General features: G+C 70.7%; 52 protein-coding genes, 1 tRNA gene and 1 pseudogene (1 of these 54 cut by a window edge). 27 read left to right on the top strand and 27 right to left on the bottom strand.

Translation table 11 applies throughout. The annotated features are described in order from the left end of the window. The 4 genes in view from NIE79_RS10330 to NIE79_RS10315 are tightly spaced (at most 14 nt apart) and all read right to left on the bottom strand, a layout consistent with a single transcriptional unit that may run on beyond the window. Positions 1–732, bottom strand: the 5' portion of a protein-coding gene (locus tag NIE79_RS10330; RefSeq protein ID WP_238678334.1) for an energy-coupling factor ABC transporter ATP-binding protein. The gene continues 27 nt to the left of window position 1, outside the view; only the first 732 of its 759 coding nucleotides appear in the window; its start codon is at positions 730–732; its stop codon lies off the left edge, out of view. Then, positions 729–1,499, bottom strand: coding sequence for a cobalt ECF transporter T component CbiQ (cbiQ, locus tag NIE79_RS10325; protein WP_238678333.1), 771 nt, complete (start codon positions 1,497–1,499; stop codon positions 729–731). Before cbiQ ends, NIE79_RS10330 begins: the two co-directional genes overlap by 4 nt. A 14-nt stretch (positions 1,500–1,513) precedes the next feature. Continuing rightward, positions 1,514–1,939: a PDGLE domain-containing protein gene (locus NIE79_RS10320; RefSeq protein ID WP_238678332.1), complete on the bottom strand. Its 426-nt coding sequence runs from the start codon at positions 1,937–1,939 to the stop codon at positions 1,514–1,516. Then, complete coding sequence (locus NIE79_RS10315; protein WP_238678331.1) at positions 1,936–2,652, bottom strand: energy-coupling factor ABC transporter permease; 717 nt, start codon at positions 2,650–2,652, stop codon at positions 1,936–1,938. The genes NIE79_RS10320 and NIE79_RS10315 overlap by 4 nt, the downstream gene beginning before the upstream one ends. Before the next feature lie 172 nt (positions 2,653–2,824). Between NIE79_RS10315 and bcp the strand changes: the two genes are divergently transcribed. From bcp to NIE79_RS10295, 4 genes are all read left to right on the top strand, one after another. Next, positions 2,825–3,301 carry a thioredoxin-dependent thiol peroxidase gene (bcp, locus tag NIE79_RS10310; RefSeq protein WP_238678330.1) on the top strand — a complete coding sequence of 159 codons (477 nt, stop codon included), beginning with the start codon at positions 2,825–2,827 and terminating at the stop codon, positions 3,299–3,301. Positions 3,302–3,331: 30 nt separating this feature from the next. Further along, entirely contained in the window at positions 3,332–3,934 is a 603-nt protein-coding gene (locus NIE79_RS10305) for an HNH endonuclease signature motif containing protein (protein WP_238678329.1), read from the top strand. A gap of 305 nt (positions 3,935–4,239) precedes the next feature. Beyond that, positions 4,240–4,322 (top strand) — tRNA-Leu (locus tag NIE79_RS10300). 91 nt (positions 4,323–4,413) lie between these two features. Continuing rightward, complete coding sequence (locus tag NIE79_RS10295; RefSeq protein WP_238678328.1) at positions 4,414–4,941, top strand: GNAT family N-acetyltransferase; 528 nt, start codon at positions 4,414–4,416, stop codon at positions 4,939–4,941. Between the two features lie 4 nt (positions 4,942–4,945). On the opposite strand, the gene NIE79_RS10290 is transcribed toward NIE79_RS10295, so the two are convergent. The 3 genes from NIE79_RS10290 to NIE79_RS10280 form a co-directional block, all read right to left on the bottom strand. After that, positions 4,946–5,935, bottom strand: a complete 990-nt coding sequence (locus tag NIE79_RS10290; RefSeq protein ID WP_238678327.1) for an expansin EXLX1 family cellulose-binding protein — start codon at positions 5,933–5,935, stop codon at positions 4,946–4,948. Between the two features lie 99 nt (positions 5,936–6,034). Beyond that, positions 6,035–6,853, bottom strand: a complete 819-nt coding sequence (locus NIE79_RS10285; protein ID WP_238678326.1) for an MOSC domain-containing protein — start codon at positions 6,851–6,853, stop codon at positions 6,035–6,037. A gap of 4 nt (positions 6,854–6,857) precedes the next feature. Continuing rightward, positions 6,858–7,691 carry a class I SAM-dependent methyltransferase gene (locus tag NIE79_RS10280; RefSeq protein WP_238678325.1) on the bottom strand — a complete coding sequence of 278 codons (834 nt, stop codon included), beginning with the start codon at positions 7,689–7,691 and terminating at the stop codon, positions 6,858–6,860. Positions 7,692–7,811: 120 nt separating this feature from the next. Between NIE79_RS10280 and NIE79_RS10275 the strand changes: the two genes are divergently transcribed. Further along, positions 7,812–8,888 carry an LCP family protein gene (locus NIE79_RS10275; protein WP_238678324.1) on the top strand — a complete coding sequence of 359 codons (1,077 nt, stop codon included), beginning with the start codon at positions 7,812–7,814 and terminating at the stop codon, positions 8,886–8,888. Between the two features lie 120 nt (positions 8,889–9,008). Here the strand turns inward: NIE79_RS10275 and NIE79_RS10270 are convergent, their stop codons facing one another. Continuing rightward, positions 9,009–9,221 carry a hypothetical protein gene (locus tag NIE79_RS10270; protein WP_238678323.1) on the bottom strand — a complete coding sequence of 71 codons (213 nt, stop codon included), beginning with the start codon at positions 9,219–9,221 and terminating at the stop codon, positions 9,009–9,011. Here NIE79_RS10270 and NIE79_RS10265 point away from each other — a divergent pair. Further along, a complete protein-coding gene (locus NIE79_RS10265; RefSeq protein ID WP_372471439.1) occupies positions 9,199–10,503 on the top strand; it encodes a sugar transferase in 1,305 nt (434 codons plus the stop codon). The genes NIE79_RS10270 and NIE79_RS10265 overlap by 23 nt on opposite strands. Before the next feature lie 9 nt (positions 10,504–10,512). On the opposite strand, the gene NIE79_RS10260 is transcribed toward NIE79_RS10265, so the two are convergent. Further along, the gene (locus tag NIE79_RS10260) at positions 10,513–11,772 is read right to left on the bottom strand and encodes a DUF1501 domain-containing protein (protein ID WP_238678321.1); all 1,260 of its coding nucleotides are present in this window, start codon (positions 11,770–11,772) and stop codon (positions 10,513–10,515) included. 19 nt (positions 11,773–11,791) lie between these two features. Continuing rightward, positions 11,792–13,060, bottom strand: a complete 1,269-nt coding sequence (locus NIE79_RS10255) for a DUF1800 domain-containing protein (RefSeq protein ID WP_238678320.1) — start codon at positions 13,058–13,060, stop codon at positions 11,792–11,794. A gap of 425 nt (positions 13,061–13,485) precedes the next feature. Between NIE79_RS10255 and NIE79_RS10250 the strand changes: the two genes are divergently transcribed. Genes NIE79_RS10250 through NIE79_RS10220 form a run of 7 tightly spaced genes read left to right on the top strand, consistent with a single transcriptional unit; the run spans position 13,486 to position 22,462 of the window. Next, a complete protein-coding gene (locus tag NIE79_RS10250; RefSeq protein ID WP_238678319.1) occupies positions 13,486–14,751 on the top strand; it encodes a glycosyltransferase family protein in 1,266 nt (421 codons plus the stop codon). 40 nt (positions 14,752–14,791) lie between these two features. Next, complete coding sequence (locus NIE79_RS10245) at positions 14,792–16,264, top strand: O-antigen ligase family protein (protein ID WP_238678318.1); 1,473 nt, start codon at positions 14,792–14,794, stop codon at positions 16,262–16,264. Next, the gene (locus NIE79_RS10240) at positions 16,194–17,231 is read left to right on the top strand and encodes a glycosyltransferase (RefSeq protein ID WP_238678317.1); all 1,038 of its coding nucleotides are present in this window, start codon (positions 16,194–16,196) and stop codon (positions 17,229–17,231) included. Before NIE79_RS10245 ends, NIE79_RS10240 begins: the two co-directional genes overlap by 71 nt. Next, the gene (locus NIE79_RS10235) at positions 17,228–18,415 is read left to right on the top strand and encodes a glycosyltransferase family 4 protein (RefSeq protein ID WP_238678316.1); all 1,188 of its coding nucleotides are present in this window, start codon (positions 17,228–17,230) and stop codon (positions 18,413–18,415) included. Before NIE79_RS10240 ends, NIE79_RS10235 begins: the two co-directional genes overlap by 4 nt. A 1-nt stretch (position 18,416) precedes the next feature. Beyond that, the gene (locus tag NIE79_RS10230) at positions 18,417–19,949 is read left to right on the top strand and encodes a lipid II flippase MurJ (RefSeq protein ID WP_238678315.1); all 1,533 of its coding nucleotides are present in this window, start codon (positions 18,417–18,419) and stop codon (positions 19,947–19,949) included. 7 nt (positions 19,950–19,956) lie between these two features. Then, positions 19,957–21,315, top strand: a complete 1,359-nt coding sequence (locus NIE79_RS10225) for an acyltransferase family protein (RefSeq protein WP_308193166.1) — start codon at positions 19,957–19,959, stop codon at positions 21,313–21,315. Between the two features lie 10 nt (positions 21,316–21,325). Continuing rightward, complete coding sequence (locus tag NIE79_RS10220) at positions 21,326–22,462, top strand: glycosyltransferase (RefSeq protein ID WP_238678314.1); 1,137 nt, start codon at positions 21,326–21,328, stop codon at positions 22,460–22,462. Positions 22,463–22,514: 52 nt separating this feature from the next. Here NIE79_RS10220 and NIE79_RS10215 read toward each other — a convergent pair whose 3' ends face one another. Further along, positions 22,515–23,822, bottom strand: coding sequence for a hypothetical protein (locus tag NIE79_RS10215; RefSeq protein WP_238678313.1), 1,308 nt, complete (start codon positions 23,820–23,822; stop codon positions 22,515–22,517). Positions 23,823–23,951: 129 nt separating this feature from the next. On the opposite strand from NIE79_RS10215, the gene NIE79_RS10210 reads away from it, so the two are divergent. The 7 genes from NIE79_RS10210 to NIE79_RS10180 all read left to right on the top strand — a co-directional run bounded on the left by NIE79_RS10210 (position 23,952) and on the right by NIE79_RS10180 (position 33,138). Continuing rightward, positions 23,952–24,803, top strand: a complete 852-nt coding sequence (locus NIE79_RS10210) for a MurR/RpiR family transcriptional regulator (RefSeq protein WP_238678312.1) — start codon at positions 23,952–23,954, stop codon at positions 24,801–24,803. 17 nt (positions 24,804–24,820) lie between these two features. Then, positions 24,821–26,479 carry a urocanate hydratase gene (gene hutU / locus NIE79_RS10205; protein ID WP_238678311.1) on the top strand — a complete coding sequence of 553 codons (1,659 nt, stop codon included), beginning with the start codon at positions 24,821–24,823 and terminating at the stop codon, positions 26,477–26,479. 86 nt (positions 26,480–26,565) lie between these two features. Next, positions 26,566–27,735, top strand: coding sequence for an allantoate amidohydrolase (locus NIE79_RS10200; RefSeq protein ID WP_238678399.1), 1,170 nt, complete (start codon positions 26,566–26,568; stop codon positions 27,733–27,735). Next, positions 27,726–29,093 carry a formimidoylglutamate deiminase gene (locus NIE79_RS10195; RefSeq protein WP_238678310.1) on the top strand — a complete coding sequence of 456 codons (1,368 nt, stop codon included), beginning with the start codon at positions 27,726–27,728 and terminating at the stop codon, positions 29,091–29,093. Before NIE79_RS10200 ends, NIE79_RS10195 begins: the two co-directional genes overlap by 10 nt. Next, positions 29,090–30,277 (top strand): imidazolonepropionase, encoded by a 1,188-nt coding sequence (hutI, locus tag NIE79_RS10190; RefSeq protein WP_238678309.1) that lies wholly within the window; start codon positions 29,090–29,092, stop codon positions 30,275–30,277. The genes NIE79_RS10195 and hutI overlap by 4 nt, the downstream gene beginning before the upstream one ends. Beyond that, positions 30,274–31,812, top strand: a complete 1,539-nt coding sequence (hutH, locus tag NIE79_RS10185) for a histidine ammonia-lyase (protein ID WP_238678308.1) — start codon at positions 30,274–30,276, stop codon at positions 31,810–31,812. The genes hutI and hutH overlap by 4 nt, the downstream gene beginning before the upstream one ends. Before the next feature lie 102 nt (positions 31,813–31,914). Next, complete coding sequence (locus NIE79_RS10180; RefSeq protein ID WP_238678307.1) at positions 31,915–33,138, top strand: DUF6891 domain-containing protein; 1,224 nt, start codon at positions 31,915–31,917, stop codon at positions 33,136–33,138. A 21-nt stretch (positions 33,139–33,159) separates the two neighbouring features. Here the strand turns inward: NIE79_RS10180 and rdgB are convergent, their stop codons facing one another. The 10 genes from rdgB to NIE79_RS10130 form a co-directional block, all read right to left on the bottom strand. Then, positions 33,160–33,777 carry an RdgB/HAM1 family non-canonical purine NTP pyrophosphatase gene (rdgB, locus tag NIE79_RS10175; protein ID WP_238678306.1) on the bottom strand — a complete coding sequence of 206 codons (618 nt, stop codon included), beginning with the start codon at positions 33,775–33,777 and terminating at the stop codon, positions 33,160–33,162. Beyond that, complete coding sequence (gene rph / locus NIE79_RS10170) at positions 33,774–34,499, bottom strand: ribonuclease PH (RefSeq protein WP_238678305.1); 726 nt, start codon at positions 34,497–34,499, stop codon at positions 33,774–33,776. Before rph ends, rdgB begins: the two co-directional genes overlap by 4 nt. 95 nt (positions 34,500–34,594) lie before the next feature. Next, the gene (locus tag NIE79_RS10165) at positions 34,595–35,740 is read right to left on the bottom strand and encodes a glycosyltransferase family 4 protein (protein ID WP_238678304.1); all 1,146 of its coding nucleotides are present in this window, start codon (positions 35,738–35,740) and stop codon (positions 34,595–34,597) included. Positions 35,741–35,850: 110 nt separating this feature from the next. After that, positions 35,851–36,594: an MBL fold metallo-hydrolase gene (locus NIE79_RS10160; RefSeq protein WP_238678303.1), complete on the bottom strand. Its 744-nt coding sequence runs from the start codon at positions 36,592–36,594 to the stop codon at positions 35,851–35,853. Between the two features lie 223 nt (positions 36,595–36,817). Then, a complete protein-coding gene (locus tag NIE79_RS10155) occupies positions 36,818–37,783 on the bottom strand; it encodes a PLP-dependent cysteine synthase family protein (protein WP_238678302.1) in 966 nt (321 codons plus the stop codon). An 11-nt stretch (positions 37,784–37,794) separates the two neighbouring features. Then, a complete protein-coding gene (locus tag NIE79_RS10150; RefSeq protein WP_238678301.1) occupies positions 37,795–38,130 on the bottom strand; it encodes a MoaD/ThiS family protein in 336 nt (111 codons plus the stop codon). Between the two features lie 66 nt (positions 38,131–38,196). Then, positions 38,197–38,685 (bottom strand): M67 family metallopeptidase, encoded by a 489-nt coding sequence (locus NIE79_RS10145; RefSeq protein WP_112736296.1) that lies wholly within the window; start codon positions 38,683–38,685, stop codon positions 38,197–38,199. A gap of 52 nt (positions 38,686–38,737) precedes the next feature. Continuing rightward, complete coding sequence (locus NIE79_RS10140) at positions 38,738–39,238, bottom strand: DUF2017 domain-containing protein (RefSeq protein WP_238678300.1); 501 nt, start codon at positions 39,236–39,238, stop codon at positions 38,738–38,740. Further along, a complete protein-coding gene (gene clpS / locus NIE79_RS10135; protein WP_088946433.1) occupies positions 39,235–39,525 on the bottom strand; it encodes an ATP-dependent Clp protease adapter ClpS in 291 nt (96 codons plus the stop codon). Before clpS ends, NIE79_RS10140 begins: the two co-directional genes overlap by 4 nt. A 148-nt stretch (positions 39,526–39,673) precedes the next feature. Continuing rightward, entirely contained in the window at positions 39,674–41,224 is a 1,551-nt protein-coding gene (locus NIE79_RS10130; RefSeq protein WP_238678299.1) for a P-loop NTPase family protein, read from the bottom strand. A 195-nt stretch (positions 41,225–41,419) separates the two neighbouring features. Between NIE79_RS10130 and NIE79_RS10125 the strand changes: the two genes are divergently transcribed. The 4 genes from NIE79_RS10125 to NIE79_RS10110 are packed head-to-tail and all read left to right on the top strand — an operon-like array spanning position 41,420 to position 47,322. Continuing rightward, on the top strand, positions 41,420–44,098 hold the full coding sequence (locus NIE79_RS10125) for a LuxR C-terminal-related transcriptional regulator (protein WP_238678298.1): 2,679 nt from the start codon (positions 41,420–41,422) through the stop codon (positions 44,096–44,098). A 16-nt stretch (positions 44,099–44,114) separates the two neighbouring features. After that, on the top strand, positions 44,115–45,401 hold the full coding sequence (locus tag NIE79_RS10120; protein WP_238678297.1) for a nicotinate phosphoribosyltransferase: 1,287 nt from the start codon (positions 44,115–44,117) through the stop codon (positions 45,399–45,401). A 51-nt stretch (positions 45,402–45,452) separates the two neighbouring features. After that, the gene (locus NIE79_RS10115; RefSeq protein ID WP_238678296.1) at positions 45,453–46,034 is read left to right on the top strand and encodes an isochorismatase family protein; all 582 of its coding nucleotides are present in this window, start codon (positions 45,453–45,455) and stop codon (positions 46,032–46,034) included. Positions 46,035–46,074: 40 nt separating this feature from the next. Further along, positions 46,075–47,322: an MFS transporter gene (locus NIE79_RS10110; RefSeq protein WP_238678295.1), complete on the top strand. Its 1,248-nt coding sequence runs from the start codon at positions 46,075–46,077 to the stop codon at positions 47,320–47,322. Between the two features lie 285 nt (positions 47,323–47,607). Here the strand turns inward: NIE79_RS10110 and ctaD are convergent, their stop codons facing one another. Then, complete coding sequence (gene ctaD / locus NIE79_RS10105) at positions 47,608–49,368, bottom strand: aa3-type cytochrome oxidase subunit I (protein ID WP_238678294.1); 1,761 nt, start codon at positions 49,366–49,368, stop codon at positions 47,608–47,610. Between the two features lie 130 nt (positions 49,369–49,498). After that, positions 49,499–50,605: an FAD-dependent monooxygenase gene (locus NIE79_RS10100; RefSeq protein ID WP_238678293.1), complete on the bottom strand. Its 1,107-nt coding sequence runs from the start codon at positions 50,603–50,605 to the stop codon at positions 49,499–49,501. Between the two features lie 299 nt (positions 50,606–50,904). Here NIE79_RS10100 and NIE79_RS10095 point away from each other — a divergent pair, with 299 nt between their 5' ends. Then, positions 50,905–52,026: a glycoside hydrolase family 12 protein gene (locus NIE79_RS10095; protein WP_238678292.1), complete on the top strand. Its 1,122-nt coding sequence runs from the start codon at positions 50,905–50,907 to the stop codon at positions 52,024–52,026. A 57-nt stretch (positions 52,027–52,083) separates the two neighbouring features. Here NIE79_RS10095 and NIE79_RS10090 read toward each other — a convergent pair whose 3' ends face one another. From NIE79_RS10090 to NIE79_RS10080, 3 genes are all read right to left on the bottom strand, one after another. Continuing rightward, the gene (locus NIE79_RS10090; protein ID WP_238678291.1) at positions 52,084–53,049 is read right to left on the bottom strand and encodes a golvesin C-terminal-like domain-containing protein; all 966 of its coding nucleotides are present in this window, start codon (positions 53,047–53,049) and stop codon (positions 52,084–52,086) included. After that, positions 53,049–53,201, bottom strand: coding sequence for a hypothetical protein (locus NIE79_RS10085; protein ID WP_238678290.1), 153 nt, complete (start codon positions 53,199–53,201; stop codon positions 53,049–53,051). Before NIE79_RS10085 ends, NIE79_RS10090 begins: the two co-directional genes overlap by 1 nt. A 126-nt stretch (positions 53,202–53,327) precedes the next feature. Beyond that, complete coding sequence (locus NIE79_RS10080; RefSeq protein WP_238678289.1) at positions 53,328–54,116, bottom strand: aldo/keto reductase; 789 nt, start codon at positions 54,114–54,116, stop codon at positions 53,328–53,330. Positions 54,117–54,166: 50 nt separating this feature from the next. Between NIE79_RS10080 and NIE79_RS10075 the strand changes: the two are divergent. Continuing rightward, positions 54,167–54,400 (top strand): annotated as a pseudogene (locus NIE79_RS10075) (DNA ligase-like domain-containing protein); the annotation flags it as partial. A 14-nt stretch (positions 54,401–54,414) separates the two neighbouring features. Then, a complete protein-coding gene (locus NIE79_RS10070) occupies positions 54,415–55,605 on the top strand; it encodes a threonine synthase (RefSeq protein WP_238678397.1) in 1,191 nt (396 codons plus the stop codon). 51 nt (positions 55,606–55,656) lie between these two features. On the opposite strand, the gene NIE79_RS10065 is transcribed toward NIE79_RS10070, so the two are convergent. Then, a partial coding sequence (locus NIE79_RS10065) for a pectate lyase (RefSeq protein WP_238678288.1) occupies positions 55,657–56,560 on the bottom strand: 904 nt, incomplete at its 5' end.

Here is a 56,560-nt window from a genome sequence, read left to right as displayed (position 1 = left end):
GAGTTCCAGGCGGTGTCTCGCCAGCAGGGGGGCATCGTTGAGCAGGGTTCTGGTGGGGGCGTCCGCGACGATCCGGCCGTTGTCCAGGATCACCGAGCGCTCGCACAGCTCCGCCGCGTACGGCAGGTCGTGAGTGACCATCAGCAGTGTCACCGGCAGGCCGCGCAGGATCTCGGCGAGTTCCCGACGGGCCGCCGGGTCCAGGTTCGACGACGGCTCGTCGAGCACCAGGATCTCCGGGTGCATGGCGAGCACTGTGGCCACCGCCACCCGGCGGCGCTGCCCGAACGACAGGTGCTGCGGGGCCCGGCCCCGGTGCTCACTCATCCCCACCGCGGCGAGCGCCTCGTCCACCCGGGCGGTCAGGTCGGCCCCGCGCAGACCCAGATTCGCCGGCCCGAACGCCACGTCCTCCGCCACGGTGGGCAGGAACAACTGGTCGTCCGGGTCCTGGAAGACGATGCCCACCCGGCGGCGCACCTCGGCCAGGGTGGCCCGGTCCGGGGTGACAGTCAGCCCGCCGACGCTCACGCTGCCCTCGGTAGGGGTGAGAATGCCGTTGAGGTGCAGCACCAGCGTGGTCTTGCCGGCGCCGTTGGGCCCGAGGAGCGCCACCCGGTCGCCCCGCGGCACGGTCAGGTCGACCCCCTGAAGGGCGACGTGCCCGTCCGGGTACGAGTAACGAACACCCCGAACGTCCAGCGAGACAGCGGTCTGCACGACACCGATCATGACAGTACGACGGCGGTGGCGGCGATGGAGGCCGCCAACACCGGCACTGTCGCCGCGACCAGCCACTGACCGGCGCTCGCCGCACCCTCGCCCTGCCACATGGCGGGCATCCGCCCGGTGTAACCCCGCGACAGCATCGCCAGATAGACCCGCTCGCCGCGCTCGAAGGCGCGCAGGAACAACGCCCCGATCCCGGCGGCGAAGCCGCGCAACTGCCACAGGAAACGCGGGTCGTCACCCCGGGAGATCCGGGCCACCCGCATCCGCCGCGCCTCGCCGACCAACACGTCGAGGTAGCGCAGCATGAACGTGGCGATCTGGGTCAGCACCTGCGGACAGTGCAGCCGGTCCAGCCCCACGATCAGGTCCCGGGTGGTGGTGGTCGCGGCGAGCAGCAGCGAGGCGAGCACCCCCAGGGTGCCCTTGGCCAGGATGTTCCAGGCGCCGTGCAGCCCGTCCTCGGACAGCCGCAGGCCCAGCACCTCGACCCGGTCGCCGCTGCCGAGGAACGGCAGGGCGACGGCGAACAACACGAACGGCAGCTCGATCAACGCTCGGCTGAGCAACCACCGCGGCCCCACCCGGGCCAGCGCCGCCACCACCGCCACCAGCACGGCGTACGCGCCGAAGGCCCAGAACGCCTCGCGTGGGGTGGCCACCACGGCGAGGGTGAAGACCACCATCGCCACGATCTTGACCTCGGGCGGGAGCCGGTGCACCGGCGAGTCCGACTCGCGGTAGAGCACGTGCCCGTGACCGGCCCCCATCCGCGTACCCCTGCTCAGCTGGCCGCGTCGGCGCGGCGCCGGACGTCGCCGGACGTCGCCGGGTCGCCCTCGGTGGGAGTCGCCGCGTCAGCGTCGGTCGGCGTGCCGCCTCGACGGCGCAGCAGCCAGAACCCGCCGGCCCCGATCGCGAAGGTGACCAGCACCCCGAGCACCCCGGAGAGGCCGGTGGAGACGAAGCTGTTCCGCACGCCCCGTACGCCGTAGTCGGCGAGCGGGCTGTCGGCCAACTCGTGGTCGCGGGCCTGCTGGGCCGGGCAACTGCCCCCGACGATGTTGTCGTCGGCGTCGACGGTGCAGCCCTTGAGCAGGGACGAGTCCAGCCCGTCCGGGTGGGACGAGGCGTAGTTGCTCACCACGCCGGCGAGCAGCAACGCGACCAGCAGACCGCCGGCCAGGAAGGCCCAGGAGCGGTTCTTCATCGGACACCTCCGGCTACCGGGACGGCGGGGGCGGCGGGCGTACGCAGGGAACGCAGCGCGTACACCAGGTCGGGGCGAACCTTCGCGACGGTGAGCACCGTGGTCGCGGTGATCAGGCCCTCGCCGATACCGATCAGCAGGTGCACGCCGGCCATCGTGCCGGCCAGGCCACCCAGGTTGTTGCCCAGGTCGGTGGTGCCACCCAGCCAGTACTCCAGGACGAAGCCCTGCGACGCCACCACCACGCTGAGCGTCGCGGCGACGAACGCGGTGACGGCCAGACCGGCCCGCGTGCGGGGCAGCACCCGCAGCAGCAGCGCGATCAGCGCGTACGCCGCGGCGGTGCCGAGCAACGCCATGTTCGTGATGTTGAGGCCGAGCATCGCCACGCCGCCGTCACCGAAGATCAGTGCCTGTACGACCAGCACCACGGCCACGCAGAGCGCGCCGACCCACGGCCCGACCAGCATGGCGGCGAGCGCGCCACCGAGCAGGTGGCCACTGACACCGGCCGTGAAGATCGGGAAGTTGAGCATCTGGACGGCGAAGATGAACGCCGCCACCAGGCCGGCCATCGGGGCCAGCCGGTCATCCAGGTCGCGCCGGCCGCGCAGAACGCAGGCGGTGAGCGCGGCAAGAGCGAGCGCAGCGAAGATCGCTGCCACGGGACCGTCGATGATCCCGTTCGAGATGTGCATCGCCAGTGTCTCCACGCGACCTCCCACGCGTCAGCGGGCCCGACCGGGCCAGCGTGGGTTAGCCTATTTCCCAAGCATCGCTGTTGCCAGACTCTGGCAACAACGCATGGGCTTGATCACTCCAGGCCAGGCCCCGCCAGCCCATTGGTGCTCGGCCGGTCGGCGGCGCGGCGGTAGGGTCGGGGCCATGACCTCGCCCGACCGCCTCTCCCCCGGTGACCCCGCGCCCGAGTTCACCCTCGCCACCGACACCGGCGACCAGCTCTCCCTCGCCGACCTGCGAGGTCGCAAGGTCGTCCTGTACGCCTACCCGGCCGCGATGACCCCCGGGTGCACCAAGCAGGCCTGCGACTTCCGCGACTCACTCGCCTCACTCCAGGCCGCCGGCTACGAGGTCGTCGGCATCTCCCCGGACAAGCCGGAGAAGCTGGCGAAGTTCCGCGAGCGCGACGCCATCACCTTCCCGCTGGTGTCGGACCCGGACACGGCGGTGCTGACCGCCTACGGCGCGTACGGCGAGAAGCAGCTCTACGGCAAGACCGTCACCGGCGTGATCCGCTCGACGTTCGTGATCGACGCCGACGGCAAGGTCGAGCGGGCGCTCTACAACGTCAAGGCCACCGGGCACGTCGCCAAGCTCCGCCGCGACCTCGACCTGGACTGACCTGTCGTACCGGTTCGCTACGGTCCGTCAGTGGTTCGATACAAATACACGCCCGAAGCGCTGGCCGCCGCTGCCGCCGTCGCCCGCAACATCACCGAGGTGATGCGGTTGCTGGGCGTACGCGTCAGCGGTGGCTCGCACGCGCACATCAGCCGACAGCTCAAGAGGTTCGGCATCGACACGTCGCACTTCACCAGGCAGGCCCACAACAAGGGGCGGCGCGGTCAACGGCGCACCACCTCCGCGCAGCTCCTGGTTGTGCTGCCCGACGGGTCCCGCCGGACACCCGGCGTGCGGTTGAAATGGGCGCTGGGCACGCTCGGCGTGCCGGAGGAGTGCGAGGAATGTGGGATAGGTCCGGTCTGGCGTGGCGCGTCGCTCATCCTGCACGTCGACCACATCAACGGGGACTTCCTCGACAACCGGCCACCGAACCTGCGGATCCTCTGCCCGAACTGCCACAGCCAGACCGCCACCTACGCCGGCCGGCGGAACCGGGCTTCTGATCTCCCCATCCTCGCGACGCCGACCGATGGAAAGGATGCCCCCAACGGACAGCCGACCCCGATCGCCGAGCGGCCACCAGGGGGGAACTCGTCGACCTGTTCGGTCGGGTCGACGCACAGCAGTTGACAGCACTGGAGGCGGCACGGCAGTTGGGCTGGACCCCGGCGTATCTGCACAAGGTTCGGCGAAGGCTCGAGCAGGACGGCGTGTTGCTACCGCGTCCGAGCCGCAGGTGGCGTTCGAGGGCTCATCGCGACGCAGTAATAGAACAGGCGCTGGCGCACCCGGATGTCGGACCGAAGCGGCTGTCCGGCATTCTCCGCAACCTGCCTGATGGGGGATGCAGGGTGGGCCACGGCACGATCTCGACCATCCTCAGGGAGGCCGGGCTCAACACCGCCGACGCCAGACGCTCTAGACTCAGCGGGTTGGCGGGAGTGGCGTAACGGCAGCCGCGCAGGTCTTAGGAACCTGTATCCGGAAGGATGTGGGGGTTCGAATCCCCTCTCCCGCACAGGGCAACGAAACCCACGTGTTGGACGGTGGTTGTCGCGCGCGTCACTGTCGCGGGTCGTGGGCCTGCTCGTTGGGTCAGGATGGCGAGCGTGAGTCTGCGCTTCGTCCTCGATCCTGACCTGACCCCGCAGCTGCGTGCCGAGATCGTCGACCTCTGGGTGGACGTCAGCAACGCTGGCGGGGCTGTCGGTTTCGTGCCACCGGTCACCGCCACCGACGTGCACGTCACCGCCGGTCCGACTTTCGCCGGCATCGCCGACGGACCGGACCGGCTGCTGGTCGGCTACTCCGGGGACCGGCTGGCGGCAATGCTGATCTTCAGTGACAACCGTTTCCCGCTCACCGCGCACTGGTGCGTGCTAAAGCGGGTGATGGTCCACCCAAACACCCAGGGCGCCGGCTACGGCTCGGCGCTGATGGTGGAGGCTGCCCGGCTGGGCAGGGCGTTGGGCCACGAGGCGCTGCACGTCACTGTGCGCGACGGGCTGGGGTTGGACAAGTTCTACGGTCGCCTCGGGTACCGGGAGATCGGCCGGCTGCCGGGCGCGTTGCGGGTCGCACCGGATGACAACCGGGACGAGATCCTGATGTGGCTCGATCTGACGGACGCCGACTGACCGGTCAGCCTTCGCACCACCGGGCGTTGGCCCGGGCCGAGCTGGTGGTCGGCGCGTCGGTGGCCGGAGCGCTCGTCCTCGCCACCTCGACCGGGCGACGGGTCGGCGTCGGCGTGACGGAGGGTCGGTTGCTCGGTGGTCGGGTCGACGCGGAGGGACGACGTGGGGCCGCTCCGCCACCGGGTGCGTACATCCGGACCGTGCTGTTCTGCACCTGGCCCGGTGCCATCCGGATGCCGCCGGCGGTGACCCGGTTTCCGTACACGTCGGTGACGCGGAGGTTGAACGGGCCCGGCCCGGCGCCGGAGGCGATCAGCCAGTAGTTGTAGTCCTGCCGGGCGGCCGACTGCCAGGGGTCGCTGTCGCGCTGCCGGACCTCGACGGACCGCAGCGGGTTGCCGTGGTTGCCGACGCGGACGGCGAACCACCACTGCGACGCCCCCTCCTTGATCCGGAAGGTGAGTGGTCCGGGCAGCGGTGGGTTGACCACCGCGCGGTAGGTGACCGGGACGAGGCCCTGGACCGGGTCGGCGATCCGGGCGAACGCCTCGCGGGACAGGTCGAGGTGGCCGGGCTCGCACTCCGGGCACTGGTCCATGATGAGCACCCGGACGGTGCCCTTGGGGCCGACGACGTCGAGGAATCCGCCGCAGGCGGCACCGGCGGAGTATTCCGTCGGGCCGAGCGCGACGTAGAGCCGGTTGGCCGGGGCAGCCGGGTTCGAGCAGTTGCCGCCGGCGCCCTTGGAGTCGTAGAAGGTGGCCTTGCCGGTCTTCGTGGCGGTGCCGGTGGGTGGTGCGGCGGCCAGCGTCCGGCCGGCGGCGCAGGCCGGGGTGGAGCCGGAGCGCAGGGTGAGGGTGAGCCCGAGCGTCGCGGCGAGGATGGTGACGCCGGTGGCGACCAGCCAGGGCTTCGCGCCGGACGACGGCGCGGGCCGGTCCTCTGGAGGATGGTCCAGGTCGATGTTGATGTCGACAGCGCTTCCGTCCGTCACGACGGCGATGCTGCCGGACCCGGTCGGGTACCGACAAGCCGGCTAAGCCAAAGCTAAGACAGCATCGACGGACGGTGACCGTGGGGTGTCGATTGCCGGTCAGGGCGCTATGACGATCGGGGCGTCCACCGCCAGGGGTCCACTGTCGAGCGGCACCAGGTTCAGTCCGAAGAGGAGTTTCTGCTTGACGTTGCGGTGCCGTCCGAGGGTGCGCAGCGGCTCCTTGGTGCGTACCCCCGTCTCCTGGTCGGTGGTGGTCACCACGCAGCGGTCGCACGGCCCGGCGGCCTGGAACACCCGGTCGCCGATGCGCAGCCGCCGACCGACCCAGTCGTCCTCGGCCCAGGCCGACGCACCGTCGACGACCAGGTTGGGTCGGAAGCGGGTCATCGGCACGGGTTCCTCCCCCACTTCGGCGAGCCAGTCGTTGAGGGCGTCGAGGGAAGAGGCGTTCGCCAGCAGCACCGGGTAGGCGTCGGCGAAACTGACCTGGTCACCGGTGTCGTGTTCGCGGGTGCCGGCGGCCAGGTGACGGGTCGGCTGGGCCAGCCAGGCCAGTCGGACCGGTCGGCCGAGCAGGGTGCCGAGCCAGTCGTCGGCCGCCTGGCCGGCCAGCAGCGCGGGGACCGGGAACGTGCGGCTGCGGAAGGTGCGCACCGCTACCGGTTCGCCGCCGGCCGGCTCGGGCACGTCGAGGTCGGGTTGCCCGTCGGCGCGCAGCGACAGACCCCCGGGGCGCACGGCGGCGCGCAGGCCGACGAGCCGGGTCGTCTCCCGCTGGGTGACGCCGACCCCGTCGGCGTCCACGATCATCCAGCGCCGGTCGCCGGCCAGGCCCCACTGGTGCACGAACGCGGCGTCGTGGTCGAGCCGGTGACAACCCTTGATGGGGTACGTGTGAATCGAGGTCAGCCGCACCCGGCTACCATGCCACGCCGATCCCGTCGCCCGGGTACCAGTGGTTGGCCGGGCTCTCCCGGTAGGCGAGGAACCGCCGGCCGGTGCGTTCGGCATGTTCGGCGAGCACGTTGGTGCTGGTGACGTTGTCGGTGAGCAGGATCGCGCCGGGGGCGAGCTTGGGCTCCACGGCGTCGAACTCGCGCTTCTCGTGGGCGCGGCTGTGGTCGCTGTCGTGCAGGAACAGGTCGACCGGGCGGTCCAGCGCGCCGATCGAGGCGATCGAGTCGCCGATTACCAGGTCGACGACCTCCGACCACGGCGCGACCCGGGCGAGGTAGCCGGCCTCGGGGTTGATGTCCAGCGAGGTGACCCGGCCCGGGTGCCCCTCCTGGGCGTTGCGCAGCAGGGCGGACGCGAGGACGCAGGTGCCCAACCCCTTGTCCACGCCGGTTTCCACCACGTGCGCGGGGTGGGTGGCCCGGACGATCGCGTACCAGCCGACGCGTCGGGCGTAGCGGACCTTCTTGTCGGCGAGACCACGGCGGGCTGCGGTGGCGGTGGCCTGCTCGATGTGGTGCCGCAGCACGTCGTCGGACTCGATTTCGGCGACGTAGCCCCGGACCTGCTTGACCGGGATGTCGCAGACGACGCTGACGAACCAGGTCAGGTGGTGGCGACTGAGCTTGGTCAGCTCGTACGTGTAGTTGTGATGTTCACGGGAGGTGACCAACCATCGGGCCGAGGCGCGCAGCACCTTGGCGTCGTGGCGGGCGACCCGGGCGAGCCGCTTGGGGAATGCGGCGACGGGTGCGAGTGGGGTACGGGCGATGGCTCGGCGCAGCTGCGTGGCGTCCACCGCTGCTTCATACCAGCTTCAGGCAATCGTTTGCGGGGAAAAGTCTTTTGGTCAGGATGTACAGCCGGATGGACCAGGCAGGGGTACGTGAGCGTAACCCGCAATCAGTAGCATCGCGGCATGCAGTATCGCCAGGAGTACGTGGAACCCCAGACCCAGTTCATTGAAGCGCAGTCGCCGCCTGAGCCGACTGAGGAGCAGCCCCGATCGCGGCGTCGCCGCCCTCGTTGGCAGAAGGTCGCACTCATCAGCTTTCTGGTGGTGGCGTTGCTCGGCGGTGTCGGTCTGATCGCAGGCGGGCTCTACTTCCGGTCGATCAATTCCGGGATCGAACGTGTCGACGCGTTCGACGGCGTGCCGGAGGAGTCGCGGCCCCAGGTCGTCGCTGACGGTGCCATGAACATCATGATCCTCGGCAGCGACTCGCGTGACCCGGAGAACAGCTCCGGCTCCCGGACCGACACCATCATCCTGGCTCACCTCCCGAAGGACCGGCAGAGCGCGCAGCTCATCTCGATTCCCCGAGACAGCTGGGTCAGCGTGCCGGAGTCGCCGCAGGGGCGCGGCGGCCGGGACGCGAAAATCAACGCCGCGTTCGCGTGGGGTGGCGTTCCGCTCATGGTGCAGACCCTGGAGAAGTTCACCGGCGTCCGCATCGACCACGTGGCGATGGTGGACTTCGCGGGCTTCAAGGAAATCGTGGACGCGCTGGGTGGCATCGACATCACCGTGGACAAGGGCTTCACCTCGAAGCACTCGTTGAACCCGGATGGCCGGCGGGAGTTCGTCGCGGGTCGGCAGACCATGGACGGGCCCACCGCACTGGACTACGCCCGCGAGCGGTACGCGTTCGCCGAAGGCGACTTCACCCGGATCAAGCACCAGCAGCAGGTCATCAAGGCGATCCTGGACAAGGCCGTTTCCGGTGGCACGCTGGCCAGCCCCACCAAGTTGAACTCGTTCATCCGGGCCACCGCTGACGCTGTAGCGGTCGACCAGTCGATGTCCCTGGTGGACCTGGCAATGCAGCTACGGCACATGCAGAGCGGTCAGCTCGGCTTCTTCACCTGCCCCACGACGGGCACCGGTCGGATGGGCAGCGAAAGCGTCGTCCTCGTTGACAAGCCAAAGGCCGAGCGTGTCTTCGACGCGGTCCGTCGTGACTCGGTAGGGGAGATCGCGTCCGCAGTGAAGTAGCTAGCGGAAATTCACCTTTCGTCTATACCGGCGGGCCTGACCTGGTCGTATCCTTCCTTCGCCCTTCGGCTCGATGTACCTGGTCGAAGGGCTAACGGGGGAAAGGTTGACCATGTCAGGTCATTCAACAACAAGCCGATCAGGCGCACCGGCGCAATGGTCCGGCGAGCCGAATCCGGTGGAGCGCACAGTCGAGCCGGCGAAGGTTCCCAAGACCGTACCGGCGCCGAGGCCCGGTTTGGAGACCACTGCGGTCCTGCCGTACGCGGGGTCTCGGACTTCGTCCCGGACGCGTTTGCTGCGCGCCTGGATGATGACGGTGCCGATCGACATGGTCGCGCTGCTCTTCCCGCTGGTGATCTCGCAGGACTACTGGCGTGGCACCCTGGTCAACGCCGGGCTCACCATGGCGATCTTCGCGGCCGGCGGGCTCTACCAGGCCCGCCGGCACGTGAGCATCCTCGACGAGCTGCCGAGCATCGTCGGGCGCCTGCTGGCGTCCGCCGCGGTGGTAGCCATCATCGCTGCGGAACGTCACTCCTCGGTTGAGTACGTCGGCGGTTTCATGCGTGGCGTCGCCATCTCGGCCGGCCTGGTGATCGTTGGCCGGGCGCTCAGTCGGGCACTCACCATCCTGGTGCGCAAGCGTCGTTGGGTGGAGCACAACGCCATCATCATCGGCAGCGGTCCGATCGCCTTGGAGCTGGCCCGGTTGCTGCGACGTTACCCGCAGTACGGCCTGCGTTTCGTGGGCTGCGTCGACGTGGTGGCACAGCAGGATCCGTCCGTGCTCCCGCTCCTCGGCAGCCTCAACGAGCTGGAGAAGCTGGTCCGGGTGCTGAAGTGTGAGGTGCTGGTCATCGCCGACCCGGACTGTCCGGAGTCGGAGCTGATGGACACTCTCCTGCTGCCCGGCAGCTCGCGCTGCGACCTGTGGGAGGTGCCGCGCCTGTGGGGTTCCCGCTCGCAGGGGGGATACCCCGACCACATCGGAGCGATCCCGATCGTGAAGGTCAGCGACATCTCGCTCTCCGGTCCGCGATGGGCGATCAAGCGGGCTTCCGACGTGGTGTTCGCCGGGCTGGCCCTGTTCCTGCTGAGCCCGGTGCTGCTGTTGTGCGCGCTCGCGACGTTCATCGACGGTGGCCGGGGGATCTTTTTCTACCAGGAGCGGATCGGCCGGTTCGGTAAGCCGTTCAACGTCGTCAAGTTCCGGTCGATGCGCCCCGTCGACGAGACCGAGTCGCAGACGAACTGGTCGATCGCGAACGACCGACGGGTCGGCCCGATCGGTCGGTTCATGCGCCGCACGTCCCTGGACGAGCTCCCCCAGCTGTGGAACATTCTGCGCGGCGACATGAGCGTGGTCGGGCCGCGACCGGAGCGGCCGTACTTCGTGGAGAAGTTCTCGGCCGAATACCCGAACTACGCGATGCGGCACCGCGTCCCGGTCGGGTTGACCGGACTCGCTCAGGTCAGTGGTCTGCGCGGTGACACGCCCATCTCCGACCGGGCGCGGTTCGACAACTACTACATCGAGAACTGGTCGCTGTGGCTGGACGTGAAGGTCGTGCTCCGCACGGTCGCCGAGGTCTTTCGGGGCGGCGGCCGCTGACGACCGACGTCAGCGTGAGGTGAGCAGTGGCAGCAGGCGGGCCCGGTAGCCACCAAGGTAGCGATCCGGGTCCCCAGCCAAAACGTGAGCGACGGCGGTGCCGAAGACGTCCCGAAAGTCCGTCGTCGCCTTGAGGTCACCGTCGTCCAGGTTGGTCAGGCTCGGCTGCTCGCCGTAGAACCCACCGGCCACGGAGTGGCCGAGCACGAACACCGGGCCGGCCGTGCCATGGTCGGTGCCGTCGGAGGCGTTCGCCCGGACCCGCCGGCCGAACTCGCTGTAAACCACGACGGTGACCCGGCGGCCGGCCTCGGTGCGACCCATCCGGTCCACGAAGGCGCTCAGCGCATCGTCCAGCTGCCGCAGCAGCGCCTCCTGCCACACCCGCTCCCCAGCGTGAGTGTCGAAACCTCCGAGACTCGCCGAGTAGACCCGGGTGGGAACCTGGGACTCCACGCACCGTGCGACGAGCGCCAACTGGGCGGAGAGGGCGTTGTCGCCACCCGTGCCGGTTGCCGGAACCATGTCCCCAACTGTGTGACCCTGCACCTCGGGGCCGGTGCTCGCGGGCCGCACCACCCGGCTCATCGTAATGAGGTCCGCGTACGAGGTGGCGGCTCGCGCCTGCATCTCCGACTCACCGGGCTCAGCTCGCCCGAGCGCCGAAACCGCATCGATCGAGACGCCCGGCGGCAGGGTGAGCCCCCGGTAACTCACACAGGCACCGATACGGGACTTGCCCACCAACATCGGCGGCAGGGCCGGCTCGAAACTCACTGCTGCCTCGGTGGCGGCCTTCGTCCCGTCGAGCCACCGCCCCACCCAACCGGTAGGGGCGGGGGTGCCCGGTGACGCGGTCTGCCAGATGTCCATCGACTTGAAGTGGCTCCGGTCCGGCTTCGGGTAGCCGACACCAAGCACGATGGCCGCCTGCTTTGCGTCCCACAGCCGCTTCATCCCCCGCAACATCGGGTTGAGGCCCAGCTTCTCGTCGAGTCGCAGCACCCGCTCTGGCGCGTACGCCAGCTCTGGCCGCGCACTGTGGTAAGCCGGTTCGGTGTATGGGATTACTGTGTTGAGTCCGTCGTTACCGCCGTAGAGGGTGACCAGGACGAGCGTGGGCAGGCCATCCTCGACGTCACCGGCCTTTGCCTTCTCGGCAGTCCTGAGCAACTCGTGAAAGCCCAGCACGCCCGCGCCGGCCGCCAGTGCGCCGCCGCCGACAACCCCAGACGAGATGAGAAACCGCCGCCGGGTCAACGCGTCCATGTCCACACACCCACTCTGGTCAGCTCACCAGATACTCCGGGCTGACCAGCCCGAGCATCAGCTTCAGTCGGTCGTCGCGGGCGTCCCGCAACACGCTGTACGTCCGGTTGCTCCATCGGTCAATGCAGAGCAGGTGCGCGACGGCCTCCGGGGTGATCGGGCCCGGCCGAACCAGGTCGACGAGCATGCCGGCGATCGTCAGCCGAACCTGGGCAGCGGCCGAGGTGAGCCAGGCGGCCCCCGCCGGCCAGCCGCCGACACTGGGTGGAGCGAACGGACGCTGGCCCAGCGCCTCCATTGCCCAGTAGACCCGTGTGAACACCTGCTCGGGCATGGACACCGGACGGATCCCCAGGTGACGCATGGCGCCAACGAGCCACTCGACCGGCTGCTGGACCATCGTGCCACGGGTCTCCTGGAACGCCTCATCGCTGAAGAGCACCCTGAGCATCTCCAGTGGCGCTGGGAACGCCGCCGCCATCGCCTCCCGCGTGCGTTCCGGGATCGGCTGCGTGCTGGAGCCGTAACGGAACCACAGGCGGGACGCAATGAACCGTCTGCAGGTCGGCTGCTGGAGCAGGAGGTCTACGAGACTGTTGGCCTCGAAGTTCGCGGTTGTGCCGAGGATCGTCTTGCGGCCGGTGTCGCGGTGCTGGGGATCGGAGATCAGCGACTCACGGTCGAGGATGACCCGCCAACCCGCCAACGCGCGACCGGCCTCCTTGACGTCCCGTTCGGTGTAGTGCCCGACACCGAGCATGAACAGCTCGAACAGCTCCCGGGCGAGGTTCTCGTTCGGCGCTGCCTTCTTGTTGTGCTGCCCGTCGAGCCAGTAGACCAGCGCCCGGTCGTGCACCATCCGGTGCGCCAGGTCGGCGAAGTCGCGCGCTTCCCGGAACGTGCGCAGCTGCCCGAGCATGAGCTGAGGGCTGCGCACCTTCGCCACCGAGGTCGCCCAGTGGCCGTGCCAGAAGAAGAGCAGCTTCTCGACCGCCTGGTGATCGGCCACTGTCATCCGGTCAAGCCACCACCGTGCCAGAGAGATGGTCTGCTCCGTGCGACGCCGATCGCCCTCGGCTCGCTGGGCGTCGGTGGCCCGTGGCATCAGCGTGAACGGATCAGCGCCCAACTTGGGCGTCGGTGCGCTGGTAGCGCCGACGTCCGGTCCGGTTGGCGCGACCACACCGGACAATGTCGATGCGTAACCGAGTCGACGCGCCGCACCTACCTCCGCCGCGGTAGGACCGAAGCCGGCCCGCCGAAGCAGGAGGACGATGTCGTCGGTCATACGTCCACAGTAAGGGAGCACCGGTGTTCCCCGCAGACGGCCGAACCCGTTCCCCCGGTCGACACGGACTGACCGAAGAGTCATTTCGTCCGCGTTACGCGGTCTCTCATAACCTTACAAATCCCCCCATACAGCGATGGCTTCGGTTCTCCGCAACAGCAGCCGCCTGGTCGGGCGCAAGGCCGCCATTGACAGAAGGGTCAGCGTTGAGGTCTATTAACCCGGGCTTGACGGGTAGCCCTTCCTGCTGCCCGTCTAACGGTGCGCCCGGCAAAGCCCCGTTGGGCTGGCAAAGCGCGCCAACCCGAACGGGGATCGGGAGGTATCGGGGTGCGTCCTGTCGTGCACGCATCACCGCTGCCGCGCGGTCTGCAGACCTGCGGCCGCAGCGCAATCTAGTGGCCGGACGAATCCGGAAGAGACACGTGACGACACCACCTTCGCCCCCGGAACCCCACTCCGGAGCCGGGTCGGCAGCACCGACGATCCTGGTCCTGGGCACCGCCGAGTGGAACTCTCCGATCGCCACGAATCAGCACTACGTCGTACGGGAACTGGCCCGTGACTTCGACATCCACTTCGTGGAGTCCCTCGGTCTGCGGCGGGTGCGGCTCGACGCGAAGGACGTCACCCGCATCGCCAAGCGACTGCGGCACTCGGTTGTCGGCCACGAGAAGACGGCGACCTACCGCCCGATTCCGGACCGGGTCAACGTCATCTCGCCGCTCATCGTGCCGATTCACCAGGCGCCGACGCGACTGCCCAACCGGCTGCTGTTGGAACGGGCCGTGGCCGAGTGGCGGCGCAGCCCGAGCCCGCGGATCCTCTGGACCTTCACGCCCGTCACGTACGGCCTTGAGCAGTACGCGGACTACACCCTCTACCACTGCGTCGACATCTTCCAGGCGTTCCCCGGCATCGACGGCTCAGCCGTCTCCGCTGGCGAGCAGAAGCTCGCGAACCGGGTCGACCTGACCATCGGCACCAGTGGGGCCGTCACCGCCCACCTGAACGACGTCGGGTTCACCGAGGTCCTCACTCTGCCGAACGTCGCCGAGATCGACGTATTCTCCGCCGCCAGCCAGCCGGCCTCCCAACGGCGTCCCGCCGCGTTGTTCGCGGGGAACCTCACGCCGCACAAGCTGGACTTCGAGTTGCTGCGCACGCTGGCAACCGCACTACAGGGACACGGCGAGCTTCTCCTCGCCGGCCCGATCGCGGCCGGTGGCGGCGGGTTCGACCGCGAGCTGGCTGAGCTCGAACGGCTCGGTGCCCGATACCTCGGAATGCTCCCCCTCGACCAGTTGGCCGCTGCGGCGGGCACATGCAGCGTGGGCTTGATCCCGTACTCGCTGAACGACTACACGGCGGGTGTCAGCCCGCTCAAATGCTATGAATACCTCTCTTCCGGTTTGAGCGTGATCAGCACGCCCATCCCGGATGTCGTACAGGCGGCACAGGCGACCGAACACATCACGGCCGCGACCTCTGCCGCTGCCTTCGTTGACGAGGTGCTGGCCCGGATCCAGCCCGTTTCGGACGACGTCCTCGCGGACCGCATCCGGTACGCCAGCGACTTCGGCTGGAGTTCCCGAGGCGGTCTCCTGCGCGAGATCGCGGACCGGATGCCTCGGCGTGCCGACGAGGCGGTGACGCAGCCAGCGGGCGACGCTGGAAGGCCTCGTGGCTAGGGTCCGTCCGGCCGCAGCCTGGGCGATCGCGATCGGATCGATGCCATGGGCCGCGGTCTGCCTCGTGCTCTTCCTCGCCGTGCCGCAGTTCTACCTGTTGCCCGAGGGCAGCACCGACGTCGCGGCGTCGACAGTGGTCACCATTCTGCTGGTGCCGGGGGTGCTGTTGGCGGCTCGGCGCGGCTCGGGTGTCGAACTGCTCCGCCTCGGCCTGTTCCGTGTCCTGATCACCCTGCTCGTGGTACGCCTGCTCGCGCTGGCCTGGTCGCCGGACCCGCGGGCCGGCCTGCCACTGATCGCCCTGCTTGGTCAGTTCGTCGTCACGCTGACGCTGATGCTCCAGGCCCTCCGCCAGGACCCAGCTCTGCTACGCCGGATTGAACGCTGGTACTGGCCCTGGATCGTGGCCGAGGCGGCGCTCGTACTCGTCTTCCGGATCCTGCCCGACGTGGAGGACGCGTTCCTGCGGTCGATCGCCGGAATCGTCAGCGGGCAGAACACTGTCGCCGCCCTCTTCACGGGCAGCCCGAACAACGTCTTCGACGAGGCGAAGTCCGGCGGGGTGTTCGTCAACGCGAACGTCGCCGGGCTGTTCCTCGGCGTGAACGCGGTTGCCGCGTTCGCCGTCGCCGCCGTCACCGGGAGCCGTTGGACGCGCGTGGTGGGCTTCGTCGCCCTCGCTACGGTGCCGGTCACCGGCTCCAAGTCGGCGACGGTCCTGGCCGTCGTCCTGCCCGCGTCCGTATTCGCCGCCCGGCGGCTCATCCGGGCACGACGGGCGGCCGAGTCGGGCGCTCTCGGGCACGGCAGCCACCGCCGCAGGCTGAGGCGAGCACACCGCCAACTGACGCTCGGGCTCGCCGGCGTGGCTCTGCTCGGCGTCGTCGTGGCCGTACTGGTCGCCGCCGACCTCAGCTTCACTCAGGCGTTGGCCAAGTCCTTCGGCGACCGGACGGCCATCTGGGGCTTCGGCGCCGAGGCGTTCCTGCGGGATCCGCTCCTCGGCCTCGGTTACGGCGGCTGGGACGCCGGCTTCGGGGCGTACGCCCGCGAGCACGACATCTATCGCAGCTTCCCGCCGCACAACGTCCTCCTGGCGGCGTGGGCCGCGACGGGGCTGGCCGGGCTGGTGCTGAGCGCCGTGTTCTTCGTGCTCACCGTGCGGCTCGCCGTGCGCGCCGTGCTGACCGGCGAGGGCCACTATCGGACCTTCGCGCTCTGGACCACCGCCGCGATCGCGTGGACGGTGATCCACGGTCTGGGCGACAACACCGAGATCTTCGGCGACATCCACCTCATTCCTATTCTTTCGCTGCTGGTCGCCTACCTCATCGTTGGTGACCGCGAGGAGTCGAACGACAATGCAACTGCCCACCGTCGGGATCCTGCGACATCAGCAGTTCCTGCCGTCGGAGACGTTCATTCCGAACCAGGCACTGGCGATGCGCAGCTTCCGGCCGCTGTTCGTGGGCCGCGATCCGGTACCGACCAGGCCGGGGACCGAATCAGTTAGTGTCGCCGAGTTCGGCAGGCCCGCGGTTCTGTCGTACACGTTGACCCGCCGCTCGGACGCACTGGCGAGTGCCCTCGCGAAGCGTGACACCGCGCTGTTGCACGCCCACTTCGGCGTCGAGGGCGTGTACGCGGTCCCCACCGCCAAAGCGCTGAAAGTCCCGCTGGTCACGACCCTGCACGGCTTCGACGTGACGGTCAGCCGGGCGAAGATGCTGGCCTCGAAGAAGCCGTCGTGGTTGAACTACGTCACCTGGCGGCACTCTCTCTTCGCCGAAGGCGCCGTGTTCATCTGCGTGTCCGAACACATCCGACGACGCGCCGTGCAGTGGGGTTACCCTGCCGAGCGATGCCTCGTCCTCCCCATCGGGGTGGACGTGGAGGCCATCCAGCCCGCCGAGCCCGTCGACGTACCCCGGATCCTGCACGTCGCCCGGCTGGTCGAGAAGAAGGGGACGCAGTACCTGCTGCGAGCATTCGCCGAGGTCCGCAAGGCGATCCCCGGCAGCGAGCTGGTGCTCATCGGCGAAGGCCCGCTGCGTGACTCACTCACGTCACTCGCCCGGGAGCTCGGTGTCGAGGCGGGGGTGCGTTTCCTGGGCGCGCAGAAGCACAGTGACACCCTGCGCTGGCTGAGCCAGTCGACGTTGCTGTGCCTGCCGAGCGTGACCGCCCAGGACGGCGACCAGGAAGGGCTGGGGATGGTGCTTCTGGAGGCCGCCGCCTCCGGTAAGCCGGTGGTCGGCACCCATCACGGTGGCATTCCGGAAGCGGTGACGGACGGGGCGAACGGTTTCCTGGTGCCCGAACGCGACGTCGCCGCGCTCGCGGACCGGCTGATCGAACTACTGCGCGATCAGAACCTCTGTGACCGGTTCGGCAAGGCCGGCCGGCAGACAGTCGAAGACCAGTTCAACCTGAGCCGGCAGACCGCCAAACTTGAGTCGTTGTATAGGGACCTACTGTGATCGAGTCCATTCTCATCCATTCCCGGTCGACGCCGCATCACCACACCGGCGGGATGGAGACGCTCGCCTGGCGGCTGGCCGCCGAGTGGGCACTGCACGTACCGAGGGTGCGGATCGTCACCACGGCGATCCCGGGCCGGACCGGCACGTTCACCGAGGATGGTGTCGAGGTGACGCCGTTGGCGGGCACCCGACCTGGCCGTTACTCCCACGCCTGGTGGGAGGAGGCCCGGGCGCACTGGCTCGCGACCAGCACCGCACCGAGTGTGGTCTTCTCGGTGAGCGCCGGCTCCTACTCGGTGGTCCGGGAGCGGGCCCAGCACCCCGCGACGCCGTTCGTGCTCCAGGTGCACGGCACGTCCGCCATGGAGCTCGGGTCGAAGCTGCGGGCGCCCACCGCGCGCTCCCTGGCCGGCACGCCCAAGAATGCCTTCTCACTGGTGCGCGACCTGGCCCGCTACCGGGACTTCGACCGCCTCGTCGCGGTCGGTGAGAACGTCGTCGAGTCGCTGACCGCCGCACCCCAGAACTGGGCGGCAACGCCGGACAAGGTCCGCCTGATCCCCAACGGCGTCCGAGCCGAGGACCACGCGTTCGACGCCGCAGCCCGGGACCGGATCCGGCGCGAGCTGGGCATCGACGAGCAGACGGTGGTGGTCGGCTGTGTCGGCCGCCTGCACGTGCAGAAGCGTGTCGATCGGGCCCTGCAGGCCGCAGCGGTCCTGCGCGACCGCGGCCTTGGCAGCCGGTTCCGTTTCGTGGTCGTCGGCGACGGCCCGGACGAGGCGCGGCTACGGGGTCTGGTCCGCAAACTGCAGCTGGAGGAGATGGTCCGGTTCACCGGCCGGGTCGAGGCCGACGCCGTGCGTGACTACTACTCCGCCTGCGACGTGTCACTGCTCACCACGGCACGCCTCGAAGGGCTTCCGATGGCAGTTCTGGAGGCGTTGGCATCCGGCCTGCCATGCGTCGTCACCGCCGGGTCGATCCGATCGGAGGCACTGAGCCGAGTGCTGCACGAGGTCGACACTCCGGACTCCGATGCGCTCGCCGACGTGGTGCAGAAGGTGACAGCGGATCGGGGCCCGCGCACCAATCTGCTGCCGCCCACCTTCCTTCTCGATCATTGCGCGCGGGACTACCTGGCTGACTTCGCCCATCTGATCACACAGCACCGGGCCTGACATGGGCAAGGTCTTCTTCCGTCTGGTTCTCGGCGGTATCGCCGGCAAGATCCTCGGACTGCTCCGCGAGGTCCTGCTGGCCGCGCTCTTCGGGGCGGGGCGGGTGGTGGCGGCCAACCGCATCGCACTGACGGCGACGTTGATTCCCATCAACTTCTTCACCGCCGACGCGCTCTCCGCGGGGTTCCTGCCGCTGTACGTGCAGTACCGCCAGGAGCGACCCGCGATGGCGCAGGTGCTCTACCGCGCGGTGCACCTGCTGTTGGCTGCCTTCTCAGTGGTCCTGGCCGTGGCGCTCATCTTCGGTCGGGACCTGTGGGTGGGGCTTCTCGGGCCCGGGCTCGATCCACACACGGCGGACATCGCCGCGACCATGCTCGGCATCGCCGCGCTGGGCGTGCCGTTCTACGTCCTGTACAACCTGTACACACTGGTCGGCCTTGCGAACGACGATGTCCGACTGATCAACCTACGCCCTTCGTGCCAGAGCATCGGGCTGATCCTCGCCACTGTGATCGCCTGGATGACCGGGCAGGTGTCCGTGCTGGCCTGGGGTTTCACCCTTCCGTACATCGTGCTGTGGTGCGTGGGCGCCTACTGGCTGCGACGCCGTGGCTACCTGCGCGAGGGGGACGAGTCGGGTCCCCGCCGCCCGGACCAGGACGCGACGAAGCTGGCGCTTCGGATGTTCTGGCGACGGCTGCGCCCGCTGCTGCTCATTCCCGTGATCCTTCAGGGGTCGATCGGTGTCGAGCGGGCCGTCGGCTCGCTGCTTGGTGTGGAGGTGGTGGCGGCCACGGAGTACGCGCGTTTCGTGGTCGACTCGGTCATGGCCCTGCTCGCCGCCCCGTTGGGCCTGGCCGGCCTAGCTTCGTTCGCCCGCATGAAGGCACATGAGGTGAGCGGTGGACTCCGCCGCCTGATCCCGCCGGTGATCCTGGTGGCGATCCCTCTCGCCCTGGTCCTCTCCCTGAACAGCCGGGGAATCGTCACCCTCCTGTACGCCCGGGGCGAATTCGACAGCCGCGCGGTGGACGTCTCGTCGGTGCTGCTGCTGGGCTTCGCGCTCGGGATCTGGGCGCACGTGCTCGGTTACACCTTCGTCAAGGTGCTGAACGCCCGAGGAGCCAACTTCAAGGTCGCAATCGTGATGGCGGTCTCCTTCGGTATTCCCATCGCCGTCAACCTGCTGCTGTACAAGCACTGGGGGGCTTTCACGATCGGCGCGGCCTCCTCGCTCAGCGGCCTGTTGATGTTCCTCATCTCGGCTCGGTTGCTGTCGGTACTGGGCTTCAGCATGCGTTTGCTCGCCGTTGTCCTGCCGGGCGCGGCTGCCGCCGCCGCCGCCGGGTACCTTCTGGCCGGCCCCGGAGTGCTGCGGCTCATCGCGTCCTGCGTGGCCATCCTGCTGATCTGGCTCGGTTACGTGGCTGCCGTGCCTCAGCTTCGGCGTACGTTCCTGTCGTTCGTCCTGAAGAAGCTCGGTCGGGGTGCTGACGAGACTCCGCAAGACGACCTGGTGGCGATCAAGTGAGGAACCCATGACTGTGCCCACCGGTCTGGTGACCGGGATGGACGGCACGCCAGATCGTCCGGCCCCGCCGCCCGCAGCGGCCCCCCGGGAAACGACCTCTGGATCGTCGCGCCGCCCTCGCGGCGACCGCCTCTACATCCTGGATCTGTTGCGCTTCTGCGCTGCCCTCGCGGTCCTCTGCTACCACGTCTTCGTGGACAACCGGGGTGCCTGGGGCACCGACGCGGGTGTGCTGTTCGGCGACACGATCGTGAGAGTCTCCCGCTACGGCTGGATGGGCGTCGAGTTCTTCTTCGTGATCAGCGGATTCGTCATCTGCATGAGCTGCTGGGGCAGATCGGTAGCCGACTTCTTCACGTCACGGGTCACCCGGCTCGTGCCCGCCTACCTGCTCGCGGTGCTGTTCACCTCGGCGGTTCTCATACTCTGGCCGCTCGCGAGCGGTCGGCCGCAGCCATCGCACGTCCTGATGAACTTGACGATGCTGCAGTCATTCGTCGGCATTCCGCACATCGACTCGGTCTACTGGACTCTCTTCGTCGAGCTGAAGTTCTACCTACTCTTCGCGATCGTGGTGTGGTTCGGCCTCACCTACCGGCGAGTCGTCCTCTTCTGCGTGTTCTGGACGATCGCCGCGCTGTTCGCCCAGTCCTCGGACTCGCCGCTGCTGGTGTCGATCGTCGAGCCGAAATTCGCGCCGTACTTCATCGCCGGCATCGCCCTCTATCTCTGCCACCGTTTCGGGCCGAACCTCCTCCTGACCGGCATACTCGGCGTCTCGGCGATTCTGGCGATCATCGAATTGAACAGGCGGGTAGCCGAGCACAACGCGAACCGGCCGAAGCCGGTCGTCTCCTTCGAGGTGGCGCTACCGGTGCTGCTGGTCTTCTTCGCGGTCATGACGCTGGTCGCGCTCGGGTTCCTCTCCGGTGTGCGTTGGCATGGGCTCACCGTCATCGGCGCGCTCACCTACCCGCTGTACCTGCTGCACCTCCAGATCAGCCGTGTCGCGGTGAGCCGCCTGCATGACTCGGTGCCGCCCTGGGCGCTACTGACCGCACTGCTGGCCGGCGTACTGCTACTCGCCTACCTCGCCCACCGCTTCGTGGAGCGGCCCGGCGCCCGGTTGCTTCGCCGCAAGCTGCAAGAAAGCTTCGCGCAGATCCGGTCGGGATCAGACCACGAGCATGATGCGGACCGCGGCGGGCCCGGTCGGTCCCCTGGGAGCCCGCTGACTCGCGACCCGCTCGGCAGCATCGAGTCCAGTCAGTCGACGAACAGCGACAGCCCCAGCGAGCGCCGAACGGCGAACAGTGATCAATACGGCGGCTCGGTTCGGACGGACGCCGGAAGTCCCGTGGCATGAGGAGCAACCAGTGGTAGATAACCTTTCCGCCATCCCCCAGGCCGGCGCGCCACGACCCCTCGACGCCCTGAGGAGCGCCCGAGTCGCACTCGTCCACGAGTGGTTCGGGGCAACCGGCGGCTCGGAGAACGTCTTCCGGCAGATCAGCAGCCTGCTGCCGGAGGCGGAGCGCTTCGTGCTCTGGAAGGACCACGACGCCGTCGAGCCGAACCTGCGGGAGTCGTGGATGGCGCGGACTCCGCTGCGCAAGACGAAGGCCGGGGCGCTGCCGTTGATGCCCCTGGTGTGGCGGACCCTCAGCCAGGAGCGGTTCGACTTGGTGATCTCGTCGAGCCACGCCTTCGCCCACACGGTACGGCTCGGGTCGTCGGAAGAGACCCGGTACCTCAGCTACGTGCACTCCCCCGCGCGGTACATCTGGAGTCCGAACTTCGACGGGCGGGGCTCCAACCCGATGCTGACCGTGCCACGACGCGTGCTGCAGAGCGCTGACGTCCGGCTCAGCCGGCACGTGAACGCTTACGCCGCGAACTCGGAGGAGGTCCGGGCCCGCATCGCCCGTTACTGGAAGCGGGACGCGGTCGTCATCAACCCCCCGGTGGACGTCGACTACTTCGCGGCCGCGCCCGCGGCGGACCAGCATCAGCCGCGGGAGTACCTGCTCGGGTTTGGACGGTGGATCCCGTACAAGAACTTTGACTTGATCATTCAGATCGCCGAGGCGGCCGGACTGCCAGTGGTGATCGCCGGCTCCGGACCGGAGGAAACCGCGCTGCGACGGGTAGCCGAGCGGGTCAGCGTTCCGGTGACGTTCGAGGTGCGGCCTTCGAAGGAGCGACTGCGCCAGCTCTACTGGGGCGCACGGGCTCTGCTCTTCCCGGTCCACGAGGATTTCGGCATCATCCCGGTCGAAGCCCAGGCCTGCGGGACCCCGGTGGTGGGTCTGCGCCGCGGTGGCCTGCTGGAGACCGTCGTCGACGGGGAGACCGGTTTCCTCATTGACTCCCAAGATCCGGCCAGCTTCGTGCCGCTGATCCACCGGCTGGCCGAGCTGTCGCAGGACCGCATCCGGTCACACGCTCACGGGTTCTCGGAGCAGCAGTTCGCGGCTCGGATGACGGCCTGGATCGCCGACGCCGGACGCTGAACGCCAATGGCCGCGGACGTGCGTGTCGACCGCACGCACATCCGCGCCTGGGTCAGTAGACGAGGACGGCGCGCAGGTAGGTGGCGATCCGACGCAGTTGATTGGCTTCCTGCATCGGACCGGTCAGCCGCAGCACGAACTGCTGGTCGATGACGCCGTCCGGGCCGCCCCGGTAGTAGGCGACGACGGCCAGGCCGTGCCGCTGCTCGCCATCGGTGTTGATGAGCGCCTCGCCGTAGGTGGTGGCCTGGCCGCTGCGAGTCCACCGCGTGCCCCACGCCTCCTCGGCCATCCGCATGGCGGTCTGGCGGCGCTCGTCACACGGCTGCGGGCAGGCTCGGACGATCAGCTCACCGCCCATCGTCGACTCCCCCGACGCCGACCGGCCGCAGTTGTACTTGACGAACCCCTCAGCCTTACCCGCCAGGCTGCAGGACCAGTCCATCGGAACCTTGACCGGGAAGCCCAGCCCTTCGAGGTTGGTCAGCGTCCGCACGTTGTCCCGCTCGGTGAACGTCGGCCACTGTGCCGGCCACTTGCCGCTCTGCGGCGGCTCGATGCCCGGTGACTGTGGCGGCGCGGCGGGCATCGAGGGTGTCTCCGGGGTTGCGCTGTTGGCCACGTCCGCAGGCTTGTCGCCCGAGCCCTTCCAGATCGCCAGGCCGCCGCCACCTGCCAGCACCACCAGGACCAGGGCGGCGATCCCGATCCAGAGCCCGGTGCGCCGGGGTGGCGGCGTGGACGGGGTGATCCGGCGCACCGGTGCGGCGAACGCATCGGCACTCGGCCCGCTCACCGGGGAGACGTGTGCGGCCGGCGGGGACGAGGTCACCGGGGTCGGCGAGGTGGGCACGCCGGAGATGGGGTGCGGGACCGCAGAGACCAACTGGCCGGGGATCGGGCCGGTCTGCACGGCCCAAGGCACCTGCGGCCCACCGGAGATCGGCTGCGGCGGGGCGGACACGGGCGGGGCGGACACCGAGGGTGGTGCGGAGACAGAAGGCGGGGCGGAGACCAGCGGCGGGGCGGACGTCGGCGGGATCGCCGGCGGGGCGGGGGTGTACTCGACGCCGAGGGCCCGGAACAGTTTCTCGGCGCCGGGGCCCGCCTCGGCGGGGTATGCCACCCAGGGCGCGGCGGCCGAGAAGTCGGCGTACGTGTAGGGCATCGGATCGGCCGACTGGGCCAGCAGGTCGGCAGCCCCGGCGAACGCCTCACGCCAGCCGGGTGTGGCGGCCACTGGGGCGTCGAGCACCGCGACGGTGACGAATCGGCCCTGCTCGTCGATCGCGGCCCATGCTTTCCCCACTGGTGACCCGCCGAGCGCGTGGGTGTACCTGTAGGGGCCTTCCGGCTGCATGCGCACTCCTCCGTTGAACCGCCGTGCGGATAGTACCGACCGTCGGCCAACCCGGCCCGCCCCGCCCGGGGCGACCAGTGGCGGCCGGTGCCGCTTGCCAGTGAAAATTCTCATGCATAGAGTCGGCTCATGAATGAAGGAGCTGTCGAGGCACCCGCTGACCGGGTGCTCGACCTGTTCCAAGGGGTGCGACTCACCCCCACCCAGCGTCGGATCGCGCACTGCCTCGTGCAGCACGCCCCCGCCGTCGCCTACCTGTCCGCCGCCGAGGTCGCCGAGCTGGCCGGAGTCAGTCAGCCGTCGGTCACCCGGTTCGCCGTCGCGCTCGGCCACGACGGCTATCCGGCGCTGCGCCGCCGGCTGCGCGACCTCACCGCCACCACGCCGGGTGGATCGACGGACGCCGGCAACGAACTCCAGCAGGCGGTACGCGCCGAGATGGGCAACCTGGACCGACTGGCCGGTCAGCTCGCCGACCGGGACCGGATCGCCGAGACCGGGCGGCTGCTCGCCGAGAGCCGCCCACTGCCGGTGCTCGGCCTGCGCGCCGCCGCGCCGCTGGCCGCGTACTTCGCCTACTTCGCGGCGAAGGTGCACCCGGACGTGCGGGTCCTCGACGACGGCGGCAGCCTGCTCACCGACCGCCTGGAGCAGGCCGCCGAGGCCGGCGCGTCCGCCGTACTGGCCTTCGTGCTGCCCCGCTACCCCCGGGAGACCCTGGACGCGCTGCGCGACGCCCGCCACGCCGGATTGACAGTGGTGGCGATCACCGACTCGCCGGTCAGCCCGGCCACCGAGCACGCCGACGTGGTGCTCGCCGCGGCGGTCGGCGCGCAGCTCGTCTTCGACCTGCACACCGCACCGATGACCCTGGCCATGGTGCTGTTGCAGGCGATCTGCGACGCCACCCCGGCCGACACCCAGCGCCGACTGGAGGCGTTCGAAGCCTCCGCGGCCCGCCGACAGTTGTTCCTCGGTTGACCGGAGGAGAACCAGAGATGACCCAGCCCATTCGTGCCGCACGGGGCAGCCAGCTCACCACCCGCGGGTGGCAGCAGGAGGGCGCCCTGCGGATGTTGATGAACAACCTCGACCCCGAGGTGGCCGAACGCCCCGACGACCTGGTGGTCTACGGCGGCACCGGCAAGGCGGCGCGGGACTGGCCGTCGTACCACGCGTTGGTCCGCACGCTGACCGACCTGCGCGAGGACGAGACGATGCTGGTGCAGTCGGGCCGCCCGGTCGGTGTGATGCGCACCCACGAGTGGGCGCCCCGGGTGCTGCTGGCCAACTCGAACCTGGTCGGCGACTGGGCGACCTGGCCGGAGTTCCGCCGACTGGAGCAGCTCGGCCTGACCATGTACGGGCAGATGACGGCCGGCTCCTGGATCTACATCGGCACCCAGGGCATCCTCCAGGGCACCTACGAGACGTTCGCGGCGGTGGCCGCCAAGAGGTTCGAGAGCACCCTCGCCGGCACGCTGACGTTGACCGCGGGCTGCGGCGGGATGGGCGGCGCGCAGCCACTCGCGGTCACCATGAACGGCGGCGTCTGCCTGATCGTCGACGTGGACCGCACCCGGCTCGACCGTCGGGTGCACGACCGCTACCTGGATGAGGTCGCCGACTCCCTCGACGACGCGATCGCTCGGGTCCGCGCGGCGAAGCGGGAGCGCCGGGCGCTGAGCGTGGGCGTGGTCGGCAACGCCGCCGAGGTCTTCCCGGAGTTGCTGACCCGGGGCGTCGAGATCGACATCGTGACCGACCAGACCAGCGCGCACGACCCACTGGCGTACCTGCCGGTGGGGGTGGAGTTGGCCGAGGCCCGGGACTACGCCGCCGCGAAGCCGGCCGAGTTCACCGACCGGGCCCGCGCGTCGATGGCGACGCACGTCGAGGCGATGGTCGGCTTCCTCGACGCCGGCGCCGAGGTGTTCGACTACGGCAACTCGATCCGGGGTGAGGCGCAGCTCGGCGGCTACCAGCGCGCCTTCGACTTCCCGGGCTTCGTGCCCGCGTACATCCGGCCGTTGTTCTGTGAGGGCAGGGGTCCGTTCCGGTGGGCGGCGCTCTCCGGCGACCCGGCCGACATCGCGGCCACCGACCGGGCCATCCTCGACCTGTTCCCGGAGAACGAGTCGCTGGCCCGTTGGATCAAGCTGGCCGGTGAGCGGGTCGCCTTCCAGGGCCTGCCGGCCCGGATCTGCTGGCTCGGTCAGGGCGAGCGGGACAGGGCGGGCGTGCGGTTCAACGACATGGTCGCCTCCGGCGAACTCTCCGCCCCGGTGGTGATCGGCCGCGACCACCTGGACACCGGCAGCGTCGCGAGCCCGTACCGGGAGACCGAGGGGATGGCCGACGGCTCCGACGCCATCGCCGACTGGCCGCTGCTCAACGCCCTGGTCAACACGGCCAGTGGGGCTTCCTGGGTGTCCATTCACCACGGCGGCGGGGTGGGGATCGGCCGGTCGATCCACGCCGGGCAGGTGTGCGTGGCCGACGGCACCGCCCTCGCCGGTCAGAAGATCGAGCGGGTGCTCACCAACGACCCGGCGATGGGCGTCATCCGGCACGTCGACGCCGGCTACGAGAGCGCCCGCGAGGTCGCCGACCGCACCGGCGTCCGGGTCCCCATGACCGAGGGCGACCCCGCGTGAGCGCGAGGAGTGCAGCGCAGCGGAGCCCCGCAGTCGCGAACAACGGAGACTCAGCGACCGACGAGCTTTCCGCCCGGTTCCGGGCGCTGTGGGACGAGATCGCGCCGGTCGGGCGGGACGCCGACAGCGGCGGCTACCTGCGGTACGCGTTGACCGAGCCGGAGCGGGAGCTGCGCACCTGGTTCCGGGCGCAGGCCGAGCGCCGTGCCATGCCGGTCACCGAGGACGGCAACGGCAACCTCTTCGCCCACTGGGGTGACCCGGAGGCGTCCGACGCGGTGCTCACCGGCAGCCACTTCGACTCGGTGCCGCACGGCGGGGCGTACGACGGGCCGCTCGGCATCGTGAGCGCGTTCCTCGCCGTGGACGAGCTGCGTGCCGCGGGCGTCACCCCCGGCCGGCCGCTGGTGCTGGGTGCCTTCGTGGAGGAGGAGGGCGCGCGCTTCGGCGTACCGTGTCTGGGGTCGCGGCTGCTCACCGGGGCGCTGTCGGCGGAACGCGCGGCCGGCCTGCGCGACGCGGCCGGGGTGAGCTTCGCCGAGGCGCTCGGTGAGCGGCCGGCGGGCGCCCGCCCGGAGTTGCTGGGCCGGTTCGGTGCCTTCGTGGAGTTGCACGTCGAACAGGGCCGCGCGCTCGTCGACACGGATTCGCCGGTCGCTGTGGCCAGCGCGATCTGGCCGCACGGCCGTTGGCGCTTCGACGTCGTCGGCGAGGGCAACCACGCGGGTACGACACGGATGACCGACCGACGCGACCCGATGCTGACCTACGCGTTCACGGTGCTGGCGGCCAACAAGGAGGCCCGGCTGCGCGGCGCGCACGCCACAGTGGGCCGGGTCGCCGTCGAACCCAACGCCACAAACGCGATCCCGTCGAAGGTGACCGGCTGGCTGGACGCCCGGGCCGCCGACCCGGAGACGCTGACCGGGCTGGTCGACGCGGTCCGCGGCAAGCTCGCCGAGCGGGCCCGCCGCGACGGTACGACGGTGACGGTCACCGAGGAGTCGGCCACCCCGGTGGTCGCCTTCGACGGCGGGCTGGCCGAGCGGCTGGCCACACTGCTCGACGCGCCGGTGCTGCCCACCGGTGCGGGGCACGACGCCGGGGTGCTCGCCGCGTACCTGCCCACCGCGATGCTCTTCGTACGCAACCCGACCGGCGTCTCGCACTCCCCCGCCGAGGCGGCGACCGACGACGACTGCGCGGCCGGGGTACGGGCGTTGGCACGGGTGCTGGAGGAGCTGACATGCCGGTGACACCGACCCGCTGGCTCGCCGAGTACGCCTGGCTGCCCGAGCACGCCGAACCCACACCCGACGTGCTGATCGAGGTTGAGGACGGCCGGATCACGGCGGTGGCGCCGCTGACCCCGGGCAGCACGCCTCCGGCCGGGGTCGAGGTGTACGGCGACGCGGTGCCGCTGCCCGGCCTCACCCTGACGGGGCTGGCCAATGTGCACTCGCACGCCTTCCACCGGGCGCTGCGCGGGCGTACCCACGGCGGGCGGGGTGACTTCTGGACCTGGCGGGACCAGATGTACGCCGTCGCGGACCGGCTGGATCCGGACACCTACCTCGCCCTGGCCCGCGCGGTCTACGCCGAGATGGCGCTCGCCGGGATCACCTGCGTGGGCGAGTTCCACTACCTGCACCACCGGCCGGACGGCGGCGGGTACGACGACCCGAACGCGATGGGTGCCGCGCTGGTGGAGGCCGCCGCGCACGCCGGTATCCGACTCACGGTGCTGGACGCCTGCTACCTGACCTCCAGCGTGGACGGTCGGCCCCTCACCGGGCCGCAGCGCCGCTTCGGCGATGGTGACGCGGGCCGCTGGGCCGAACGGGCCGCGGCGTTCCAACCGGCGGACCCGCACGCCCGGGTCGGCGCTGCAGTGCACTCGGTGCGGGCTGTCCCGGCCGATCAGCTGCGCACTGTCGCCGACTGGGCCCGGGAGCGGCAGGCCCCGCTGCACGTGCACCTCTCCGAGCAGCCCGCCGAGAACGACGAGTGCCGGGCCGTGCACGGGCGTACGCCCACCGCGCTGCTCGCCGAGCACGGCGTGCTCGGGCCGCACACCACAGCCGTCCACGCCACCCACCCCACCAGCACGGACCTGACAGTGCTCGGTGACAGCCGGACCGGGGTGTGCCTCTGCCCGACCACCGAGCGGGACCTCGCCGACGGCATCGGCCCGGCCCGGCGGATGGCCGACGCGGGCATCCGGTTGAGCCTCGGCAGCGACAGCCACGCCGTCATCGACCTGTTCGAGGAAGCCCGGGCGGTGGAGCTGGACGAGCGGCTGCGCACCCGCCGGCGCGGTCACTTCGCGCCGCTCGACCTGCTGAACGCGGCCAGCGTCGCCGGGCACGCCGCGCTGGGCTGGGCCGACGCCGGGAGGATCGCCGTGGGCGCCCGCGCCGACCTGGTGACGGTACGCCTGGACAGCGCCCGCACCGCGGGGGTGCCGCCGGTGGGCGCGTTCTTCGCCGCCGGCGCGGCGGACGTCGAGCAGGTGGTGGTGGACGGCCGGGTGGTGGTGGCCGAGGGCCGACACCTGACCGTCGACGTGCCGACCGAACTGTCGTCCGCGATCGAGGCGGTGACACCCGCATGAGCGGCAGTCTGCTGGTCGGCAACATCGGTGAGCTGGTCACCAACGGTGCCGGCGAGGGTCCGCTCGGCATTCGTCGCAACGCCGCAGTGCTGGTCGAGGAGGGCCGGGTGGTCTGGGTCGGGCCGTCCGCGTACGCGCCGGCCGCCGACCATCACGTCGACGCCGGTGGGGCCGCAGTGCTGCCCGGTTTTGTGGACAGCCACGCCCACCTGGTCTTCGCCGGGGATCGGGCCGCCGAGTTCGCCGCCCGGATGGCCGGTGAGCCCTACACCGGCGGCGGCATCCGGACCACAGTGGGCGCGACCCGGGCCGCCACCGACGACGAGTTGCGGGTCAACGTGCGCCGGCTGCGCGGGGAGGCGCTGCGCCAGGGCACCACGACCATGGAGATCAAGAGTGGGTACGGCCTGACCGTCGCCGACGAGGCCCGCTCGCTGCGGATCGCCGCCGAGACCAGCCCGGAGACCACCTTCCTGGGCGCGCACGTGGTGCCCGCCGAGTACGCCGACCGCCCCGACGACTACGTGGGTTTGGTCTGCGGGCCGATGCTGGCCGCCGCCGCCCCGTACGCGAAGTGGATCGACGTGTTCTGTGAGCGGGGCGCCTTCGACGTGGACCACGCCCGCGCCATCCTGGCCTGCGGTCAGGCCGCCGGGCTGGGCGTACGGCTGCACGCCAACCAGCTCGGCCCCGGCCCGGGGGTGCAGCTGGGAGTGGAACTGGACGCGGCCAGCGTCGACCACTGCACCCACCTGAGCGACGCCGACGTGGCCGCGCTGGCCGACACTGCCCACAGCGACGGGTCGGGCACCCGCACTGTGGCGACACTGCTGCCCGGCGCGGAGTTCTCCACCCGCTCGCCCTACCCGGACGCCCGCCGGCTGCTCGACGCCGGTGTGACCGTGGCGCTGGCGACGGACTGCAACCCCGGCTCGTCGTACACCTCGTCGATGCCGTTCTGCGTGGCCCTCGCGGTCCGCGAGATGCGGATGACCCCGGCGGAGGCGGTCTGGGCCGCCACCGCCGGTGGCGCCCGGGCGCTGCGCCGCGACGACGTCGGTGTCCTCACCCCCGGCGCGCGGGCCGACCTCGTCGTCCTCGACGCGCCGTCGTACCTGCACCTGGCCTACCGGCCCGGTGTCCCCCTGATCCGCCAGGTAATACGCAACGGAGTTCCGCAATGACGCACGTGACCATCCAGCCCACCGGGATCACCGCCGACGACGTGTTCGCGGTGGCCCGCGGCACCGCCACTGTCGTCCTCGCCCCGGCCACCATCGACGCCATGGCGACCAGCCGGGCCATCGTGGACGGCATCGAGTCGTCGGGTCGTCCCGTCTACGGGGTCTCCACCGGGTTCGGTGCGTTGGCCAACACGTTCATCGCCCCGGAGCGGCGGGCCGAGCTGCAACACGCGCTGATCCGCTCGCACGCCGCCGGGGTGGGTGCCCCGATGCCGCGCGAGGTGGTCCGGGCCATGATGCTGCTGCGGGTCCGGTCCCTCGCCCTGGGCCGGTCCGGGGTACGGCCGCTGGTCGCGGAGGCCCTGGTCGACCTGCTCAACCACGACATCACCCCCTGGGTGCCGGAGCACGGCTCGCTGGGCGCCTCCGGTGACCTGGCGCCGCTGGCGCACTGCGCGCTGGTGCTGCTCGGCGAGGGCTGGGTGCTCGGCCCGGCCGGTGAGCGGCAGGACGCGACCGACGCGCTGACCGCCGCCGGGCTCAAGCCGATCGAGCTGGCCGCCAAGGAGGGGCTGGCGCTGATCAACGGCACCGACGGCATGCTCGGCATGCTGCTGCTGGCCATCCACGACGCGGCGCACCTGTTCGCCATGGCCGACGTGACGGCAGCGCTGGCCATCGAGGCGATGCTCGGCTCGGAGCGACCGTTCCTGCCCGAGCTGCACGCGATCCGGCCACACCCCGGTCAGGCGGCGTCGGCGGCGAACATCCACCGCCTGTTGCAGGACTCCCGGGTGATGGACTCGCACCGCGACGACCTGGCGCACGCCGTGCAGGACGCGTACTCGATGCGCTGCGCCCCGCAGGTGGCCGGCGCGGCCCGCGACACCCTGGACTTCGTCCGCACTGTCGCGGGCCGGGAGCTGGTGTCAGTGGTGGACAACCCGGTGGTGCTGCCGGACGGCCGGGTCGAGTCGACGGGTAACTTCCACGGCGCGCCGCTCGGCTTCGCCGCGGACTTCCTCGCCATCGCCGCCGCCGAGGTGGGCGCGATCGCCGAGCGGCGGGTGGACCGGCTGCTCGACGTCACCCGCTCCCGGGAGCTGCCGGCGTTCCTCTCCCCCGACGCCGGAGTCAACTCCGGGCTGATGATCGCCCAGTACACGGCGGCCGGGATCGTCGCCGAGAACCGTCGACTCGCCGCCCCCGCCTCGGTGGACTCGCTGCCCACCAGCGGAATGCAGGAGGACCACGTCTCGATGGGCTGGGCGGCGGCCAAGAAGCTGCGGACCGTGCTGGACAACCTGACCAGCCTGCTCGCGGTGGAACTGCTGGCCGGCGTACGCGGCCTCCAGCTACGCGCGCCGCTGGAGCCGTCGCCGGCCGGCCGGGCGGCCGTCGCCGCGCTCGGTGCGGCGGCCGGCGAGCCCGGCCCGGACGTGTTCCTCGCCCCGGTGATGGAGGCGGCCCGTGCCGTCGTCGCCGGGCCGGAGTTGCGCGCGGCCATCGAACGGGAGGTCGGCCCGCTGGGCTGATCTCCGTCGGGTCGCTGTCGTCCGCCACGGGTCAGGCGGCGGACGGCAGCACCCGGTTCACCCTCGACCAGGCTGTCGTCTGGTACTGCTAGGTTCGCCGCCGTGGAGATCGAGGAGCCGGGGCTCACCGAGCAGATCCAGGACCACGTCCGCCGCCAGGTGGCGCTTGCCGAATTGCCGGCCGCCGCGATCGTCGCCGCGACGATTGAGTACCTGCACGGTGAGGCGAACCCGGCGGAGGTCGAGGCCCACGCCTGGCCGGTGGTGACCGAGGAGTTGAGCGCGCACCTGGCCGCCCAGGCGCAGTGGCCGGAGGTCACCGACAGCGACCGGCTCACCGCGGCGTTCCGGACGCTCTCGGCAACTGGGCTGGTGGCCCGGGAAAACTTCGCCTGCTGCCAGAACTGCGGCGTCGCCGAGATCGGCGACGAGGTGCCGCGCGGACGCACGGCACGGGGGTACGCGTTCTATCACCAGCAGGACGCCGAGCGCGGCGTCGACGGCTCCGGCGTCTACCTGACGTGGGGCCTCTTCGGGCAGCCCGCAACTGTCGACGTCGGCGAGGAGATCGCGGCCGCGTTGCGCGCCGAAGGGTTGACGGTGCACTGGGACGGCCACACCGGCACCCGGATCAGGGTCTCGCTGAGCTGGCAGCGACGCCGGATCGGTCGGCTGGCCGCGCTGCCGGCCAGCGTCGACGACGACATCGACATCGACGTGGCGCTGCTGGACCAGTGGACGGGGTTGGACGCCCCGACCGAGGGTCTGTCGTCGGCCGCCCGGCTCGCGGGCCTGCACCTGCCCTGGTTGCCTGCCGGCGTACGGATCCGGGTTGCTCATGAGGACGCCGCTGTCGTCGTTCGGCGGGAGGGGGACACCCTGGTGGGCACGTACCCCGAGCAGGGCGGGCGGGAGCTGACCGTCGGCCGGTACTACGGCATGGAGCTGATCCGGCGGTTGGCCGGAGGGTCGGTGCATGCGGTCACCCAGCCGGCCCCGCCCGATTTCCTCGAGGCGACCTACCAGCACCGCGACGGCACCCAGAAGGACGTGCCGCTGGACGCGGCCGAGGCATGTCTGCTGCTCCGCTCGATGCGGCCGCTGAGCAGGGACTTCCTGACCGCCTTCGGTCGCTCCGGGGGCTGCGTGCAGGTCGCTTGGGAGCGCGACGGGCTGTGGCTGGAAGAGCTGGACACCGCCCGGGCCACCTCGACAGGTCGGATCGCCACAGTGCCCGAGGCCGAACGGATGCTCACCGCGCTCGCCACCCAGGACCGCGTCGCGATCGACGAGCTGGGCGGCGACCTCGTGACGAAGCGCTGGTGACAGCCGACTGACGGGTGCTGGTCAGGCGGCGGGCGGCAGCACCTTGGCGATCAGTTTGGCCAGCTCGCGCAGCGCCTTGCCCCGGTGGCTGATGGCGTCCTTCTCCGCCGGGGTCAGCTCTGCGTTGGTCCGGTCCTGTCCGTCGCCCAGGAAGATCGGGTCGTAGCCGAACCCGCCGTCACCGCGCGGCGCACGCAGCACCCGCCCGGACTGCCGGCCGTCGACGAGGTGCTCCTTGCCACCGGGCAGCACCAACGCCACGGTGCAGACGAACGAGGCGGCCCGCTGCTCGTCGGGCACGTCGCCGATCTGGTCCAGCACCAGCTGAAGGTTGGCCCGGTCGTCGCCGTGCTGGCCGGACCAGCGGGCGCTGAACACCCCCGGCATGCCGTTGAGCGCGTCGACAGCGAGGCCGGAGTCATCGGCGATCGTCGGCAGCCCGCTCTGCCGGCAACCCTCCCGCGCCTTGATCAGCGCGTTCTCGCCGAAGGTCAGGCCGGTCTCCGGCAGCTCCGCGTACTGCTCGATGTCGTCCAGCCCGAGCAGGGCGATCCGGTGCGCGCCGAGGGCGCCGTCGAGGATCCGCTGCAGCTCGACGAGCTTCTTGCGGTTACGCGTGGCGAGCAGGACCTTGTTCATGCGAGTGCCTTCCGCTGGGCTTCGGCCAGATCCGCGCAACCCGCGACGGCCAGGTCGAGCAGGGCGTCGAGCTGGTCGCGGGCGAACACGCCCGCCTCGCCGGTGCCCTGCACCTCGACGAAGTCGCCCGCGCCGGTGCACACCACGTTCATGTCCACCTCGGCGGCGACGTCCTCCTCGTAGCAGAGGTCGAGCCGGGCCTCCCCGGCGATGATCCCCACGCTGACCGCGGCCACCGAACGGTGCATCACCTTCTCCGGCTTACCGGCCAACGACTTCCGGGCGGCAAGCCAGCCCACCGCGTCGTGCAACGCGACGTACGCGCCGGTGATCGCGGCCGTGCGGGTGCCACCGTCGGCCTGGAGCACGTCGCAGTCGAGGACTATCGAGTTCTCACCGAGGGCTTTGAGGTCGATGCTGGCCCGAAGGCTACGGCCGATCAGCCGGGAGATCTCGTGGGTGCGACCACCGACCCGGCCCTTGACGCTCTCGCGGTCGGAGCGGGTGTTGGTGGCCCGGGGCAGCATCGCGTACTCGGCGGTCACCCAGCCGAGCCCGGAGCCCTTGCGCCAGCGGGGCACCCCCTCGGTGACGCTCGCCGTGCAGAGCACCCGGGTGCCGCCGAACTCGACGAGCACCGAGCCCTCCGGATGGGTGCTCCAGCCTCGGGTCAGGGTCACCGGTCGAAGTTGAGAGGGCCCTCGCCCGTCAGGTCGCGCCATCCCTGCACCCTATGCGGTGCGGCGATCCACCTCGCTCGCGGTGCCCATGGGAACGTCCGCGCCGTGCACACCGAGGAACCCGCCGACGGGCCCGGTCACGAGGCGGCCGGCAGGCCGACGGTGGCGGCAACGGCGCGTACCGCGTGGTAGTGCCCGATCAGCTCGTCGCCGACCGCCGCCCAGCTGCGGCGACTGACAGCGACCCGGGCGGCCAGCCCGTAGGCCCGCCGCCGGTCGGCGTCGCCGGTCAGCTCGGCCACCGCCGCGGCGAGCGCGTCGCCGTCGTTCGGCGGCACCAGCAGGCCGGTCACGCCGTGGTCGACGAGGTCGACCGGGCCGCCGCTGGCCGGCGCCACGACCGGGACCCCGGAGGCCAGCGCCTCCTGGATGGTCTGGCCGAAGGTCTCGTGCGGTCCGGTGTGCACGAACAGGTCCAGGCTGGCGTAGAGCCGCGCCAGGTCCTCGCCCTGCTGCACGCCCAGGAACGTCACCCCGGGCAGCTCGCGCGCCAACTGGCGGTGGGTCGGGCCGTCGCCGGCCACCACCACCCGTACGCCGGGCAGTCGGGACGTCGCCGCCAGCAACTCCACCCGCTTCTCCGGGGCGAGCCGACCGACGTAGCCGACCAGCAGCTCACCGCCGGGCGCCAGCCGGCTCCGCAGCGTCGCGCACCGCTTGGCCGGATCGAAGCGAACCGCGTCCACACCGCGCCGCCACAGCCAGATCCGCTGTACCCCGTTCGCGATCAGGTCGGTGGCGGCCCGAGTGGAGGGGGCGAGGGTGCGCTGCGCCGAATTGTGGATCTCGCGGATCCGCCGCCACGCCGCGGCCTCGCCCCAACTGACGCGGTACGCCCGGGCGTACGCCGCCACATCGGTCTGGTAGGCCGCCACAGTGGGCAGCCCGTGCCGGCTGGCCAGCGTGGCCGCCCGGGCGCCCAGGACGAACGGACTGGCCAGGTGGACCACGTCCGGCTCGGCCGACAGCAGCGCCCCGGTCAGTCGGGTGTTGGTCGGCACACCCAGCCGGAAGCCCTGGTAGCGGGGCAGCGGCACGCTCGGGATGCGCACCACCGGGTACGGCAGCCGGTCGATGTTCTGCCGGCCGGCGGCCGGCGGGGCGGGCGCGATGACGACCGGCTCATGGCCCTGGTCGAGCAGGTGCTCCGCCGTCCGCACCACAGAGTGCGCGACGCCGTTCACATCCGGTGGGAACGACTCGGTCACGATGGCGATCCGCATGCCCACACCGTGCGGGTGCCGCTGGTGCGCCAGACGACCGCCCGCTGACCGGCTGGCGAACAGTACGGCACAACACCGCGGCCGGGCCTCGCAAACCGGGACTCGGTGCGTCAGATGTCGTAGCTGGCGCCGGGCCGGACCACCTCGAGCGGCCCGGCGTACGCCGAAGCGGCCGACTCAAGGGTGTGCGCCTCGCTGCCCCAGGCGGGCACCAGGTGGGTGAGCAGCAGCCGGCCCACAGCGGCCTTGGTCGCCGCCTCACCGGCCTCCCGACCGGTCAGGTGCAGATCCGGCGGATTGTCCATGCCGTCGAGGTAACTGGCCTCGCAGAGGAACACGTCGGCGTTCTGGGCCAGCCGCAGCAACGCGTCGCAGGGTGCGGTGTCCGACGAATAGCACAGCGAACGACCGTCGTGCTCCAGCCGCACACCGTACGTCTCGACGGGGTGGTTGACCCGGTCGACGGTGACGGAGAACGGGCCGATCGGGAAGGCGCCCGGCTGGAGCGCGTAGAACTGGTACACGTCCTCCACCGAACCGTCGTCGCCGTACGCGGCGCTGAGCCGGTCCGGCGCGCCGGCGGGCGCGTACACCGGCAGCGCGGGGTAGGGGCCGTCCGGGGCGTACCGACGCACCACCACGTACAGCACGGCGTCGAACATGTGATCACAGTGCAGGTGGGTCAGCAGGATGGCGTCCGGGGCGTGCAACCCCGCGTACCGCTGGAGGCTGGACAGCGACCCCGAACCGAAGTCGACCAGGAGCCGGAAGCCGTCGGCCTCGATGAGATATGCCGAACAGGGTGACTCGGGGCCAGGGAAACTGCCGGCGCTTCCCAGAACGGTCAGTCGCATCGAGTGGTCTCGCTGTCACTGTCAGTAGCACCCGCACCGGCGATGGTCCCGGCCATGATCTCTACCGACGCGTACGCCACGCTGCGCAGCCTACGCTGGCGCACCCGGCAGCAAGAATCATCCAACGGAAGTTGTCACGAACGTGACACCCGCTCGCGGTACGTCGGGAAGCGCACGGGCCGTCGACGAATGTCGACGGCCCGTAGTCGGCAGACCAGATCGGTCAGGCCCAGAGCTGCCCCTCCAGGGCGTCCTCGGCATCGGCGAGTGTGCCGCCGTACGCGCCGGTGGACAGGTACTTCCACCCGCCGTCACAGACCACGAAGGCCACGTCGGCCCGCCGGCCGTCGCGCACCGCCTCGTGCGCCACCGCCAGCGCGGCGTGCAGGATCGCACCCGTGGAGAACCCGGCGAAGATGCCCTCCACCTCCACCAGCTGGCGGGTACGCAACACCGCGTCCCGGGTGCCGACCGAGAACCGCCGGGAGAGCACCGAGGCGTCGTAGAGCTCCGGAACGTACCCCTCGTCGATGTTGCGCAGGCCGTAGACCAACTCGCCGTAGCGCGGCTCGGCGGCCACGATCTGAATGCCCTCGACCTTTTCCCGCAGGTAACGCCCGGTGCCCATCAGGGTGCCGGTGGTCCCCAGCCCGGCCACGAAGTCCGTGATGCTGGGCAGGTCGTGCAGGAGCTCCGGCCCGGTCGTCTCGTAGTGCGCCCGCGCGTTGGCCTCGTTGCCGTACTGGTAGAGCATCACCCAGTCGGGGTGCTCGACGGCGATCTGCTTCGCCGTGGCGACCGCCTGGTTGGAACCACCCGCCGCCGGCGAGAAGATGATCTCGGCCCCGTACATCCGGAGCAGCTGCACCCGCTCGGTGGAGACGTTCTCCGGCATCACGCAGACCAGCCGGTAGCCGCGCAGCTTCGCCACCATTGCCAACGAGATGCCGGTGTTGCCACTCGTCGGTTCGAGGATGGTGTCACCCGCACGGAGCCGGCCAGCCTCCTCCGCCGCCCGGACCATGAACAGCGCCGCGCGGTCCTTGATGCTGCCGGTGGGGTTGCGGTCCTCCAGCTTGGCCCAGAGCCGCACCGGAGGGGCCCCGTCGGGCACCGTCGGGGAGAGTCGGGGCAGGCCGACCAGCGGCGTACCCCCGGAGGCGTCGAGCAGGCTGTCGTACCGCGCCATGGCGGCCGACCTCAGCGAGCCGCGACAGCGGCGCTGTGCGAGCTGATCGCCGCAGCGGCGGCGAAGCCGAACGCGCCGCCGGCCACGGCCGGCAGGATGGTGACACTGTCACCGTCGGAGAGCTTCGCGTCCAGTGCGCCGAGGAAGCGGACGTCCTCGTCGTTGACGTAGACGTTGACGAAGCGGTGCAGCGTGCCCGCGTCGGTGATCAGCCGGCCGCGCAGACCGCCGTGCCGGGAATCCAGGTCGGTGAGCAGATCGGCCAGCGTGTCGCCGGTGCCGTCGACGACCTTGGCGCCGCCGGTGTAGCTGCGCAGGATGGTGGGGATGCGAACCTCAATAGCCATGATGTGGAAACTCCTCGATCGGGTGTGGCTACGGTGACGGGACGAGCGGGCTGCGGCGCTGACAGGTCAGCGGCCGGAACACTCGTAATCGACCGTCGCCGGGCTCTGCCCGAACATGTAGGACTGGACGGCGTGCGGGTCGACACCCGCCTCCACGACACGCACCGGCTCCTCGGTGATCACGCCGTCGACGATCCGGAACGACCGGATCTCCTCCGAGTCGGGCTCACGGGTCGAGACGAGCAGGTAGTGCGCCCCCGGCTCACCGGCGAAGGAGACATCCGTCCGCGACGGGTACGCCTCGGTGGCGGTGTGCGAGTGGTAGATGACGACGGGCTCTTCGTCCCGGTCGTCCATCTCCCGCCAGACGCGCAGGTGCTCCATCGAGTCGAACTCGTAGAAGGTCATCGACCGCGCGGCATTGTCCATCGGGATGTGCCGGGTCGGGGTGTCGCTGCCGACGGGACCGGCGACCACGCCGCACGCCTCGTCTGGGTGATCCCGGCGCGCGTGGGCGACGATCGCGTCGATGATCGACCGGTCGATGCTCAGCACGTGCACCAGCCTAACGCCTGCCGGGCACGGGCCGAAGTGGTGCCGGTCACCCCTAGTCGATCAAGGCGTTGAGCAGCGACTCCTGTAGATACCCGAGATAGGCGTAGACCGAAAGCTGGAACACCCGGCTGGAACCGGGATCCTCAGCGACCGCGTCGTCCAACTCCTCGCCCAGATCGGTGCCGTCCTTGATCTCCAGGCGGACGCCCATCGCGAGCCGGGCGTCGTTCAACGCCCGCAACCACGCCTCGGCGGCCTCGGCGTCCAACCGCACCTCGCCGCTGGCCTCGTCCGGCAACGCCGCCAGGATCGCCCCCGCCTGATCGATCTTCGCGGTCTTCAGGTCGCCCTCGGTGTAGCGGCGAAACTCTGCGGTGTCCGGAGCGTCCTTCGGGTAGACCGCCGGAAAGAGCCGGCCGACGACCGGGTCGGTGTGGTCGAAGCCGTCGGTGAGCAGACCCACCACCTCGGAGGCGACCTTGCGCAGCACCCGCACCTCGTCGACGGCGAAGACGGCGACGTAGCGACCGGCCTGGCGATGGAACATGCTCATGATCTGTCCACCGTCGCCCACAGCCCGTACGCGTGCAGCTGCGACGCGTCGTGCTCCATCCGTTCGCGGGCACCTGTGGAAACCACGGCACGGCCCTTGTGGTGCACGTCCAGCATCAGCTGTTCGGCCCTCTCCCGGCTGTAGCCGAAAAGCTTCTGAAAGACCCAGGTCACGTACGTCATCAGATTGACCGGGTCGTCCCACACGATCGTCACCCACTGCCGGTCGGACGCCGGCACCTCGTCAGTGTCCGGCGTCTCGACCGGTGCAACCTGCGGAGCCGCCATGCCCCCCATCGTGCCACCGGTTTCCCGGAACCGAGGAACCGGAACGCCGGCCCGGCGCGGATCACCCACCCCGGGCCCTCCCGACCCGCCCCGGACGCCATCGGAGGCGGGGTCCGGGCCGGACCCGGACCAACCGGTGGGCGCGCCGTCAGGCGAGCAGAATGCCGTGATCGACTGCATCGGAGAGCACCACGCCCAGCGAGAGGCGGATCACCTCGAACCGTCGGGAGATCTCCCTGGACAGACCCAGCTCGACCTCGCGCACCGCCCGTTGGGACCAGGCCCGTGCCGCGCTTTGGTCGTCGTTGCCGGGCGTACGCCACTGCTGCCAGCAGCCGCCGGAGAGCGCCACAGCGACCGGCGGAAGCACCTCGTCCCGGGAAGCCGCCGGATAGCTGGCGGCGGCGTCGATCGCCTCCAGGCCGGTCAACTCGGCCACGCCCGCCGTGCTGGTGATCAGCAGAACCTTGTCCAAATCGTGGCCGGGCCGGTGATCGGCCAGGCCGTACCGCACGGCGGCGGCGATCCGACGTCGCACGCCCTCGGACGGCGGCACCCCGAGCACCTGGGACGCGACGTCGGTCACGATGCCGCGCACCGCCTGATCGCACTGCGCGGTGGCCAACAGCGACAACGCCGCCATCTCCCGGTCGAGGAGATCCGGTAGGCCGACGCAGCCGACGCCGAACACGATCTCCTGAACGGCCCGCAGGTGGATGTTCGCCAACTCCAGGGCGAGGTGCTGGCGGATCCGTTGAGCACACGAGCGGGCGTGGCGGTCGAGCCGCTCGGACCAGTCACCCGGATCGGCGGCCACCCCGACGCGGCCCTGCTGGCCCGGTAGGACCGGCGGGTCGACGCTGGCCCGCTGCAACCCCTCACGCGACGCCCAACCCACCAGCGCCCGCCGCAGGTCGGCGGCGGTGTCGGCGTCGTCGACCGGGAACCACCGCGCGCCGGCCAGCGACGGCACCGCGGCCAGGAGCGCCGCCCGATGTGCCTCCACCGTCACCGCTACCGCGTCCACCTCGGTCTCCGCACCCCCGACCGGCGGGACGGACGCCCCCGCGCCCTCCGTAGTCGCCGTGCCGTCGGTCAGCGGAGCCCACCCCGCCGCGCCGGGGGTGACCGCGAAGACGACCTCCACCGAGGTGGGGGCGACTTCGGCCAGCAGGTTCAACTCAGCGGCGGTGAACGCCTGGTCGGCGGCGATCACGAAGAGCAGCGCGCCGGCTCGGCCCACCGCTTCGAGCAGCACCCTGGTGCCGGACACACCGAGGGTGGCGGTATCCGGAACGTCGATCAGGGTGAAGTGCCGCAGCAGCGGCTCGGGCACGCTCAGCTCGACACGCCGGGGCGGGCGGGCCAAAGCCGGACCGGCGGCGTCCCGGTCCGCGCCGTACGAGTGCGGCAGGCGGTAACCCGGCACGAACGCGGCCCGGGTGGGCACCTTGGCGTCGCGCACCACCAACCAACTGCCCGCCGGCACGGTGAGCATGACCGGGTCGAGCCCGAGCAGGGTGGCCAGCACGGCACGCCGCTCGGCACCGGCCGGGCCGACGGCGACCACACCGAGCGGCTCGTCCGGTGCGGCGCCGGACACGCCGACCCGGGTGGGGAGGGGGCCGCAGGCGGGTAGGTCGGTGGGGCCGGTCATGTCGCCCGGCGAATCGACCGAGGGGAGAGGGCCCTGCTTCATCAGGTGCCTCCCGTTGCAGGTGACCGGAGGTCCGGTCGCGAAAATTCCGGTACGTCAACCCGGATGTTCGGAAGACTACGGGCGGGCTGGCAACCGGGCGGAACACCTCGAATACTCACCGGTAATTGTGCGATTACTCAACTTCGCACGGTGACGGTACGGGCGCGGACGGATTCCGGTCGATATGCTGCGCGAATGAGTCGATGGGAGTTCGTCGGCCGCACGGATGAGCTCAACCGCCTGCTGGAGGCGGTGACCGGTGAGGCCGGCCGCGGGCTCTTCTTCAGCGGCAGCGCTGGCATCGGCAAGAGTCGCCTGCTGCGCGAGGGCGTGGGCGCGTTGCCCACCGACCGGTTCGCGATCTGGTCCATCGCCGCCAGCGCCACCACCGCGGCGCTGCCGTTCGGAGGGTTGGTCCAGGTCCTTCCCGCCGAGCAGCCCCAGGGCCTCTCCCCCGCCGGCATCCTGCGCTGGGCGCTCAACGTCCTGCAACAGCAGGCGGCCGGCCGACGGATCGTGCTCGCCATCGACGATGCCCACCTGCTCGATCCCCCCTCGGCCGCACTGGTGCACCTGGTCGCCCGCGCCGAGAACGCCACAGTGGTCGGCACCCTGCGCGACGGCGAGCAGATCCCGCTGCCGATCCGCGCACTCTGGACCGACGACCTGGTCGAACACGTCGAGCTGACCCCGATGCCGCAGGCGGAGACCACCGACCTGCTGGCGGCGATCCTGGGCGGCCCGGTCGACGCCGGCTCCGCCGACCGGCTCGGCCGACTGTCGGCCGGCAACCCGCTGCTGCTGCGCGAGCTGGTGCACGCCGCCAACGGCAGCGCCGAGTTGAAGCGCACGTACGGGATCTGGAAGTGGACCGGTCGACTGGAGCTGGCGCCCAGCCTGACCGACCTCATCGACACCCGGGTCGGCAAGCTCACCGACGGCGTCCGCGCGGTCGTCGAGCTGGTCGCGTTCGGCGAACCACTGGGTCTGCACCTGCTGAGGCAGGCCGCCGAGCAGTCGGACGTGGAGACCGCCGAGGAACGTGGGCTGATCACCGTCATCCAGCACGACCGGCGCACCAACGTCCGGCTGGCGCACCCGCTCTACGGCGAGGTGATGCGCCGCCGCTGCCCGGTCAGCCGCACCCGCCGACTTCAGGCACACCTCGCCGAGCTGCTCGAACAGGTCGGCAAACGCCGCCGCGACGACCTGTTGCGGGTGGCCGTCTGGCGACTCGACTCCGGCACCGCACAGGACCCGGCTCTGCTGCTGGACGCCGCGGTGCAGGCGTTCACCCGCTACGACGTGCCGCTGGCGACCCGCCTGGCGCGGGCCGCGCTGAACGCCGACGGCGGCTACGACGCGGCTGAGCTGCTGGCCACCATCCTGATGTTCGCCGACCGGCCCGACGAGGCGATCGACGTCCTCGACTCGGTCACCCCCGAGCCCGGCGACGAGCGGCGGCTCTGCCGGTGGCTGACCGTCCGCGGCATGGTCAGCTACTGGGGGCTGAGCCGTGAGTCCACGGTGGAGGAGATCGCAAGCCGGGTCGAGCAGCTCAGCGACTCCGCCGACCGGTCCCGGGTGCACGCCTTCGAGGCGATCATGCGCCTGCACCGACTGGACACGGCCACCGCGGTGCAGCTCAGCCGACGAGTACTGGACCGGCCGGCGGCCGGTGTCGCCGCCCGCGAGCTGGCCCGTTCCACCATCGCGTACGTCCAGGCCGCGCAGGGCGAGCTGACCCGCAGCGGTACGGCGATCGCCCAGGTGCACTCGGCCGCGGCGAGCTGGCGCACCGACATGCCGTACCTCCAGTTGGCCCTGGAGCTGGCCCGAGGCACCCGGCTCATGCTCACCGGCGACCTGGCCGGGATCGACGCGATAGTGGCCGACGAGTTCGCCGACCTCGCCGGAGCCGGCGACTTCCGTCTCGGCACCGGCTACCTGGCCATCCTTCAGGCGTATGCGGCCCGGCTGCGGGGGCAGAGCGACCTGGCCATGCGGACCTCGCTGGGCGCCTGCGCGGTGCTGGCCACGAGTCGGGTCTACGCCGGTCTGGCTCAGGCCGAACGCGCCCAGGCGGCGGCGCTGCGCGGTGACGCGGCACAGGCGGTTGCGGCGATGGCCGAAGCCGACCGCACCCACGCGCCGGGCATGGCGGTGCTCTACCCGTGGCTGGAGCAGGCTCGGGGCGCGTCGCTCGCCGCCTCGGGTGACCTGCCGGGCGCTGTCAAACACCTCGGTGACCTGGTGGATCGGCTGCGCTCGGACGGCTTCGCCGGGCACGAGGTGCATGTGCTGCACGACCTCGTCCGACTCGACCAGGCGGGCATGGCGGTCGGGCCCACCTGCTCCGATGGTGGCCGGCGCACCGTCGCGCAGCGCCTCGCCGAGCTCTCCGAGCGGGTCGACGGGGTGCTGCCGCCGCTGCTGGCCCGGCACGCCCGCGCGGCGGTGACCGACTCCCCCACCGATCTGCTCGCGGTCGCCGACGACTACGCGGCCCTGGAGTTGACCGTGTACGCCGCCGAGGCCACCTCCCAGGCCGTCCAGCGGCTGCGCCAGCAACACTCGGCTGCGGCGAACGACGCCCGGGAGCGCCTCGCCGGGTTACTCGGGCGCTGTGACCTGATCCGGACGCCGGCGCTCCAGGCCGGCGCGCCAGTGCTCACCGAACGGGAGTGGCAGGTGGCGCGCCTCGCCGCGCACGGCGCCCCCAGCCGGGCCATCGCCGAACGGCTCTACCTCTCGGCGCGCACTGTGGAGAACCACCTCCAGCGGATCTACGCCAAGCTGGGCGTCACCGGCCGGGCCGAGCTGTGGGCGGCGTTACGTTCGATCCCGGGCCACGACGGCGGCGACCCGAGCTGAACCTTAGGCTGGGGCGGTGAGCATCCACCGCCCCGCGCTCCTGACCGACCACTACGAGCTGACGATGGTCAGCGCGGCACTGAAGGACGGCACCGCCGACCGCCGATGCGTCTTCGAGGTGTTCAGCCGCCGGCTGCCCAGCGGCCGCCGCTACGGCGTGGTCGCCGGAACGGCCCGGCTGATCGAGATGATCCGCGACTTCCGGTTCGACAGCACCGAGGTCGAGTTCCTGCTGCGAACCGGTGTGGTCGACGAGACGGCGGCGGCGTGGCTCACCGACTACCGCTTCACCGGCGACGTCGACGGCTACGCCGAGGGTGAGCTGTTCTTCCCCGGTTCACCGATCCTCACCGTCTCCGGCGGCTTCGCCGAATGTGTGGTGCTGGAGACGGTGGCGCTGTCAGTGCTCAACCACGACAGCGCGGTGGCCGCCGCCGCGGCCCGGATGGTGACCGCGGCGCGGGGCCGGGCACTGATCGAGATGGGGTCGCGTCGGGCGCACGAGGAGGCGGCGGTGGCCGCGGCGCGGGCCGCGTACCTGGCCGGGTTCCGGTTCACGTCCAACCTCGCCGCCGGCGCGCGCTACGGCATCCCGACGGCGGGCACGGCGGCGCACGCGTTCACCCTTCTGCACGACGACGAGCGGGCGGCGTTCGCCTCGCAGGTCGCCACGCTGGGCAAGGACACCACGCTGCTGGTCGACACGTACGACATCAGCCAGGGCATCCGCAACGCCATCGCGGTGGCCGGGCCGGACCTGCGGGCGGTACGGATCGACTCCGGCGATCTCGCGGTGATCGCCCAGCAGTCCCGGGAGTTGCTCGACTCGCTGGGCGCCACCGAGACCAAGATCATCGTTTCCGGTGACCTGGACGAGTACGCGATTGCCGCGCTGGCCGCCGAACCGGTGGACATGTACGGCGCCGGCACGGCCGTTGTCACCGGCTCCGGGGCACCGACCGCCGGGCTGGTCTACAAGCTGGTCGAGGTCGAGGGACGGCCGGTGGTGAAGCGCTCCGAGCACAAGGCCACCATCGGCGGCCGGAAGGTCGCGGTCCGCCGGCACAAGCCGACCGGCACCGCCACCGAGGAGGTCATCGTCCCGCAGGGTGTTCCGGACCGGCAGCCCAACGACCGCCTGCTCCAGCAGTCGTACGTGGTCGCCGGTGAGTCACTGCCGCTGCCCACCCTCGACGAGTCACGGGAGCACCTGCGGGAGTGCCTGATCTCCATTCCGTGGGAGGGGCTGAAGCTCTCGGCCGGCGACCCGGCCGTGCCGGTCACCGTCGTACCCGCTGGCTGAGTCATCCCCCGAGCGCCACCGACCGACCGTGCGGAGAGAGGAAACCCCCCGATGGCCAACGCGCTGATCATCGTGGACGTGCAGAACGACTTCTGCGAGGGCGGCTCGCTGGCCGTCGCCGGCGGCGCAGGGGTGGCCGCCGGCATCTCCCGGCTGCTCGCCGCCGAACCGGAGCGGTGGACGCACGTTGTCGCCACCAAGGACTACCACGTCGACCCGGGTGCCCACTTCGGCGATCCGCCGGACTTCGTGGAGTCCTGGCCCCGGCACTGCGTGGTCGGCACCAGCGGTTCGGAGTTCCACCCGGAACTGGACACCGGCCGGGTCGAGGCGATCTTCCACAAGGGCGAGCACGCTGCGGCGTACTCCGGTTTCGAGGGGCACGCCGACGACGGTGAGTGCCTGGCCGACTGGCTGCGCCGACACGACGTGGACCGGGTCGACGTGGTCGGCATCGCCACGGACCACTGCGTCCGGGCGACAGCGCTGGACGCCGCCCGGGAGGGTTTCGCCACCACAGTGCTGCTGGAGTTGACCGCGGCCGTCGCCCCGGCGACCACCGACGTGGCCCTGCGCGCGATGGAGGGTGCCGGGGTGATCATGCACGGCCAGCCTGTGATCAGTGCCGCATGAGGCGCTAATTGGCTGGCCAAGGAGCCGCCGCCGGTCGAGGATGACGCCGGAGGTACGGACCCACGTGAACATGAAGCCTTACCGGCGGGCGCTTGCCCTGCCGGGCCTGCGGTCGCTGCTGGTGGTCGCCGTCCTCGCCCGCATCCCGCTCACCGCGACCGGGGTGACGCTGACCTTCCACGTGGTGCTCGACCTCGATCGGGGCTACGGGGCGGCGGGCCTGGTGGGTGCGGCGGTCACCGTGGGCGCGGCGATCGGCGGGCCGCTGCTCGGTCGACTCGTGGACCGGCGTGGACTGCGCCCCGTCCTGGTGTTCACCGGGATCGCCGAGGCGATCTTCTGGTCCACCGCGCCCACGCTGTCGTACCCGGTGCTCCTGCCGGCCGCCTTCGTGGCCGGTTCCCTGGCCCTGCCCATCTTCTCCGTCGTTCGTCAGTCGATCGCCGCGCTGGTCCCCGAGGACCAACGCCGCCCGGCCTACGCACTGGACTCGATGTCGGTGGAGCTGTCCTTCATGATCGGTCCGGCATTGGCTGTGGCGCTGGTCACCGCGATCTCCGCGCAGACCACCATGTACCTGGTCGGTGGCGGCATCGTCGCCGGCGGGATCGCCCTGTGGGTGGTCAACCCACCGATCCGGGAGGCCACCCAGCCCACCGGCCCACAACGCCGGGTGCCGCGCCGGGAGTGGATGACCCCCCGACTGCTCGCCGTCCTGGCGCTCAGCGCCGCCGCGACCCTGGTGCTCGGCGGCACCGACGTCGCGGTGGTCGCCGTCCTGCGGGCCAGCGGCGAGGTCGGGTGGACCGGCGCGGTCCTGGCCATCTGGGCGATCGCCTCGCTGGCCGGCGGCTTCGCCTACGGGGCCGTGCACCGCTCGTTCTCCCCGCTGGCACTGACCGCCGCACTGGCCGTGTGCACAATTCCGGTGGGGCTCGGTGGTGCGCACTGGTGGCTGCTGTGCCTGGCGCTGATCCCCGCCGGCGCGCTCTGCGCGCCGACCATCGCCGCCGGCTCGGACGCGGTCAGCCGCCTGGTGCCGGCCGAGGTACGCGGCGAGGCGATGGGTCTGCACGGCTCCGCGGTCACCGTCGGCATCGCCATCGGCGCGCCGCTCGCCGGCGCGGTGATCGACGCCAGCGCGCCACTCTGGGGCTTCGTGGTGACCGGGGCGCTGGGCGCGCTGGTCACCCTGGTGGTGCTCCCGATCGAGTTGCGCCGCCGCCGCAACGCCGAAGCGGCCACCCCACCGCCCGTCGAGGCCGACCTCACCCCCGCCGTCCACTGACGGCCGCGCCCACGCCACCGACGGCGGCCAGTCGGGTGTCCGCCGGGCAGCCGGCCCCCATGCATGCCGGAGAGCCTGATGTCTGTGGGTCATCAAGATGACCCACAGACATCAGACTCTTCAGGCACAGAGCCCCTTTCGGAGCCAGACCGGCTAGAGCGGCCGAACCGAGCCCAGCCAGGAACGGGCGGGCGGGGCGCGGGAGTGACATTGGCCGGATATGGCGACGGGCGCCGCTCCCGGTGTCCCGGGGGGCGGCGCCCGTCGTACTGCTGAGCTTGAGCGTCAGTGCCTGTCGGCGTCGCTCGCGGTGTCCTCGCGGTAGCTTGCCCCGCCGTCCGACTCGCTGGTGAGCGGCTTGGCGCCACCCTCCGGCGGGCCGGCCAGGCTCTGGCCACCGGCCGCCAGCTCCGGGAACTTCATGTCGAACGCCGGCCGCTCGGAGCGGATCCGCGGCATCCGGTCGAAGTTGCGCAGCGGCGGCGGGCTGCTGGTCGCCCACTCCAGCGAGTTGCCGTGACCCCAGGGGTCGTTCACCTCGACCACCGGGCCGGTCTTGTACGACTTCCAGCAGTTGTAGATGAACGGCAGCGTGGAGATACCGGTGATGAACGCGCCGATCGTGGAGATCGTGTTCAGCGTGGTGAAGCCGTCGCTGGGCAGGTAGTCGGCGTACCGACGGGGCATGCCCTCGTTACCGAGCCAGTGCTGCACCAGGAACGTGGTGTGGAAGCCGATCATGGTGAGCCAGAAGTGCACCTTGCCCAGGCGCTCGTCGAGCATCCGGCCGAACATCTTCGGGAACCAGAAGTAGATGCCCGCGAAGACCGCGAACACGATGGTCCCGAAGAGCACGTAGTGGAAGTGCGCCACCACGAAGTACGAGTCCGACACGTGGAAGTCGATCGGCGGGCTGGCCAGCAGCACACCGGTGAGACCACCGAAGAGGAAGGTGACCAGGAAGCCGACCGCCCAGAGCATGGGCGTCTCGAAGCTGATCTGGCCCCGCCACATGGTGCCGATCCAGTTGAAGAACTTCATACCGGTCGGCACGGCGATCAGGTAGCTGAGGAAGCTGAAGAACGGCAGCAGCACCTGACCGGTGGCGAACATGTGGTGCGCCCAGACGCTCATGGAGAGCGCGGCGATAGCGACGGTCGCGGCGACCAGACCCTTGTAGCCGAAGATCGGCTTGCGGGAGAAGACCGGGATGACCTCGCTGATGATGCCGAAGAACGGCAACGCCACGATGTAGACCTCGGGGTGCCCGAAGAACCAGAACAGGTGCTGCCAGAGCATCGGCCCACCGGTTGCCGGGTCGTACACGTGCGCGCCGAGGATGCGGTCCGCGGCGAGCGCGAAGAGCGCGGCGGCCAGCAGGGGGAAGACCAGGATCACCAGAAGGCTGGTGACCAGGATGTTCCACGTGAAGATCGGCATCCGGAACATGGTCATGCCCGGCGCGCGCAGGGTCAGCACCGTGGTGATCATGTTCACGGCACCGAGGATGGTGCCCAGGCCGGAGATGGCCAGACCCATGATCCACATGTTGGCGCCGACGCCCGGCGAGTGCTCGACGCTGCTCAGCGGCGCGTACGCGAACCAGCCGAAGTCAGCGGCACCACCCGGAGTGAGGAACCCGGCGGTCGCCATCGTGCCGCCGAACAGGTACAGCCAGTAGGCGAAGCTGTTCAGTCGGGGGAAGGAAACGTCGGGCGCGCCGATCTGGATCGGCACGATGTAGTTCGCGAACGCGAACACGATCGGCGTCGCGAAGAACAGCAACATGATCGTGCCGTGCATCGTGAAGAGCTGGTTGTACTGCTCCGGCGACAGGAACTGCAGCCCGGGTCGGGCCAGCTCAGCACGCATGACCAGAGCCATCAGGCCACCGATCATGAAGAACACGAACGCGGTGATCATGTACATGATCCCGATTTGCTTCGCGTCCGTGGTTCGCAGCAGCCGCGCGATGGCCGACCCCTTGACCGGCTCCCGGACCGGCCAGGGCCGGGTCACGACCGGCTTGGGTGCGACGGTGGTCACGAGTGGCCTCCGGTTCTCGGTTGTCCCGCTCGGCACACGCTGGTTATCGGCGGGCCGTCATCCGCAAGGAGGATAGTCCCCGGCAGGTCGCAGCGCCGCGTGGGGTGGCGTGACACGATCTACTACGGGCCTACAGCGGGCCGAGCAGGAGCCGGTAGTGCTCCCCGAAGATCCGGCCGCCGCGCCCGCGCAGCAGCGGGTCGCGCAGCGCCGGCGGCACGTCCCTGGTCCGGTTGCGGTCCCGGGTCCGGTCCCGCACCCATCGGGTACGCGGACGGCGACGACTTTCGTACGCCACGAGCGCCGCCTCCACGCTGTTGGCGGCGCGCAACGACTCGGCCAGCACCACGGCGTCCTCCAACGCCATGGCCGCACCCTGCGACAACGTCGGTGCTGTGGCGTGCGCGGCGTCGCCGACCAGCAGCACGCGCCCCCGGTACCAGCGGCCCAGCTCCACCTCGTCGGTGATCCCGACGTGCACCTCGTCGAGGGCCGCCAGCACCTCGGGGACCGGGCCGCGGTAGTCGGCGAAGAGGTCCCGCAGCCGGGCCAGCGGGTCGGCGGGTTCCTCGGTGCCGGCCTCGTCGGCGTAGAGGTGCAGCCGCCCGGCACCGATCGGCACCATCAGGAACCCGGAGCGCTGGCCGAGCAGTGCGGTCCACTCGGTGACCGGCGGGCCGTCGCGCAGGACGGCCCGGTAGACCACCTGCCCGACCGGGCGCGGCGGCCCACCGAGCGCGGCCAGCGCACGGACCGAGGATCGTGGCCCGTCGGCGCCGATGACCAGGTCGTACTCCGTGGTGGTGCCGTCGGTGAAGGTGACGCCGACAGCGCCCGGGAGCAGGTCCAGGGTGCGGACCTCGGCGCCGTGCCGGACCGCGCCGCCGGCACCGCTGAGCAGCACCCGGTGCAGGTCGGCCCGGGGTAGCGCACGGCACTCGCCGACGCCGGCCCAGAGGGCGTCGAGGTCGACCTCGCAGAGTTGCGCGCCCGCGGCGTCGAAGAACCGCTGCCGGCGGATGACCTGCCCGATCGGCCGGACCGGGTCGTGCAGGTCGAGCCGGTGTAGCGCGCGGGCGGCGTTGCCGGGCAGGTAGAGACCGGTCTCGGTGGACTCCCCCGGGGGCAGCTTGTCGGTGACGTCGGGCCGGAAGCCTGCCAGGCGCAGCGCCCGGGCGACGGCCAGGCCGGCGATGCCCGCGCCGACGACGAGGATGCGCAGGGGGGAGCCACCCATGGTGGTGTACGCCTCCGGAGGGGGAGCGGCACGCGTTGGAGGCAACACGCTACTCGGAGCGATCGGTGCACACCAGGCCCAATCGGCCCGCACCCCTCCGCTCGTCGGTGGCCCGCGTCGCTTGGCTGGCCGTCCGCCGCCGGCCGTCCGGGCGGGGATGGCAATCCTCACAATTCACCAGTTCGACGCGGACGGTTGCGCAGCAGTTTCAGGCATGTAAATGTGTCGTTGAGCGTGGGAGCGCTCCCGCACTACCCCACCACATCCGGCGCCCGGCACGCGCCGAGTCGAGGAGTGTCATGAAACGTCAACTTCGGGCCCTGGCCGCCGCCGGGTTGCTGGTCGCCAGTTCACTGGTGGCAGTGGCCCTCGGCGGCAGCGCCTCCGCCGACACCCAGATCTGCGAACAGTACGGCTCGACAGTCATCGGGGGCCGCTACGTGGTGCAGAACAACCGCTGGGGCACCACCGCCCAGCAGTGCATCAACGCCACCAACAACGGCTTCGAGATCACCACCCTGAACGGCAGCAGCCCCACCAACGGGGCGCCCACCGCGTACCCCTCGGTGTTCTTCGGTTGTCACTACACCAACTGCTCCCCCGGCACGAACCTGCCGATCCAGGTGAGCCAGATCAGCAGCGCCACCAGCAGCATCTCCTACCGCTACGTCAGCGGTGCCACCTACAACGCGTCGTACGACATCTGGTTGGACCCGTCGCCCAAGCGGGACGGGGTGAACCAGATGGAGATCATGATCTGGCTCAACCGGCAGGGTCCGATCCAGCCCATCGGCTCGGTCGTCGGCACCACGAACCTGGCCGGCCGCACCTGGGAGGTCTGGCGAGGCAGCAACGGCTCCAACAACGTCATCTCCTATGTCGCGTCGTCGGCGATCTCCAGCCTGAACTTCAGCGTGCTGGACTTCATCAACGACACCCGCAACCGGGGCGCGATCACCAACTCCTGGTACCTGACCAGCATCCAGGCCGGCTTCGAGCCCTGGCAGGGCGGCGTCGGCCTCGCGGTGACCTCGTTCTCGGCAAACGTCAACGGTGGCGGCCAGCCGCCGACCAACCCGACGACCCCGCCGCCGAGCGGTGGCGCGAGCTGCGCGGTGAAGTACACGGCGAACTCGTGGAACAACGGCTTCACGGCCGACGTGCAGATCACCAACACCGGCTCCAGCGCGCTCAACGGGTGGACGCTGACCTACGGCCTGCCCGGCGGTCAGCAGGTCACCAACGCCTGGAACGCCACTGTGAGCCAGAGCGGATCGACGGTGACCGCCCGGAACGTCGGCCACAACGGGTCGGTCGCACCCGGGGGCACGGCCAGCTTCGGCTACCAGGGGACGCTGAGCGGCTCGTACTCGTCGCCGACCAGCTTCTCGCTCAACGGGGCAACCTGCTCCCGATCGTGAACTGACGGTGGGGGCACGACCATCCGGGTCGCGCCCCCACCGCTTGCGAGATCAGGGTCAGACGCGGGTGAGGCGCACGGCGTCGGCGATGACCAGGCCGGTGGTGTTGCTCCACCGGCTCACGCCCACCCGGTTGGCGTCACCGGCCGGGAGTGCGAACGTGCCGAGGATTCGCCACTGCCCGCCGGTGGCCCGTTGGTCGACCCGGACGGTCTGGTTGCCGGCGCTGGTGGCGACGATGTACGGGGCGGCGCTGTTGTAGCCCGAGTTCGCCGGCCACCAGGCTTCGACCCGGTAGCTGGCGGTGGCCGGGACGTTGAACCGGTACCACGCGACGTCGCTGGCGGCGACCGGGTCCGCGTAGCGGTAGTCGGCGCCGTACCGCTGGCTGGAGTACGACGACACGCCCCAGTTGGCGCTGGCGGTGAACCGACCGCTGGTGGTGTTGTCCACTGTGGAGGACCAGGCTGTGCCGCCGCCAGCCATTCTCGCCGCCACGTCGGCGCGCATGACGTTCAGGTCGATGAAGGACGGGTCGATCTTGCCGGAGGTGCTGGTCTCCCGGTGCCCCCGGGCGTAGCTGCTGTCCCGGCCGAGCCGGGTGAGCACGGCGGCGGTGGCGGCGAGCGACGCGTTGTACTGCGCGGCCGTCATCTCCTGGTTGACGCCGTTGTAGTCGATCTCCCATCCGATCATCAGGGTGTTGCCGTCCCCGGCCGGGATCGGCCCGCTGCCGCCGCTGACCCCGGCGTGGTTGCACCGGCCGGCGGAGATGACGTGAAAGACACCGTTGTAGTCGACAAGCGCCTGACACAGTGGGCCCGGCAGGTCGGACCGGCCATTGATGCAGATGCCGAGCGCCGGGTGCGGGTTGCTGGCGCTGGAGGTCGAGGCGGTGTGGTGCCAGAGCACCCCGATCGGGTCGAAAGAGCCGGGCCGCATCCGGTTGAGCCAGTCCCCCTCGACCACGACCTGGACCCCGGCGGCGCGCAGCACGTCCACCAGCCAGGGAATCGTCGCCATCAGGCGTCCTGAAGCAGGTCGGCGAGGCACTCGGCCTTCGGCGCCGCGCTGGCCGCGGCGGGTCGGGCGACGACGGTCAACGCGGCGACCACCAGGGCGGGGATGCCGAGCACCCCACGGCGGCGCAGACGGATGGACGGGGTTCGGGCCATGGCGATCCTCCAGCGACGGCGGGTACGAACGGATCGACGAACGTGATGACGGGCACGCTATACCGTCACGTACGTCGATGTCGATACCCTTCATGGCCGCGTCGCAGGCTGAAGGAATTCGCCGATTCAGACCTCGCCGAGCGCGTCGATGTCGCGCATCTCCTCGGCCGTGAGCGAGAAGTGGAAGACATCGAAGTTGGCGGTGATCCGCTCCGGGGTCACCGACTTCGGGATCACCACGATCTCGTGGTCGATGTGCCACCGCAGCACCACCTGCGCGGGGGAGACGCCGTGCGCGGCGGCGATCCTGGTCAGCACCGGGTCACTGAGGTCGCTGGTCTTGAACGGGCTGTACCCCTCCAGCACCACCCCCCGGTCCCGGTGCTCGGCGTGCCGCTGCCTGTCGTACAGCGACGGGCTCCACCGGATCTGGTTGACCGCCGGGTTCTCCTCGGTGGATTGGATCAGCTCGTCGATCTCCGCGGTGCTGTAGTTGCTCACCCCGACCGCCCGGGCGAGGTTCTCGTCGCGGGCGGCGAGCAGCTCGCGCCACAGCGGAATGCTGTCCCCCGGCGACGACGGCGGCCAGTGGATCAGCCAGAGGTCCACGTACTCGACGCCGAGCGCCTCCAGGCTGGCCTCCAGCGTCGCGCGCTCCCGGCCCACCCGGTCCGGCGGGAGCTTTGTGGTGATGAAGAGATCCTCCCGACGCAGCCCGCTCTCCCGCACGGCCCGGCCGACCTCCCGCTCGTTGCCGTACACGGTGGCGGTGTCGAGGTGCCGGTAGCCGGTGTCGAGCGCGGCCAGCACGGCGTCGTAACCGGCCTGGCCGGTGGCCTGCCAGGTGCCGAAGCCGAGCAGGGGCATCCGCACGTCACCGGGGAGCAGGGCGGTGGGCTGGTCGGTGAGGTCCATGAGGTCCGTTCTACCCCGCCGCGCCCCCCGCCGCCGAGCGAACCGGACACTTGGAGGGCGTGAGCAGCGTCGACGTGCCGTACGCGCAACGCCGGGAGCTGCTCGATGGGCTGGTCTTGGCCGGTACGCAGTGGAAGACTCCGCCGTGGTTCCCGGGCGCGGGCGACGAGGCCCTGCGTGCCGGCCAGGAACAGGGCCTGCCGGGCGTGGTCGCCAAGCGACTGGACTCGGTCCACCAGCCGGGGCGGCGCAGCCGGCACTGGCTGAGCATCGACGCGGTGTGACGGCGAGGAGCGACGTGTACCTGACCCACCTGGACTGCCCGCGCTGCGGCAAGGAGCACGCCGCCGACCGGCTACAGAATCTCTGCGAGTGCGGATCGCCGCTGCTGGCCCGCTACGACCTGCCGGCCGTGGCGAAGGCGGTCACCCCGGAACGCTTTCCACTGCGCCCGGCCGACCTGTGGCGCTACCGGGAGGTGCTGCCGGTCGCCGACCCTCGGCACGTCACCACGCTGGGTGAGGGCTGGACGCCACTGTTGCGCGCCCCGGCGTACGGCACCGAGATCGGCATCTCCGACCTGATGGTCAAGGACGAGGGGTTGATCCCGACCGGCTCGTTCAAGGCCCGGGGCGCGGCGGTCGGGGTGAGCCGGGCCCGCGAGCTGGGCGTCGAGCGGATCGCCATGCCCACCAACGGCAACGCCGGCTCGGCCTGGGCCACGTACGCCGCGCGGGCCGGAATGGGCGCGACGATCGTCATGCCGCTGGAGGCGCCGAGCATCTGCCGGCGCGAGTGCGTGGCCGCCGGCGCCGACCTGCGCCTGATCGACGGGCTGATCGGCGACGCCGGTCGGCGGGTGGCCGAGCTGATCGCGGAGTCGAACGGGGCGATCTTCGACGCTGGCACGCTGCGCGAGCCCTACCGGCTGGAGGGCAAGAAGACTATGGGGTACGAGATCGTCGAGCAGCTCGGCTGGCAGACGCCCGACGTGATCATCTATCCGACCGGCGGTGGGGTCGGCCTGATCGGCATCCACAAGGCGCTGCACGAGCTGCGCGAGCTGGGCTGGATCGGCGACAAGCTGCCTCGGCTGGTGGCGGTGCAGTCGACCGGCTGCGCGCCGATCGTGCGCGCCTTCGCCGCCGGCGAGGATCGGGCGCAGCCGTGGGCGGACGCGCACACAGTGGCGTTCGGCATCACAGTGCCGGCCCCGCTGGGCGACGAGTTGATCCTGGCGGCGCTGCGGGAGTCCTCCGGTACGGCCGTCGCCGTCGACGACACGGACATCCTGGCCGATCTGCGGGACTTCGCCGCCCGGGAGGGGCTGCTGCTCTGCCCGGAGGGGGCGGCCTGCCTCACGGCGGCGCGCCAACTGCGCGCGGGCGGGTGGATCCGGGCCGGCGAGCGGGTGGTGGTGCTCAATACCGGCGCCGGGCTGAAGTATCCGGACACTGTCGACGTCTCCGGCGTACCCCTGATGGGGTGAGGTGACGGCACCCCGCGGACCGGGCGGTCCGCGGGGTGCCGTCGTGCCGGCCTACTGGTAGGTGATGTCCGAGGGCGAGTAGAGGCAGTTGACGCCGTCGGCGCCCTCGCCGATCTCGGTTGGCTCGCTGCCCTTCGGCACCCCCTTGTACTTCACGCAGATCGAGGTCTCCCGGTCCGGGTCGCCGACGATGGTGATCCGGCTGAACCGGGCGGTGTCGCCCCAGTTGGTGTTGATGCCGGCGATCGCGTCGGTGTTCCGGACGATCACGTTGTCGAACACCACGTGCCGCTGGTACGACGTGGAGCAGTTGCCGCAGGCGCGGTAGAGCTTGCCGGCGTTCTCCACCCGGAAGTTCTTGATGTAGACGGTGCCCGAGCCGTTGTGCTGGAAGACCTTGTCGCTGGCAGAGCGGGCCCCGCCGCCGTCGACGGTGTACGTGGTGCCACCGCGGAAGGTGGCCGCGTCCTCGCCGACGTCCTCCCACCAGACGTTGATCAGGGTGCAGTTGCCCTCGCAGTGCACGCCGTCGCCGGCCGGGGCCCCGATGATCACGTTGCGCAGTGTGGCGCCGGCGGCCAGCTCGAACATCGGGTCCTGGCTCTCGCTCTGCCCACCGTCACCGATGCCGTAGTAGCGCTTGAGCCCACCGTCGAAGGTGCCGGAGACCGCGATCGTGGCGTCCACCTTCTGGCTGCTGGTGGGCGTCGGCCAGCCAGCCGGCGGAGGTGTGGTGGTCGGTGGTGGCGTGGTGGTCGGTGGCGGAGTGGTGGTCGGCGGCGGCGTGGTCGGGGTTCCGCCGCCGGAGGAGTCGCCCGCCACGTCGTCGAGGCCGCCACTGGCGTACGCGGTGACCAGCCCGATCCGGCCCGCCCCGGCCAGCCTGTTGCCGCCGGCCGCGCTGTGCGTGCCGTTCACGCAGCCGCCGATGGTGCTGCCGCTAGTCGCGATGCGC

Source organism: Micromonospora trifolii, from assembly GCF_022229005.1.
Taxonomy (GTDB): Bacteria; Actinomycetota; Actinomycetes; order Mycobacteriales; family Micromonosporaceae; genus Micromonospora; species Micromonospora trifolii.
This window is presented reverse-complemented; position numbering and strand designations above follow the sequence as displayed.

Excerpts from the sequence above, each read along its gene's own strand:
- NIE79_RS10240 (WP_238678317.1), top strand. The coding sequence starts at position 16,194 with ATGCGCAGCTTCCGGCCGCTGTTCGTGGGCCGCGATCCGGTACCGACC.
- NIE79_RS10125 (WP_238678298.1), top strand. The coding sequence starts at position 41,420 with ATGAGTCGATGGGAGTTCGTCGGCCGCACGGATGAGCTCAACCGCCTG.
- NIE79_RS10080 (WP_238678289.1), bottom strand. The coding sequence starts at position 54,116 with ATGGACCTCACCGACCAGCCCACCGCCCTGCTCCCCGGTGACGTGCGG.
- NIE79_RS10260 (WP_238678321.1), bottom strand. The coding sequence starts at position 11,772 with ATGGACGCGTTGACCCGGCGGCGGTTTCTCATCTCGTCTGGGGTTGTC.
- NIE79_RS10140 (WP_238678300.1), bottom strand. The coding sequence starts at position 39,238 with ATGAGCATGTTCCATCGCCAGGCCGGTCGCTACGTCGCCGTCTTCGCC.
- NIE79_RS10150 (WP_238678301.1), bottom strand. The coding sequence starts at position 38,130 with ATGGCTATTGAGGTTCGCATCCCCACCATCCTGCGCAGCTACACCGGC.
- NIE79_RS10275 (WP_238678324.1), top strand. The coding sequence starts at position 7,812 with ATGCAGTATCGCCAGGAGTACGTGGAACCCCAGACCCAGTTCATTGAA.
- cbiQ (WP_238678333.1), bottom strand. The coding sequence starts at position 1,499 with ATGGGGGCCGGTCACGGGCACGTGCTCTACCGCGAGTCGGACTCGCCG.
- NIE79_RS10320 (WP_238678332.1), bottom strand. The coding sequence starts at position 1,939 with ATGAAGAACCGCTCCTGGGCCTTCCTGGCCGGCGGTCTGCTGGTCGCG.
- rdgB (WP_238678306.1), bottom strand. The coding sequence starts at position 33,777 with ATGAACAAGGTCCTGCTCGCCACGCGTAACCGCAAGAAGCTCGTCGAG.
- NIE79_RS10265 (WP_372471439.1), top strand. The coding sequence starts at position 9,199 with ATGATGACGGTGCCGATCGACATGGTCGCGCTGCTCTTCCCGCTGGTG.
- NIE79_RS10130 (WP_238678299.1), bottom strand. The coding sequence starts at position 41,224 with ATGAAGCAGGGCCCTCTCCCCTCGGTCGATTCGCCGGGCGACATGACC.
- NIE79_RS10195 (WP_238678310.1), top strand. The coding sequence starts at position 27,726 with ATGCCGGTGACACCGACCCGCTGGCTCGCCGAGTACGCCTGGCTGCCC.
- NIE79_RS10165 (WP_238678304.1), bottom strand. The coding sequence starts at position 35,740 with ATGCGGATCGCCATCGTGACCGAGTCGTTCCCACCGGATGTGAACGGC.
- NIE79_RS10085 (WP_238678290.1), bottom strand. The coding sequence starts at position 53,201 with ATGGCCCGAACCCCGTCCATCCGTCTGCGCCGCCGTGGGGTGCTCGGC.
- NIE79_RS10090 (WP_238678291.1), bottom strand. The coding sequence starts at position 53,049 with ATGGCGACGATTCCCTGGCTGGTGGACGTGCTGCGCGCCGCCGGGGTC.
- hutI (WP_238678309.1), top strand. The coding sequence starts at position 29,090 with ATGAGCGGCAGTCTGCTGGTCGGCAACATCGGTGAGCTGGTCACCAAC.
- clpS (WP_088946433.1), bottom strand. The coding sequence starts at position 39,525 with ATGGCGGCTCCGCAGGTTGCACCGGTCGAGACGCCGGACACTGACGAG.
- NIE79_RS10270 (WP_238678323.1), bottom strand. The coding sequence starts at position 9,221 with ATGTCGATCGGCACCGTCATCATCCAGGCGCGCAGCAAACGCGTCCGG.
- NIE79_RS10160 (WP_238678303.1), bottom strand. The coding sequence starts at position 36,594 with ATGCGACTGACCGTTCTGGGAAGCGCCGGCAGTTTCCCTGGCCCCGAG.
- bcp (WP_238678330.1), top strand. The coding sequence starts at position 2,825 with ATGACCTCGCCCGACCGCCTCTCCCCCGGTGACCCCGCGCCCGAGTTC.
- NIE79_RS10110 (WP_238678295.1), top strand. The coding sequence starts at position 46,075 with ATGACGCCGGAGGTACGGACCCACGTGAACATGAAGCCTTACCGGCGG.
- NIE79_RS10215 (WP_238678313.1), bottom strand. The coding sequence starts at position 23,822 with ATGCAGCCGGAAGGCCCCTACAGGTACACCCACGCGCTCGGCGGGTCA.
- hutU (WP_238678311.1), top strand. The coding sequence starts at position 24,821 with ATGACCCAGCCCATTCGTGCCGCACGGGGCAGCCAGCTCACCACCCGC.
- NIE79_RS10155 (WP_238678302.1), bottom strand. The coding sequence starts at position 37,783 with ATGGCGCGGTACGACAGCCTGCTCGACGCCTCCGGGGGTACGCCGCTG.
- NIE79_RS10225 (WP_308193166.1), top strand. The coding sequence starts at position 19,957 with ATGACTGTGCCCACCGGTCTGGTGACCGGGATGGACGGCACGCCAGAT.
- NIE79_RS10210 (WP_238678312.1), top strand. The coding sequence starts at position 23,952 with ATGAATGAAGGAGCTGTCGAGGCACCCGCTGACCGGGTGCTCGACCTG.
- rph (WP_238678305.1), bottom strand. The coding sequence starts at position 34,499 with ATGGCGCGACCTGACGGGCGAGGGCCCTCTCAACTTCGACCGGTGACC.
- NIE79_RS10100 (WP_238678293.1), bottom strand. The coding sequence starts at position 50,605 with ATGGGTGGCTCCCCCCTGCGCATCCTCGTCGTCGGCGCGGGCATCGCC.
- NIE79_RS10230 (WP_238678315.1), top strand. The coding sequence starts at position 18,417 with ATGGGCAAGGTCTTCTTCCGTCTGGTTCTCGGCGGTATCGCCGGCAAG.
- NIE79_RS10115 (WP_238678296.1), top strand. The coding sequence starts at position 45,453 with ATGGCCAACGCGCTGATCATCGTGGACGTGCAGAACGACTTCTGCGAG.
- NIE79_RS10095 (WP_238678292.1), top strand. The coding sequence starts at position 50,905 with ATGAAACGTCAACTTCGGGCCCTGGCCGCCGCCGGGTTGCTGGTCGCC.
- hutH (WP_238678308.1), top strand. The coding sequence starts at position 30,274 with ATGACGCACGTGACCATCCAGCCCACCGGGATCACCGCCGACGACGTG.
- NIE79_RS10245 (WP_238678318.1), top strand. The coding sequence starts at position 14,792 with ATGCCATGGGCCGCGGTCTGCCTCGTGCTCTTCCTCGCCGTGCCGCAG.
- NIE79_RS10255 (WP_238678320.1), bottom strand. The coding sequence starts at position 13,060 with ATGACCGACGACATCGTCCTCCTGCTTCGGCGGGCCGGCTTCGGTCCT.